Genomic DNA, 57671 nt, shown 5'->3' with positions numbered 1-57671 from the left:
GTTATCAAAATGGGCATAAGGCGAACGACCTCTGTAATCCAAAACGACCCTGTATCCACGATTCATATCGTAATTATGACAATATTCTGGTAAACTTCTTGAGCGTATCCAACCGTTTCCACCCAAGTAAATATATACAGAAGAACGAACATCGTAGTAACATTCTATTTCTGGCATATACACATATTGTACATCTTCCTCGTAATTATTGCACCAATCTGGTCTTCCACCAATGTTTAAATTGATTGACACTTGGGCAGAAGATTCTAGTGAAAGAAACACTATAAATGCGGCTAAAATAAATTTTAAATTTTTCATAATTCTGGGTGTTAAATTGATAATTTCTAAAATAATTTGTTTGTTATTTATCAATTTTCAATAACTGTGCCAAAAACTATTAATTATTATCAGTTCGTTAAAAATTTAACAAATAGCGATATACTTTTTCTGTTGGTAAACCCACCACATTGGTATAAGAACCATCAATGTTTACAATCCCTACAAGACCAATCCATTCTTGAATTCCGTAACTTCCTGCTTTGTCAAATGGTTTGTAATTATCCAAATAATATTTTATAGATTCATCTGATAATTCTCCAAAAGTAACTTTGGTAGTATCGTTAATAATCTCTGTTTTGTATTTGGTTTTAAAACAAACCGATGTGATTACTTCGTGGGTTTGATTGGACAATTCTTGAAGCATTTGGAAGGCATCGTCATATTTTGTTGGTTTCCCCAACGCTTTTCCATTAAGCCAAACTAGTGTGTCGCTTGTGATTAGCAATTCGTTTTCGAGCAATTCACCATCAAATGCGGCAGCTTTTAGTTGGGCTAAATAATCTGTAATTTCTAAGGATTGTAGTGTTTCTGGAAAAATTTCTTCAATCTCTTTCAGACGAATTTCGAAATCTAAATCTAAATTTCTGAAAAATTCTTGTCTTCTTGGTGATCCTGATGCGAGAATTATTTTGATGTTTTTTAATTTCTTATGCAACATAATACATTTTATTTAAGGCAATTATCGTTATAGAAATAATACCAAAAAAGACAACCAATTTCAGAACATTACTCAAATGGGTATACTCTTTTTTGGTTTTTGCAGACCCTATTTTGATTGAAAAATAAAGTAGAGGTCCAATAATAAATGCTAAAATATATACTGTAGCATATTGCAACTGGAACAAATAGTTATAAACGTAATATAGAATACAAAATATAGGAACAAAGCTCAATGCAAAAACTAATTTGGTGGTTTTGGATTCGCCCAAAACAATTGGAAGTGTTTTCATACCTTGTTTGTAATCTCCTTTAATATCCTCTAAATCCTTAACTATTTCTCGAATAAAGTTGATGATAAAGGTAATAATCGCATAATCTATTAACACAGAAAAAACAATACGCATTTGTGTTCTATTGTCGTCAGCTGTGGCTGGAAATATCATAAATAATCCAATGATTATAATGCTTAACGACAACATTGTGGCTACTACAACATTTCCCACAATTAGTACTTGTTTTAAACTTGTAGCATAAATATAAAGCAATGCTGATGGAAGTATAAAAACTAACAAAAAGCTTGGTCTTATTATTACATTAGACAAATAAAAACCAATGCAAACTCCAGTTAATGTGAATCCAATATACAAGTTGTAAGCCATAGTTTCTGAAATGGATTTTCCAACCACAACATCTTTAGGTTTGTTTTCTAAATCGGAATCTTGATCCATTATGTTGTTGATAATATAACCGCCAGCCGCAATGCAAACAGTCGATAAAACCAATAAAAAATATTGCCAATTGGCAAGTGCTAGGTCTATTTTTTCTAATTTTAAAAAACCAAAACAGAAAATGAGTTGCATAAAAGCAAGGAGTAGCAGGTTTTGGTAGCGAATGAGTTTTAGGTATTTCATATTTTTAGTATTCAGTATTCAGTATTCAGTATTCAGTGATCGGTGATCAGTGGTTAGTGTTCAGTAATTAGAGGTCTGACAGCTGGATTAAGTAGACTTATCTACATTATTATCAACAAACTTACCACTGAATACCGACCACTAATCAAACTTTCCGTCAAAATAAGTATTCCATTTTCCTTGTACTTTCATTACTTGTTCAATCACATCACGAACAGCACCTTTTCCACCATTGATATGAGAAATATAATTAGAAATGCCTTTGATTTCTGGTGCAGCATCTTGTGGGCAAGTAGGCAAACCAACCAGTTGCATCACGTGGTAATCTGGAATATCGTCACCCATATACAAAACTTGTTCCGGTTTTATGTTATATAGTTCTATATATTCCTTGAAAGTTTCGACTTTGTTTGGAGCAGCCAAATGAATATCAGTGATGCCTAAATTCCGCAATCGGATGCGAACACCTTCATTGCTTCCGCCAGAAATAATACACACATTGTAACCAGATTCTAAAGCAGCTTTCATTGCAAAACCATCACGAATGTGCATTTCTCGTAGCATTTCGCCAGTTTGTGACACGTGAACTGTTCCGTCGGTCAAAACACCATCGACATCAAAAATAAAAGTGGTGATGTCGTTCATAATTTCTTTATAGCTTTTTGCCATTATCAATAATTGATTTTGTTAATAATTTATAAATTTCCTTCTGATTTTCGTCCGAAAGAAAATTCAAATGTGTGTTGATAGTTTGTGTATCGTTTCGTTTTGCTGGACCAGTTTGAGCGTCATTTGGCGAAAGCGATTCAATTTTTGATGCAGTTTCTTGAATTAAAGGTTTCAAAATGTCAAAAGGAATATTGTTCTCTACACAAATATCGTTACCAATTTTGTATAAATAATTGACAAAATTATTCACAAATACTGCTGCCACGTGCAACCCCTTTCGTTGTTGCGAATTGATGTTAAAAACCTTATCAGATATTGATTTTGCTATAGTTTCTAAAAGTTGATGATCATCATCATTTTGTGTTTCTATACCAATGGGAATCTGATGAAAATCAACTTCTTTGTTTTTAGAAAAAGTTTGCAACGGATAGAAAACACCTTTTCTGTTTTTACTATCTAAATCCATCATAGCAATACTTCCAGAGGTATGAACGACCAATTTATTTTGAAAATTCAATTGTGAGGAAACTTCTGCAATGGCATTGTCAGACACTGCAATAATATATAAATCGGCTTCTACTAAATCGTTTGTGTTATCTGTAATTTTATTAGAATCGAGTAGGTGAGAGATGCTTTCTTTTTGTCTGGCAAGAACTTGAATGATTTCAATAGTATTGCTTTTAGTGAAAGCTTTTATTAAATGATGGGCTACATTTCCTGACCCTATAATTACAACTTTAATCATTTTGTAAAAATAATAAAAAAAAGATTAGAAAATTTATGTTCTACAGATTCGTATGCACAACTTGTAATTTAAAATTTGTATTCTTTCAGCAATGAAGTATACTTTTTTGTGTAGCCTTTATGGGGAAAAATGAAGCTTAATTAATTTATTTTTAATTTGTTAATAAAGAATTAAAATTAATTCAAACTAGATAATTTTTTTTTTATTATGTTTGTTTAAATATAATTTTTAAAATTTATAAATAAAGTAAACCCCAAAAAACACAATTAACTATGAAAAAAATCATTGCAGTAGCGATCTTGTTTGTAAACTTTTATGCATTTAGTCAAATTAAAGTGATGGAAGTAAAGCGTTTAGAGAAGCTAGGAAAAGTTGGATCTAATGGAGAAAATGATCTTTATGTACAAAAATCAGGAGACGAATACACCTTTTTTTATAAAAATATTGAAAATAAAGAATTAACATCTTTTAGAAGTTTTAGTTTCCGTGATATTGATAAAGATTACGAAAACTTATATACAGTAATAACTAATGGTTTCTTTGCAACGCCACTTCAGGATATTAAATTAGAATTACCGTACGATTATGTTTGGTTGCATTTTACAAAAAACATACAACAAAAGGTAAGTGTTCAGTTTATGACATCAAACAAAGTTTCTTTTAGTACAGGCGTTTCTGATTTATTAAGTATGGAACAAATAGATAAATTATTTAATAGATAATTAACGACTTTTATTTTATTTAAACAGCTTGTAATTTTTTGCAAGCTGTTTTTTTGTGCCCTTAAGTTTTATTTAACACAAATGGAATACCAAAAAATAGGTTAAAAACAGTATTTTTGCACAACCAAAATAATTTAAATTCCACAATGGAAAAAAAGATATTCTCCTTTCTATTTTCAACCCGATTAATGGCCGTTTTGTTTCTTACTTATGCTGGTGCAATGGCTGCGGGAACTTTTATTGAAGATGCTTATAATACCGATACAGCTCGAATCATAATTTACAATGCTTGGTGGTTTGAAGCCATTCACGTTTTTTTCTTGATTAATTTCTTTGGGAATATTCAAAGATATCAATTGTACAAAAAAGAAAAATGGGCTACATTGTTGCTCCATTTGTCTTTTATTTTTATTTTGATAGGTGCTGTCATTACTCGATATATTAGCTACGAAGGAATGATGCCTATTCGCGAAGGCGCTTCGGAGAAACAAGTTTTTTCAGATAAAACGTACCTCACGATGTATGTTGACGGACAATATGAAGGCGAAATGCGTCGCCGTACTTTCGAAAATCCATTGTTGCTTTCCCCAGCAGTGAATAATAATTTCACTATTAATAAAAAATTCAACGAAATTCCTTTTGAAGTTTCGTTTGTCGATTTTATTATGGGTGCTACCGAAACTATCAAAAAAGACGATAACGGAATTTTGTACCTAAAATTGGTCGAAGCTGGTGAAGGAACTCGACACGAACATTTCCTAAAAGAAGGTGAAGTGCAAAATATTCACAATGTGCTTTTTGCTTTAAACAAATTTACCAAAGGCGCTATAAATATTACTGTTCGTAACGATATGTATTCCATCCAAACACCATTTGATGGTAGTTTTATGCGAATGGCAGACAAGTTTCAAGGAAAAGTCAATAAAGACAAAACCGAAGTTTTAATGATGCGATCATTATACAATCTAGGCGGAACACAATTTGTTTTTCCAGAAATGGCAATCAAAGGAACCAAAACCTACAAGTCGAATGGTGATTACAAAGACAAAACTACTGACGATGCTTTGATTTTGAAAGTCAAAAATCAAGGAAGAGAGCAAACGGTAACCTTAGTTGGATCAAAAGGACAATTAGGCGAGCCACAAATTTTTAAGCAAGGCGATTTAGAATTCACTGTTTTTTACGGAAGCAAAGTTTATGAATTACCTTTCAAGATTAAACTCAACAAGTTTATTGCGACGAAATATCCTGGAACCGAAAAAAGCTATGCAGCGTTTGAAAGTCAAGTCACTGTCCAAGACACAAAACCTTTCGATGCTAGAATTTTTATGAATAATGTACTAGACCATAAAGGATTTCGATTTTTTCAAGCTTCGTTTGACGAAGACGAAAAAGGAACAAAATTATCCGTAAATCACGATTTCTGGGGCACTTGGATTACGTATATTGGATATTTTTTACTCTATTTTGCAATGATGGCCATTCTGTTTACCAAATATTCTCGTTTCGCTGATTTGAAAAGAAAATTAGACAATGTTCGAGCAAAAAAAGCAAGTTTAATTACAATTTTATTGTTTTTCTTTACTCTTGCAGGATTTTCTCAAAACCACGCACATCAAAAACCAAATGTCAACCAAGTAGATTCTTTGCTTACCAAATTTATGGTTTCCAAAGAACACGCTGCTAAATTTGGTCGATTGGTCATTCAAGACGATGGCGGACGAATGAAGCCCATTAATACTTTTGCATCAGAATTGCTACGAAAAGTGAGTAAAAGCGACACTTATGCTAAAATGAATGCCGATCAAGCCTTTATTTCAATGACACAGTTTCCACAAGTTTGGTATGAAGTGCCTTTGATTTCTTTAAACAGAGGAAACGATAGCATCAGAAAATTAATTGGTATTGATGCGAAGGAAAACAAAGCATCGTTAATCAATTTCTTTGACGAAAGAGGCAATTATAAACTCAAAAAACAATTGGACGAAGCTTATAAAGAGCCCGTTCCAAATCAGTTTCAAAAAGATTTTATCGATGTTGATAAAAAAGTAAACCTCTTGTATTCGGCTTTAAGCGGACAAATTTTGAAAATTTTCCCAAAACCCTATGACAAGAATAACAAGTGGGTTTCCTATCTCGAAATCAATCAACCTACAAAATCTGCTTTGGATACAGTAAAAAATATTTTGCCTTTTTATTTGAATTCATTGGACAAAGTTCAAAAGTCTAAAGATTATAAATTGGCCAATAGTTTGATTGTTGGAATAGAAAAATATCAAAAAAAATACGGTTACGAAGTCAGACCATCTGATCAAAAAATTGACTCAGAAATTTTGTATAATAAATTTGATGTGTTTAAAAAATTGTATTCTTACTATATGTTAGCAGGAATTATGATGTTTCTTTTTGTAATTATCAACATTTTTAATAACGGAAAATTCATTCGATATTCGGTTAAAACGTTTCACATTATTATAGGATTATTATTTGTTTTGCACACTTTAGGATTAGTGGCTCGTTGGTACATTTCTGGACACGCTCCTTGGAGTAATGCTTATGAATCTATGATTTATGTAGGTTGGTCGATTGTGTTTTTCGGGTTGGCTTTTGGAAGAAAATCACAATTAACAGTAGCTTCAACAGCATTTGTAGCCGCAATGATTTTATGGGTAGCGCATCTAAGTTGGACTGATCCAGCCATTGCTAATCTGGTTCCAGTTTTAGATTCCTATTGGTTGATGATTCACGTAGCGGTTATTGTAGGAAGTTATGGACCACTTGCATTGGCTGCTATTTTAGGAATTGTTGCAATGTTGTTGATGCTTTTTACATCCAAAAGCAATAAAGAAAAAATGGATTTAAACATCAAGGAAATCACATATATTAACGAATTGGCTTTGACAGTTGGACTAATAATGTTGACCATTGGTAACTTTTTAGGCGGACAATGGGCAAACGAAAGTTGGGGGCGTTATTGGGGTTGGGATCCAAAAGAAACGTGGGCATTAATCAGTATTATGGTCTATGCATTTGTTATTCACGCTCGATTTGTACCTGCTTTACGTGGAAAGTTTGCTTACAATTTTATGAGTGTTTTGGCTTTTGCTTCCGTATTAATGACCTATTTTGGAGTGAATTTTCACTTGAGCGGTTTACATTCGTATGCTTCTGGTGAGAAACAAAATGTAATGATTTATTTGCAGGTATTTATAGTTTTTATGGTGTTTTCTATCATTGTATATATTAGAAACAGAATGTTTAATAAATAATTTAAAAAAAATGAAAAATGTAATTTGTATTATTGTATTATCAACTTTTATAAGTTGTATAGGTCAATCCAAAAAAAGTGAAGAAATAAACATTGAATCTCAAAAAAATAGTATGATGAAAGAATCCATCCACCAGTTTAAAGTAAAAGATATTGAAGGAAAAGAGTTTGATTTAGCTTCACTAAAAGGAAAAAAAGTAATGCTTGTAAACACAGCATCTGAATGTGGATTAACACCACAATACGTTCAGTTGCAAGAGTTGTATACCACGTTTAAAGAAAAAAACTTTGTAATTATTGGATTTCCAGCCAACAATTTTGGATCACAAGAGCCAGGTTCTAATGTTCAAATTGCTACTTTTTGTTCCAAAAATTATGGAGTGACTTTCCCAATGATGGAAAAAATATCTGTAAAAGGAGACGATATGAACCCATTGTATCAATTTTTGACACAAAAATCAAGAAACGGTTTGGAAGACAACGAAGTAAAATGGAATTTTCAAAAATACCTAATCAATAAAGAAGGATTTTTAGAAAAAGTTATTCCACCAACTACATCACCAATTGACGATGAAATTGTGAATTGGGTTAAATCGTAAAACGGAGTTAAACACAAAACAAATGCACTTTATCATTATTGATAAAGTGCATTTATTTTTTGCCATAAGGCATCATCAAAGCCTGATAAAGCAAAATTAGTTCCATCGGCAGCATCTCCCATTCTAATGACAACCATATTCTTGCTAGGGACTACATATATTTTTTGATCGTTTTTGCCCAATGCCATAAACATATCGTTTGGAGCTGACGGTATTAAACTTCCAGGAAATTGTAATTGAGATCCTGGCAAATGGTAACTCGATTTTCCGTTCAGCCACCATAAATAGCCATATCCTTGATTTATTGTTTGAGATGTTGTTGTAGCCTCTGTAAAGTAATTTTCGTTTAGAATTTGTGTTGTATTCCATTTTCCTTTGTTCAACATTAGTAACCCAAAACGCGCCATACTTCTTGTGGTACTTCCGTAAACGCTATTGTTTCCTGATTGAAACCAGCTGCCATCCATTCCTATTTTGTCTCTTAATTTTGTATTGAAATAAGAATTCCAAGTTTGTCCAGAAGCTTGCGCTACTACATCTTGCAGTTTTACATATACATTATGGTATGCCCATCTTGAATTTGCATCGGCAGTATATAGTAAATCGGCTGGAAGAATGCCATCTGTAGAATCATCTAATCCAGAAGTCATGTTGAGCAAATTTTTGCAAGTAATTAAATTTTCTTTGGCAATTGGTGTACTTGTCCAACCCGTTCCTATATAATCAGAAACTTTATTGTTAATATTTAAAATTCCTTCTTGTTGTGCAATTCCAGTTACGGTTGAGGTTAATGTTTTTCCAGCACTTGCCCAATACCAATTTGCACTTGCAGTATGACTGTTAAAATAGTTTTCCATTACAATTCTACCATTGACTAGAATTATAAATGATTTAGAATTTTTTAAAGCTAAAAAATCTATCAATGGTTGTACTTCCGATTGTTTCCAGCCTAAAGTTTTTAACGATTTTGTTTCCCAAATAGGACTCCCAATAGTAGGATAATACATAGTTTCAATAGGAGTCGGAGTAGGTAATGACGGAGTAGCACTCACGGAATCAGAACTGCAACTGGTAAAAGTAATCAAGCTAAAAAAGGAAAGTAAAATAGATTTCATAATCTTGGATTTTATCGTTTCAAATTTAGACAATAGTTTTTCTAAAAGGTTTAATTGATTATTCTTATTTTTGTAAAATGAAAGTTAAAATAATTTTAATGGTAATAAGTTTTGCTTTGTTTGGTTGTTCCAAAAAAGCAGATATTTCAGAAATAGATAATATTAACGGATATTGGCAAATATCAAAAGCGGTAAACGCTGATGGCGATAAGAAAGAATATCCTATAAATGAAATTTATGATTATTTTGAGGTAAAAAATAAAATAGGTTTTCATAAAAAAGTTCGATGGCAACCAGACGGAACATTTTTAATTAATGATTTATCTGAAACAATAAAAATAATTGACACTAAAAAGGAAATTAAGATAGATTTTTTTTCAAAATTTGGAAAACATTCCGAAGTAATCGAATTTCTTTCAGAAAATGAATTGATTTTAAAGATGACAGATGATTCCAAAATGTATTTTAATAAAGTGGTTTTAAATACCGAAAAATAAAATGGCAAAACGAAGTAGTAATGATAGTTCCGTTGGAGATATTCTAAGTCAAATTATCAAAACCAATAAGCTAGAATCTGGTTTAAACCAAGTTTCTGTGGTTGATGCTTGGAAAAATTTGATGGGAAATGGAGTGAATAATTATACTCAAAATGTGTCTTTACGAAATGGAGTTTTGTACGTCCAATTAACATCATCTGTTTTGCGAGAAGAATTAGCGTATGGTAAAGACAAAATTATCAAAATGATAAATGAAGAGTTAGGGAAAGAAGTGGTTAAGGATGTTGTTTTGCGATAACTACTTTATTTTAGTGACCCTTTTTAGGGTAGTTTCAAATCGAATTTCAAAGTGAAATTACCTTTTATACATATTAACTCTTGGGTTATAATTCAATCTGTTTAATTTTTAAACCATATATTCGGTATTCTGTTTTTTTGAAATTATGAGTTTTTATTAATTGTACTAAAGGGTTTCTTTGTACTAATTTTCAATAAATCACAGTGGAAAGGCTATCCTGAAAACAACTCCTTTGTTAAATGATGATTCGATAGTCATTACAGCATTAAGAAAATCAATTCGACTTTCAATATTTTTCATTCCAAGTCCTTTTTGATTTTCCATTTTTTGAATATCAAAACCTACGCCGTTATCAGAATAAATTAGGGTTGTGATAGCTCCTGTTTTAGTAAAGCCTATTGAAATATTTTTGGCTTTTCCATGTTTAATGGAGTTGTTTATGAGCTCTTGAATAATTCTAAAAATATGCAAATGTTTGTCATTGTCTTTTATATCAAATTCGACTTCGTTTTGATAATCTATGTTTAATGATTTTGAATTGTTTATTTCAAAACACAAGCTTTCTATTCCAGCGTGCAAGCCAAATTTTTGTAATACTGGCGGTAATAAATCGTGGGCAATTCTTCGAGAATCTTCGGCTACAAATTTTGCATAGTCTTTTATAATTGCTGTAATTTTTTGTTTTTCTTCCTCATCCAAATTAGCCGTTTGAAGCAAATGCGCATTGAGCGAGATAATATTTAATTTTGAGCTTATGTCGTCGTGCAAGTCTTGCGCAATGCGTTTTCGTTCCGTTTCTTGTGTGAGTAAAACGGATCTTGTAAGTTCTTTTTGATATGAAATTTCTAGATCCTTGTTTTGAATTAAAATTTTATTGAATTTTTTTCTTGAATAATAAAAAAACAAGATTAACATCAATGTCATTAAAACAAAAGCTAGAAATGTATATACAATGACATTTATTATTTCGCTTTGATGAATAGAGTCAGTATTCATTATTCTGAGCTTATTGTGTTTTTAGAAAAACTCTTTTTCCATTCTATTAAAATAAAAATTTGGTATATTATATATATAAATAAGTTGATTATAAATGAAAGATTATCAAACTCTTTATTTAATTTAATATTAAGATTGCCTGCAAGAAATAATACGGAACTTGAGAATAAGTATATCAAAACACCAACATTTATATAGTAAAATTCTTTTTTTTCATACAATATATTAAACAAATGAAAAGTTGCATACAAAACTAGTAATAGTGAAGTTATGAATATTTCAAACAAATTAAATTCAAAAAACAAACTACAGTTCTTTACATATTGCACTAATAGTAGCATTGGGCAAAGTATTAAAAACAATTTTACTATTTTTTTTTGAACTTCTTCTTTCAAAATAGCTAAATAAAAGAAACTAAGTATCACAAACTGGAATATAAAATATAAATGGGATAAGAATAAATTATTTATACCACGTTTAGCTAAAACAAAAGAAACTAACTGAATAAAAAAAATAACTACCGTATAAATTGTAAAAATTTTAAAGGCTTTCCCATTATTAGAATAGCCTTTTAAAAATAAAATTAGATTTACTACTAAAAAAAAATAACCTATGTATATAAATATATTACTCATTGATTATTTCAAAGTATATAAAGGGCTCGTTACATCGTAATCCAAAGGGCAATGATTTGTAAAATCTGTTTTTGGGATCAAATGTACTTTCACTTTACTGTCAGGTTTTGCTCTCCATCCTGTTGCCCAAGCTTGTTCTTGTTTTAGCGAAATTGTGTTTTCTACCATAACTGAAGTTTTAGTTAGCTGCTTGTTTTGATAATAACGAATATAACAAACTTATAACAAAAATCAAATGTAAATCCGTTTATTGACAAAAAAGCGGTTTACGTTTACACCCATTTTGTATTTATTTATAAGCTTTTACTTAGGAATTTAATTTAACTAAATTTAGTTAGGATTCCCTAACTAAATTACGGTAAATTTCAGTATATCAACAAAATAAAGAGATTTTATTTATTTTTATTTATTTTTATTTCATAATATTTGTAATAATAATCTCAAAAATACCACAATGATGACAAAACAAATTTTAACAGTAGCTACAATTTTATTTGCATTTGTAGCACAATCGCAAACAATTTCTTTGGGTACAGCAATTAACAAAGCTGGAAAACAACGAATGCTAGTACAGCGCATGGCTAAAGATTATATGTGCATAGGAGCTGGTGTAAAAGTAGCCGAAGCTACAGCTGATATTGACGAAGTTACTTCGTTATTTAACGAAAACCATCGTGAATTGACAACTTTTGCCAAATCCAAAGAGACAAAAGATGCCTTAATTATTGTAAATAATTTGTGGGCTAACTTTAGACTAAAAATGGCTTCAGATCCAGATATTCGAAATGCAGAATCCATAATTTCAGAAGCTAATGCACTTACGATTGCTTGCAACCAAGTGGTTGAAAAAATTCAAACTCTAAATGCTACTGCATCAGGAAGTTTGAAACTAACCAATATGTGTGGTAGACAACGATTGAATTTGCAAAAAATAGCGATGCTCTATATGGCAAAAAGCTGGGGAGTGGAATACATTTATTTAGACCGAGATCTTAAGGAAGCTATTTCTGGGTTCGACAGTAATTTAGCTAATTTAGCTTCAACTAAAGAAAACACACCTGAAATAAACGAGTCCTTACAATTTCAAAAATCGGAATGGGAATTCTTAAAAAAATCATTTGGTTCAGAATCAATGAAACCAGGTAATATTTTTAGTAGTACAAACTTAATGACTAAAGAATTTGATGCAATAACAGCTAAATATGACAAACTAGTTGTAGATAACGGTAAAATTGCAGGTAACTAATTTCTCCACCTATGAAAAACTTACTCATAATAATCGCATTTATAGGTGTTGTAATTCATTCAACTGCACAAGGATTAGATCTTGGAACAGCCATTAATAAGGCAGGTAGGCAACGTATGCTTGTACAAAAAATGACCAAAGATTATATGGCTATAGGCTTGAATATCAAAAAAGAAGAGTCAACGAAAGACATTGATGAAGTTACAGCATTGTTTAACGAAAATTTAAATGAACTGAAAGAGTATTCAAAAAATGATGCAACGACTCAATCAATAACTATTGTAAGTGATTTATGGACAAATTACAGAATGAAAATGGCTTATGAACCAAATGTTATAAACGCCGAAAGTATTGTGGAAGAATCATTGAGATTGACTAAAGCTTGTAATGTAGTAGTCGAAAAAATTCAAGATTATTCTGCAAATTCTGCTAATAAGCTCACAAATATGTGTGGAAAGCAAAGAATGAATTTGCAAAAAATCGCGATGTTGTATTTAGCTAAAGCGTGGGGAGTTAAGTACTCGTATTTAGACAAAGAATTGTCAGATGCTGTCTTCATATTTGATTCAAACCTGACTTCACTAATCAACGCCAAAGAAAATACAGAAGAAATAAAAACGGGACTCAAATTTCAACAATCAGAATGGCAATTTCTGAGAAGGTCTTTCGATATAGGAGTTCCAAAACCTACAAATATCATTAGTAGTACAAATTTAATGACTAAAGAATTTGACAAACTAACTGCTATGTATGGTAAACTAATTATCGAAAAAAATAATTTTTCTATTAAATAATCCATTTTAAAAATAAATAAATGAAAAAAATAATTACAATTTTCTTGATTTTTACAGCAATAAATTATACAAACGCTCAAGAAGAACAAAAAGTCCGTATGACTGTCGGAGAAGGAATTATTGTCGCAGGATATGTAAATGATGGTGGATATATCAACTTTACTGGACCATCTATAAAAATAATACATAAACCCTATTTAGTATGCATCGGTGTATTACCATCCTTGAGATTTAAAGAAGATAAAGTAGCCGTAGGAGCACCTAAAAATTCTACAATTACACCTTCATTAGGTTTTGGTTTAACTTTTGCTTACAAACATTTAGCTTTTCAAGTTCCCGCTTACTATAATGGAAAAACGGCAAAAGCAGATGGCTTATGGCATCTTGGATTAGGTTTAGGGTATAAATTCTAAACTTGTGTTTTAATAAATTATAATTCTAAAACAGTAGTAAGCAATTGTTTACTACTGTTTTTAATTTTTAAACTCATCCAAAAACAGAAAAACATTGTCTTTATAGCTGGCTCCAATAGGAACTTCAACTCCGTTTACTTCGATATCATTAACAGTAAAAGCAGTAATTTTCGAGCTGTTGATAATAAAAGATCGATGAATTCTCAAAAAAATATTTTGGTTTAATTCTACTTCAATATCACTAATTTTATATTTTGAAGTAATGCTTTTGTTGTCAGTCAAAACAATTTTTATATAATCTTTTACACTTTCAATATAAAGAATATCTTGTGTATTTATTTTATGGTTTTTGATTCCTGATTTTATTAAAATAAATTCATCTTGAACAGTTTCTTTCACTTTTATATCAGTTTTTACATTTTCAGATAAAAATTTATCTACTGCTTTAAAAAATCGTTCAAAGGTGATGGGTTTTAACAAATAATCGACAACGCCTAACTCAAAACCATCAAGAGCAAAATCACGATACGCTGTTGTTAAAATTGTTTTTGGTGGGTTTTTGAGGTTTTTTAAAAACTCAATTCCAGTGATATTAGGCATTTTTATGTCTATAAAAAGTAAATCTATAGTTTGAGTATTTAAGATTTCGAATGCTTTCATCGCGTTATTGCAAGTCGCAACAACTTCAAGCGCATCAATTTTCTCGATGTGTTTTTCGATTAACCGAATTGCTAAAGGCTCATCATCAACAACTAAACATTTAATTTTCATAAATTACTTTTTATAAATTTGTAAAATTACTGTAAATGAATTCGATACTAATTTTATATCCATTTTATAATCGTTACCATAAATTAAATCCAATTGTTTTCTAATATTAGAAAGTCCGATGTTCTCTTTTCCATTATTCTCATAGTCGTTTGAAACGGTATTTGAAATTTCAAAGGTAAAAACAGCATTGCTATTTGATATCTTAATTGCTATTTTTGGCGAACCAGTATCTTCGCCAGCGCCGTGTTTAAAAGCATTTTCTACCAATGACAAAAGTAATAATGGCGGAATTTGAATATCTGCTTCAACATTGGTTTCAAAAACAACTTGCAATCTATCGTCATAACGCAGTTTTTCAAGTTCGATATAATTTTTTAGTAGTTCAATTTCACTATTTAAAGAAACCAATTGACTGTCACATTTATACAATATATGATCTAAAATTTCGGATAATTTCCCAATCGATTCAGGAACTTTTGGTGAATTGTCTAACGAAAGTGAATAGATATTATTTAAGGTATTGAACAAAAAATGCGGATTCAATTGGGCTTTTAACATTTTTAATTCTACTTCTACTTTTTCTTTACTCAACTGTGTTTCTTGGTCTTTAGTACGTTTGTAGTCCAAAAAATATTTTACAAAAAGAAAAATAAAAGAGGCAGAAAAGATAGATGGAATATATTGAATCAATAATTTTTTTACATCTGTTAAAATCTCTAAAATAGATTCTTGTTCAAATGGTTGCGTTTTAATTAATGGTTCTGCAATATGAACAACAAATATTCTTGCCATTGCCGAAAAAAAATAAGTTCCTACTAAAAACAGAATTGCTGCCAAAAAGTATTTTTTATTTAAAACAAATTTTGGAATAACAAAATAGGCATAATAGTAGGAAGCCAATATTTGAGGAATAGTCAGAAAACTATGAAAAATAAATGTCTCCTTAATTGTATCTCCTTCGCTTGTTAAACCTAATGAAATATTTGCAACTGAAAATCCAAACCAGAAAATCAAGTGTTGGTATATTCTATTATTTTCTAGAAATTCGGATGCCTTTTTAATAAATTCCATAATTGTTTTTTCAAAGCATAAAGATACTAAAGTAGCATATAAATAATATTGCAATCGACAAAAACGCGTTTTTCAATGTCAAATAAGCTTATTTTTATCCCAAAAATAGAATTTTTAGAAATTATTGGATTTTCATCTGTAAAAATAGAGTTTCTGTCTATTCCATTCATTATGCTTTACAAAACAAACCAATTTTGTCTTGTAATTTTAAAAATTAAATGTGATGAAAAAGCTACTACTAATATTCGCTCTCTGCTTTGCAAATCTATTTTTTGCACAAGAAACCCCAAAAAGCATTTCCATTTCAGGGAAAGTAATCGAAAAAAAATCGAAGATTCCGTTGGAATTTGCAACGATTACTTTCTTAAACTCATCAGATAATAAAGTAATTACTGGAGCCATAACAGATAATAAAGGAAATTTTATCGTAAATGTAATCCCTGGAAAATATACTGTAAAAATTGAATTTATAGGTTTGAAAAATGAAAGTATTGAAAATTTAGATTTACAAAACAATCAAATCCTACCAACAATTTACTTGGAAGAAAACGCTACAGAATTGGAAGCCGTAGAAATTAAAGTTGAAAAATCAACAATTGAACACAAACTAGACAAAAAAGTATTCAATGTTGGGAATGATTTAATTTCAAAAGGTGGAAATGCTAACGATATTTTAAACAATGTTCCGTCTGTAAATGTGACTACCGAAGGCGTTGTAAGTCTTCGTGGCAATGCTGGCGTTCGTATTTTAATTAACGGAAAACCTTCTGTTTTATCATCAAATAATGGTTTGGAACAAATTCCGTCAGAAAACATCGAAAAAGTAGAAGTCATTACCAATCCATCTTCAAAATATGATTCGGAAGGAACAGCTGGAATTATCAATATTGTTTTAAAGAAGAATAAAATGAGTGGTTTTGGGAGTTCGGTTCAAGTGACCACTGGAACGCCATCCAATCACGCTTTAGGATATAATGTGAGTTATAAAAACAAAAAAATCAATCTGTTTTCGGATATCAGATACCAATATTTAGATCGATTGAGAGACGAATCTACTTTGCGAACCAATTACCTTGGCAATGCGATTGATTCTTATTTGGATGGAAAAGTTGGCAGATTTAGAAATAACAAAACATTCAATGTTTACTTTGGTGGCGATTATTATATTAATGATAAAAACACGCTTACTTTAAGTTACTATTACCGAAATAATACCACAAGAAGTACTTCTGATTATGAGTTTAATTTTCTTGATACTAATAAAAATTTCATCAAAATAATAAATGCGACCGAAAGTTATAGAGAACCTCAAATTGCCAATCAAATTGAATTAAACTACATCAAAACATTTGACAAAGAAGGTAAAAAATTTACAATTAACTTGCAATATGATTTTTGGAATGACGATGAAAATGAATTGATTATTGAACAAGAAAAGTTTCCTTTAATTTCCTCTAAAACATTAAAAAGCCGTGATATTGAAAGTAGTAAAGATTTTCTGTTTCAAACGGATTATACCATTCCTGTAAACGAAAAAACAAAAGTGGAATTTGGATTAAAAACCGAAATCAGAAAAATAAATAGCGATTATCAAGCCTTTGAAAACAATATCGCAATTGATAGTTTGACGAATTTATTGAAATATAACGAACGTATTTTCGGAGCTTATTTTCAATATGGAAGTAGTTTCAAAAAATTGCAATACCAATTAGGAGTAAGAACAGAACATTCCAATACCGGAAGTAATGACAGAATCAATCTGTTTAACATCAACAAAAAATATACGGATTTTTTCCCAACAGCACATTTTACATACGGTTTTAATGATATTTTCAGTCTTCAATTGAGTTACAGCCGAAGAATTAGTCGTCCAGGATTTTGGCAACTCAATCCGTTTGGAGGTATTGCCGACAGAAGAAATATTAGAATTGGAAATCCAGATTTGAATCCAGTGTACACCGATTCCTATGAGTTTGGGACTTTAATAAAATGGAAGAAATTTTCGATAAACCCAAGTTTATACCATCAATTTTCGAGGAATATTTTTGAAGACATTCGCATCACAAATACCAATGGCAATTTGGTAGAACAAGCTATAAATTCTGGAACCGAAAGCCGACTTGGAGGTGAAATTAGCATTACTTATTCGCCTATAAAAATACTGACTCTTTCTGGCGAAATGAATTATTATAAATTTAACCAAAAAGGAGTTTTTAGTGTTTCTGACAATGCTTTTACGTCAAGATTAAACTCAAGAATCAAATTCTCAACTTGGAATTTTCAAACCAACTTTAATTATCAAGGTGCCAGAAACAGCGGTCAAGTGAATGCGAAATCGCAATATTGGGTTGATTTTGCAATGGGTAAAGACATTTGGAAAGAAAAAGCAACCATCACTTTTAGAGTTGATAATGTGTTTGATTCTAGAATTTCGCAAGGAGTTGTAAAAGGAACCGATTATACTTTAGATTATAATTTCAGAAACTCACTTCCAAGGGTTTCTGCCACTTTCACGTATAGATTCAATAGAAAAAAGAATGAAAAAGAACGTTTGCCTGAATAATAAAATTTAAAAACAATTTAATAAAAATAACTATGAAAAACATTAAAATCACAATAACAATCTTGTTATTAAACCTTACTACCGTTTTTGGTCAATCCTCAGACAAAATTATTTTCTTAACGAATATTTATAAAACTTTCGTTACGGAAGTAAAAACAAATGAACAAAAAACAGACAGTATTTATAAAAAAAGTGTTCAAAACCTAATCTTTGAAAAATATTTTCAAAAAAGTGAATATGCTGATATTGTTAAAGAACATTTTGCGTCTCCAATAAAAAATAGTGCTGAACTTTCAAAATCAATAGATCAAATTATTGTCAACGAAAACCTTATCAAATCAAAAATAATGGGTTCTTTAAAGAAAAGTCGGAAACTTCTTGAAAATAAAGACCTAACTATATATATCATACCCGTAAATCCTGAAAACAAGCAAATTATTACAGCAATGAGTGGAATAATGGGATTGACAGCAGGCTCCAAGCAAATTATTTTAACCATAGAGCCAGACATAAAAGGTTGGGACGACATATTAGAATATGCCGTTGCACACGAATACAATCATACGTGCTGGACTAAATTGAATTTTGGAAAATCAGCAAAATGGACACTTTTAGACTATTTAGTATTTGAAGGTAGAGGAGATTATTTTGCACACTTACTATATCCAAATGTTAAAACGCCTTGGACAGCATCATTAACCGAGAATCAAAAAAAAGAATTATGGACAAAAATTAAACCAAACTTACAAAATGAAGATATGCAATTTCAATTTGAAGTGATGTTTGGTTCTAGAAATTATCCTATTTGGGGCGGTTATTCATTAGGTTTCGATATTGTTTCAAGGGCATTATCAAATAAAAAACTGAAAGCCATCGATTGGATAAATATGGATTCAAGTGCAATTTTAGAATTGAGTCGTTATAAATAAAATGAGGCATACACTTTTTAGGATATTTGCATTAGACTTTTATGACCTTTATTTGCCATCTTATGACATTTTTTTTAATTACCAATAGTATTCGCTTTATTTTTGAGATTAAATAATATAAATTTAAAAAATTGAATACTAAAAGTTACAATCTATAATAATAGAAAAATACACTATGAAATATTGTTAATAAAAACATAACAATGTGAATACCTATGCGCTAGTTATTTTTTTGTTAAATTTGTTAAAAAAAAATGTTACTTTTAACACTCTAAATAATTATTAACTAATCTAAAACCAAACACTATGGAAGGAACAATGGCAGTAATAACTCCAGTAGCTTATGATTTTACACCACGAAATTGGTTACAATGTAATGGTCAGTTGTTATCAATTTCAACCAATTCAGCTTTATTTTCCCTGTTAGGAACAACCTATGGCGGTAATGGCGTTCAAACTTTTCAATTACCCGATTTACGTGGACGCAGTGCAGTAGGCGCAGGTACTAGCACGCTAGGCACTACATACGATCTTGGTCAAGTGGGAGGAAGTCCTACCGCTACTTTATTAACAAACAATATGCCTCCGCACAACCACAACGGGCCTATTAATCTCTCTTTGGGAGCATCCAATACAACAGGATATGATACCATTGCAGAAAACAACAACATCGCTGGCGGTATTCCAAATAGTTTTAGCCCCAATAATAATACGCCCATGGCCAAACCCTTGACTTTACAAGGAAGCATTGGCTCGGCAGGTGGAAGCCAACCTTTTAGTATTTTATCTCCATCATTGTCACTGAATTATTTAATTTGTACACAAGGAATATATCCAAGTAGGAATTAAAAATAGTGAATAGGCTTTGTGCCAATTTAAAAAGTAAAATTTATAAAATTATAACTTATAAAAAATAAAATTATGTTTGTAGACCCATATATAGCAACGGTAACTGTTTTTGCTGGAAATTTTGCTCCACTAAATTGGCAGTTATGTCAAGGACAATTATTATCCATAGCCGAGTACTCTGCTGTTTTTGCTTTAATCGGAACCACTTACGGAGGAGATGGACAAAACACCTTTGGACTTCCAGACCTAAGAAGCCGTAAAGTCATTCACTATGGTCAAGGACCAAGTCTTCCAAATTATGTAATAGGACAAAGTGCTGGTGCAGAGCAAACCACACTTAGTCCAGCAAATCTTCCAATACACAGTCACGGAGCTCCCGTTTTAACCGGAACACCACAAGGCTCTACTGATACCACAGGAGTAGCTACGCCTAGCAACACCACTGTAGCAGCAGCGGGCGCAACTATTTATGGTGCACCAGAAGGTTTAGCAATGGGAACCTACTCTGCTACTGCTAGTACAGTAGCTGCTGGAGGAAACACAGCTGTTCCAACCCTTATACCCTATGTGGCTATGAATTATATTATTGCAATAGAGGGGATTTTTCCTTCAAGAAATTAATTTTACTAAACTTAAAAAAAATATTATGGAAGGAGTTATTGGATTTACAACACTTTTCGCAGGAAATTTCGCCCCAAAAAGCTGGGCCTTTTGTCAGGGACAAACCATAAACATTGCAAGCAATACCGCAATGTTTTCAATATTAGGAGTAACTTATGGTGGTAATGGAACTACCAATTTTAAATTACCCGATTTGCAAGGACGCACTATTATAGGAGCAGGACAAGGTCCTGGACTTTCTGCTTACAACCTTGGTCAAGTTGGAGGTGCAGAAGCTGTTACGCTTACTTCACAACAAATGCCAGCACACATTCATCCTGTTCCATATACCATCACACAAGATTCTCATACAGCAGCCTCTGCTACTGTACCAACAAACAATACGTATGGAAACGACAATTCGGGAGGTACCCCATATGCTGCTCCTGCCAATATTGCTTTAAAACCTTTTGCAGGAACTATTACAATGCAAAATATGGGAGATAGTTTGCCTTTCTCAACGGTAAACCCTTTTTTGGGATTAAACTATATTATTTGTCAATATGGTGTTTTTCCATCACGTAACTAATTTCAATTCATTGTAAAAAGAAAATGAGACCCATTTGTTTCTCATTTTCTTTTTTTGAAAACATTATATTTATTTAAATTATGCCTACTCGAATCGGTTTTTTATTACCTCGTTCCACAGATTATCCTGCTATGGGGTTCGATATTCTGGATGCCTTTCGCATACATCTTCAATTTTTAGGGATTGACGATTTGCAACTCGCAACCGAAAATATAGGATTTGGCGACGATCAACAACTTTGTTATGCAAAGGCAGAAAAATTGCTATTGGAAGACGATGTACAGTTGTTGGTTGCATATAGTGGCGTGATAAATGCAGAACCGTTGTACCAATTGGCACAGTCTTCTGGCAAGGCTTTTCTTTACTTAGATGCAGGAATGCAAACACCATTAGAAGATAGAGTGTCAAATAACTGGTTTTTATCGTTGCAAGGAATTGATGCTTGTTATCGTTTAGGACAATTGGCAGGTCAAGGAAAAAGAAATGTACTAATGGCTAGTTCTTTTTTTGACGCAGGATATAGAGCACCCTTTTTTAACGCAAATGGTATTGATGCTATGGGTGGTAGTGTGACGGGGAATTATGTTAGCACTCATAAAATTAGCGAATTCAATATTGATCGTTATCTTGAACTACTTAATGAAAATGATCCTGAAGCCGTAATCGCAAATTTTAGCATTTACCTAACGGATCTTTTTATGAAGGAATTAAAAGTGAAAGGATCGGCAGCAACGCCTTTGCCATTTTATTGTTCTCCATTTATGGCAGAAGAAACGATGCTTACAAACAGTGATTTTCCAACAGGAGTATTTCATACCATAGTGCCTTGGGCTACATCATTAGAGAATGAAGCGCAATTTTTGTTTTTAAAGAGCATTCGTGAACAAAAAAATAAAGCCGCCAACTTATTCCATTTGTTAGGATGGGAAGCTGCAGTAGTTGCATTTCAATTATTGAATCATGGACCGCAATCACTAGCAAACTGGTCATTTGAAAGCCCACGTGGCAAAGTTACATTTGATGCTAAAACACAAACCAGTTATGCCCCTTTGTATCAAGGAATGATTGTGCCAGATGCCGATGGGAAGTGTAGCTTAAAAATTGATCAAAAATTGGAAATTATACAAGAAGAGCACCAGCAAAACTGGGCTTATAATCAAGAAGGAACTCATTCTGGATGGAAGAATAATTTTTTTTGTACCTAGAATTATGAAAATAGCTATACTCTGCAATGATCGATTGGGATTACCCGCAATGCAACTGTTGTTTCAACAGCAATTGGTTGTGGCGGTTGGTACTTCAGATCGTGTTAGTGAAACCACAATGTTGTTAGAAAAACAATGTGCTTCCGTGTTAGCGCCTTTTCAAATATTTACAAAGAATAATTTAGAAAGTGCACTCGGTATATGGCTTCAAAACCACCAACCCGATGTTGTATTTATAAAAACTTTTCCTTGGAAAATTCCGGCAAGCGTTCTTTCTATTCCACGATTTGGATTTATTAACTTTCACTATGCACCATTACCGCAATTTAGAGGAACTAATCCTTTATTTTGGATGATCCGAAATCGGGAATCAACAGGAGGTGTAACGGTTCATCAAATAGATGAAAATTTAGATACGGGAGATATACTACTTATGAAAGAAGTACCTATTTATCCCGAAGCTAGTTTTGGAATGCTTATAGGACAATTGGCCTACGCAGGTCTTGAACTTACAACAACTTTATTGCAAAGTTTGATGAACAAGACACTAAGCCCCAAAAAACAGGATTCCACACAAGCAAAATGGTATAGCCAACCCAAAGCAGAAGATTTATTTATTGATTGGAAGACAATGACATCCACAGAAGTTCGAGCACTCGCAAAAGCCTGTAATCCACGGCAAAAAGGTGCAGTAGCCTCCTATAAAGGTTGGACCTTCGGCATCACCGATGTATCGCTATCCTTTATGGCTGTGCCAAGTGAGACAACCGCTGGTACAGTAATCGCTATGGATGTGTCCAATGGTTTAATAATAGCTTGTGCTGATGGAAAATCAATAAAAATAGAAGTGGTTTATTCTGAAGAAGGCTACTTTTCTGGACATAAAATGGCGCAATTTGGCTTACGGAAAGGAGAAAAATTAGATTAACCTAGATTATATATTTTTGTTACAATTCAAAAATTAAACATTAAAAATTAATATCAATTAAATTCAACTATTTTTACATCATCTTTAAAATTAACTTCTTATGAAAAAACATTTACACTATGTGCTAAGTTTTTTATTTTTAGCATACTCCTTACAAGGACAAGTAGTAGGCTGGAATCAACCTACTTCTGGCACTCCAACCGTCTTTAGTATCGGTACTTCGACTTCTGGCGTTGAAACCGGCAGAAGCATTTGTATTGATGCTGCTGGTAATACTTATGTCTATGGCACATTTACAGGTACAGCAGACTTTGATCCAAGCGGAGCAACTACTACAGCTACAGCAAATGGCACCAGTGCTGATTTATTTATATCAAAGTACAATGCTGCTGGTGCATTTCAGTGGGTAGCACGTGGCGGCGTTCAGAATTCTGGTGATAATGGTTCTGGTAATTTTGGAAGTATCAAAACAGATGGAACCAACGTTTATGTAGTGGGTAATTTGGCAATTAGTTTAGCAGCAGCAACCTTTACACCAGTGGGCAGCTGTACCACTTGCACAGTCCCTTTAAATGCAGGAACCACAAGAGGTTTTGTTGGAAAACTCGATACCGCTACAGGTACATGGCAATGGATAAACACTTTTGGAGGTACAACTACACAAAATGGCGGACAAGGGTTGTGTTTAGACCCGACTGGTAATGTATATGTAAGCGGTCAGTGTAGCGGAACGTTTACACTAGGAGCACTCCCACAAATTGCTGTAGCTGATGCACAAGTGTTTTTTGGAAAATTGAATCCTGCTGGAGCATGGCAATGGGCTACTACAGCTGGTGGAACAGGTGGTGATGGTGCTGGGCAATCTGGAAGTGGCATAACTTACAACACAAATTTAAACAGACTTGCAGCTAGTGGCAGCTACAACAGTACTGCCCCAGTAGCTTTTGGTTCATTAACAATTCCAGCAGCAGGTGGTAACAATGATATTTTCTTAACAGAAATTAACCCTACAACAGGTGCTTTTTTAAGTGCTTTTGGCTTCGGAGGTACAGGTACTTCTGATGAATGCGGTGGTATTGTTTATGACCCAAATACTAACGATATTTTTCTTGCTGGACAAATGTCAGGCGATCTAAGTAATCTACCGGGATTAGTTGCATTAACACAAGCAAGTGCAGGGACTAATGATATTTTTGTAGGCCGTTTTACACCCAATGCAACACCTGCCAATGGCGTCTTTTCTTGGGCAAAATCATTTGGTCAAACTGGTACTGATCGTGTTTACGACATCGACACCAACGCCAATGGAAACATATATATTGCAGGCTGGTTTTCTGGCGGAACTATTGATTTTGGCTCAGGTCCCGCAACACAGGTCACTGCCAGCGGAACAGATCAAGAAGTTTTTGTTGCTGCATTGAAAGTTGATGGTACTGGAGTTTGGGCAATACAAGGTGTCGATAGTGGGACTACAGTAGACCAAGCAAGAGGGGTTTGTGCAGCGCGAAACACTTCAGGAACAGTGTATGCTACTGGTCAATTCAATACAGGAACTGTGAGCTGGACGCCATCCTCTAATGGCAATGCTATTTCACTAACAAGTGCAGGAACATCCGATGTATGGGTAGCAAAAATTTATGGTTCAGTTCCAACTATTGTAACGACAGGAACAACTACTGCATTTACTAGCTGTACCGGCGCAGTATCAGCATCTCAAAGTTTTACTGCGAGTGGTTCTGGACTTAGTGCTAATATAACTGTTACAGCACCTACTGGCTTTGAGGTTTCTCTAACAGCAGGTAGTGGTTATGCTGCATCAGTAACACTAACACAAGCAAGTGGCGTAGTGGCTGCTACAACTGTTTATGTTCGATTATCAACAACAGCCACTGGAACACCATCAGGTAATGTAGCTTGTACTTCTACAGGAGCAACAACACGAAATATAGCTGTTTCGGGGACAGTAACTCCATTACCAGCAACACCAACTATTTCAGCAGGTGGTTCAACCACTTTCTGTGCAGGTGGAAGCGTCACTTTAACTTCTTCGTCAGCTACAGGCAATGTATGGTCAACAGGAGCGACTACGCAATCTATTACAGTTTCAACATCAGGAACTTATACTGTGGCAGTAACTAGCGGTGGTTGTACTTCGGCTACATCAGCAGGAACTGCGGTTATAGTGAATCCATTACCAGCAACACCAACTATTTCAGCTGGCGGTTCTACTACATTTTGTGCTGGCGGAAGTGTTACTTTGACTTCTTCATCAGCTACTGGAAATGTATGGTCAACAGGAGCGACTACGCGATCTATTACAGTTTCAACATCAGGGACTTATACTGTAGCAGTAACAAGCGGTGGTTGTACTTCGGCTACATCAGCTGGAACAATTGTTACTGTGAATCCGTTGCCTGCAACACCAACTATTTCTGCTGGCGGTTCTACTACATTTTGTGCTGGCGGAAGTGTTACTTTGACTTCTTCGTCAGCTACTGGAAATGTATGGTCTACTGGTGCAACAACACAGTCTATTTCAGTATCAACTAGTGGAAATTATACCGTTGCTGTTACTAGCGGTGGTTGTACATCAGCTACATCGGCAGGAACAACCGTTACTGTGAATCCGTAGCCTGCAACACCAACTATTTCTGCTGGCGGTTCTAATACATTTTGTGCTTGCGGAAGTGTTACTTTGACTTCTTCATCAGCTACTGGAAATGTTTGGTCAACTGGTGCAACAACACAGTCTATTTCAGTATCAACTGGTGGAAATTATACCGTTGCTGTTACTAGCGGTGGTTGTACATCAGCTACATCGGCAGGAACAACTGTAACTATAAATCCTTCGCCAGATGCTGGAGTAACATTAAATTTAGGAGTATTACAAGCAATTCAAACTGGTGCCACTTACCAATGGTACCAATGTGGTACACCAGATGTATTGTTAACTGGAGAAACAAATAGAAGCTATACTCCAACAGTTGCAGGACTTTATGAAGTAGTTATTACTCTTGGAGGATGTACTGTAACTTCTACGTGTGTAGATGTTGTTACCTTAGGTAATGAAAATTTTGAATTGTTTTCAAAATTCAATTTATATCCTAATCCAAACAGTGGTATCGTGAATATTGATTCTGATACTAATGGAGATCTTTTAATTTTTAATCAATTAGGTCAAGTAGTTAGAACCTTTACAATAAAAGCAAATGTTGTAAATGCAATAAACATTGACGAATTAAGCGATGGTACTTACTTTGTAAAAGGTACTAAAGGTATAAACATTAGTACTCAAAAATTAGTGATTAAAAAATAATTATTTTAATATATAAAACTGAAGGCTGTCTTAAAATATGACAGTCTTCAGTTATTTTATAAATAGTACGATAAAATTGTCTCAAACTATAGAAAAAATGTTAATTTTAATAACATCTTTTTATTTTTTATTAATAAATAATACAATTAAACACTTACACAAATTATGGAAAGAAGATTATTTATCAAACAAGCAAGCATCGTAACTACCGGTGTTTTAGCTTTTTCAGGTACTGACGTATATGCTAACGAATCAAAACAAAAAAGCACTGCCATTGACTTATTACCACTTTCAGGTACTTCTTCAAAAATAAAATTAAAAGGAAATATAGTTGATGCTATTACTTTTCAACCCATTGCAAATTGTAAAATGGTAGTGAAAACTAAAAAAAATAGATTATTTAGTACTACTAAAGAAATAGTTACTACAAACGGTGACTATGCCATTCTTTCAGGATTTGCAAGATCTGGAAAAAGAATGGAAAAAGTACAAGTAGAAATTAAGGCAGCTGGTTATAAAACCTATAGTAGCTTTATCTATTTATCGCCAGAGGATTGCAATTTACATAGCGCAGAATGGAACTACAATAAAAATTTTGATTACAACAACTTACCAAAAAGTGAAACTGTTGGAAATCAGACGATTTCTTTATTTAATTTTCAGTTAGTTAAAGAATAGTAATCAAATCTAGGACTAGTCCTAAATAATTAATACGGATTATTTGACAAAAAAGTATAAATAAACTGCACCAAAAACTTTTTTGGTGCAGTTTTTAGTTTATTAAAAATTAGCAGGCAATTGTATTGGCGTTATTAATTTCGTATAGGCATCAAGAATAGTTAATAACCCCGAAGGTAAAGGATTTTGATCACTAGTTTCAATGGTTATTTTGCCATTACTATCTATATTAGTATTTTCGATCAATAAGTAATTGTGAGGAACCAAAGTGATTAATGGCACTTTAAATTGTGTAGTGAAATTTTGTATGGTTGGTTCATCTCCTGCTTTTACTGGTGGAACAATCACTTGATTTGTTAATTCCATTATTACCTGTTTGGGCGCATAAACTTCTTGTCCGTCATCATTTAATTTTTTATCAAAATAGGTATTTAACATAGTGTTCAATTGCGAAGTAATTAAATGCTCTTTACGTTGCAAAACATCATCAAAAATGCCTGATAATGAATTGATTAGCTTAGTATTTTTTTTTGATTTCTTTTTTCCTGAATCCATCGATTACTATTTTTTTATAATGTTAGTCTTATACTCAAATATACTAAATTGTATTTTAGTAATTTGAGTATTAATGATTAAAATTGTGTCTCTAAGATATAAAAACTTAAAATCAAATGCATAACTTTGGTTTATCATAATGTTTCATCATTCTTAAATTAGAACCTGAAAGGAAAACACACCAACATAAATAGTTTTAAACTATAACATAAAACCAATAAATTATGTTTACAGATATCAATCCGAAATTACCAATGCGTAATAAAGGCATTACGAGGGACTTTTATCTAAATAAATTAGACTTTCAGGAATTCGGAAATACTGACTTTGATGGTTACTTAATGGTGCAAAAAGATTCGATTCAAATTCATTTTTTTGAGTTTAAAGAAATCAATCCGAAGGAAAATTATAGTCAAGTGTATGTGCGCACCGATAACATTGATAAATTATATCAAACAATGTTAGACAATAATTTATGCATTCACCCAGCGGGACATTTGCAAATAAAACCTTGGGGGCAAAAAGAATTTTCAATGCTAGATCCTGATAATAATTTACTCACTTTTGGACAAAGCATATAAATTAATTGTATAAAGAAAGTAAATGTATCTAGAATAAGTTTACAAAAATTAAATCTTAAAAAGGCACATCACTATCGTCATCAAAATTATTCAAATTGCTACCAAAAGCTTCATTAGCACTAGGTAAATTTTTAGTTTGAAAAGGATTGTCATCTTGCCCTAAATTCATAGTTGATGGTAAGTAATCATCACCAGTTGAGTAATCTTCTAGGTTGTCAAACTTACCTAAGTTTCCAATAAATTTCAATCGCACGTTTTCTAAACTTCCATTACGGTGTTTTGCAATGATAAACTCGGCTTGCCCTTGTGTTGGTGAGTGTTCGTCGTCATCCCATTCGTCAATTTTGTAATATTCTGGACGGTATATAAACGAAACAATATCGGCATCTTGCTCAATCGCTCCAGATTCACGAAGATCAGAAAGCAATGGTCGTTTGCTAGAACCACGAGTTTCCACCGCACGAGAAAGTTGTGACAAAGCAATAACTGGTACTTCCAATTCTTTAGCCAATGCTTTCAAGTTTCTAGAAATGGTAGAAATTTCTTGCTCCCGATTTCCTGGTCCTTTTCCGTTTCCGCCAGCAGTCATTAGTTGAAGATAATCTACAATAATAATTTTTATATCGTGTTGCGATTTCAAACGACGGGCTTTAGCTCGTAAATCAAATATTGACAGTGAAGGAGAATCATCGATATACAAAGGGGCTTTTTCAAGATCTTTTACCTTAACACTTAATTGTTCCCATTCGTGTTTTTCAAGTTTTCCTGTTCTTAATTTTTCTGAAGACAAACCTGTTTCTGAAGAGATAAGACGTGTTATTAATTGTACAGAAGACATTTCTAGAGAGAATAATGCTACTGCATGACCAAAATCGATAGCCACATTTCTTGCCATCGATAAAACAAAGGCCGTTTTACCCATACCAGGACGCGCTGCAATAATAATTAAATCTGAAGGTTGCCAGCCTGATGTTATTTTATCTAATTTTTCGAAACCTGTTGCAATTCCTGAAAGTCCTTCTTTTCCAGCAATTTCTTCAATTCGCTTTTTGGCTTGAATTACTAAACTTTGAGCCGTTTCTGAACTTCGTTTGATGTTTCCTTGTGTGACTTCATACAATTTTGATTCTGCCTTGTCTAACAAATCAAAAACATCAGTCGTCTCGTCATAGGATTCTTCAATAATTTCGGAGGATATTTTTATCAAACTTCGTTGAATGTATTTCTGAAGGATGATTCTGGAGTGAAACTCAATATGTGCCGAAGAGGATATTTTTTGTGTAAGCTGAATAAGATAAAAATCGCCACCTGCTAAATCCAGTTTGGCCATTTTTTTTAATTGTGCCGAAACTGTTAATAAATCAACAGGTTGCGAATCATTAAACAAAGTCACAATGGCTTCAAAAATAAATTTGTGCCCATCTTTGTAAAATGCATCGGGTTGCAAAATATCAATTACCTCATCAACCCCTTTTTTATCAATCATCATCGCACCAAGCACTGCTTCTTCTAAATCGAGAACTTGTGGAGGTAGCTTTCCTTTTTCTAGGTTTATAATCGTAGTTTTATCTACTCTTACTGGGTTTATATTTTTGAAATTTTCCATACTGCGAATTTAGTTTAAAAATAAAAAATATTATTTTTGAATTGTCAATAATAATTGTTTATAAGTATTTTTTTTTGTTGATAACCAAAAAAAAATCCGAAACCACTAGGCTTCGGATTATACAATAAAAGTACGATTTTTACTCCTTGAATTCTCCCATCTTGCTGTATTTATCCATTCTTTGAGCTACTAACTCCGTTGTTGATAAATCTTTCAATTCATTATATCCTTTGAGAACATATTCTTTTACCGATTTGAAAGCGGTTTGTCTGTCATAATGAGCTCCACCTAATGGTTCTGGTATGATATCGTCTACAAGGTTTTGCCTTTTCATATCTGCAGAAGTCAGTTTTAACGCTTCAGCAGCTTGTTCCTTGTATTCCCAACTTTTCCATAAAATGGACGAACATGACTCTGGGGATATTACAGAATACCAAGTATTTTCCATCATATAAACTCGATCTCCAACACCTATTCCTAAAGCACCCCCTGAAGCTCCTTCTCCAACAATTACAACGATAACAGGCACTTTTAGACGAATCATTTCTAAAATGTTTCTGGCTATAGCTTCACCTTGTCCTCTTTCTTCAGCTTCGATTCCTGGAAATGCTCCTGGAGTATCTACTAAGGTTAGAACTGGGATATTAAACTTCTCGGCCATTTTCATTAATCGCAATGCTTTACGATAACCCTCAGGATTTGCCATTCCAAAATTACGGTATTGGCGCATCTTGGTATTTATTCCTTTTTGTTGCCCAACAATCATAAAAGATTGGTCACCAATTTTTCCTAAACCACCCACCATTGCTTTATCATCTTTGAAATTTCTGTCACCAAAAAGTTCTAAAAAAGTATCACCACATAAAGCTTTAATGTGTTCTAATGTATAAGGTCGATTTGGGTGACGTGACAGCTGTACACGTTGCCAAGCCGTTAGGTTTTCGTATATTTTCTTTTTGGTTTCCTCGAGTTTTAAATTGATTTGTTTGCAGGTTTCTGTAACATCAACATCGGATTCTTGCCCTATAACTTGACATTTGTCTAATTGGTCTTCTAATTCTTTAATAGGGAGTTCAAAATCTAAATATTCCATAAGACTTGATTGTTTTGTTTCGGTTTGAACAGCAAAGATAGTTTTAAATTTAAATATTGAAAAATTATCGTTTGAAAGATTTTAATTTAATAGTATAGAAACCTTATTACTTAAAAAATTAAGACGGGAATATATTAGTTTTTTTGTTTGTAATAATTCTTAACAATTCCGTTTAAAATAACGGTTATTAAAATAATTAGGGCTCCAATATAAAAAGAAGAACTCATTTTTTCTTCATTACCGATAATAAAATAGGCTAGGAAAATTCCATAAACAGGTTCCAAATTTGTGGTTAGCATTACCGTATATGGAGATAATTTTTTCATCACATTTACAGATGCTGTAAACGCATACGCAGTACATATTGAGGATAAAATTAGAATTAATATCCAATCATTACTGGTTATTTGAAAAAAATGTTTTGTAAATGTACCTTGAAAGAATAGATAAATGGTCACTAAAAAGAATCCTGCAAAAAATTCATACAAAGCAATTACTGTTGAATCGTATTTCTGGATTAACTTTCCATTTAATAATGTGAATATTACACCTATAAAAACCGAAAAAAGTGCGCAAAGCATTCCTTCAAGATAATTAATTTCGACTTTCAAAATAATACTCAAACCCGCAATAATAATTAACCCAAAAAAGACTTCATACCAAAGCATTTTTCTTTTATAAAACAAGGGCTCAAGAATGGAAGCCATAAATGCACCTACCGAAAACATTGCCAGTGTTATGGAAACATTTGAAATCGTAATGGCTTTAAAGAAAAATATCCAATGTATCGCAATTAGAAAACCTACCAAAATCAAATGAATTGCTGATCGAAACGGCAAGCGTACTGATTTTTTTTTGTAAAGTAAAAAAAGGAACAAGAACAAACCTGCTAATAGCATTCTATACCAAACTAAAGAAGCATCTTTAACTGATATTAAGGCTCCTAAAACCGCTGTAAAACCCCAAATAAATACAATTAAGTGGAGATTCAAATGGCTCTTTAAATTATCGTTTGGCATTTCGAAGTAATATAATGGCTAATATTCCAAAAACAATATTTGGAATCCATACAGCTATTAGTGGGGAAAAGGTTGATTTTTCAGCTAAAATACTAAAAATTTTATCTAAAAAAACATATACGAACGCTAGTGATATTCCAATTGCTAAATTAATTCCCATTCCACCTCGACGTTTCATTGACGAAACTGATACTGCAATTATGGTAAGTATAAATGCAGAAATAGGAATACTATATCTTCGGTATTTTACAACTAAATATGTATTTATATTTGAAGATCCTCGTTTCCGTTCTTTCTCAATAAAATTATCTAATTCTGTCAATCCTAATGTTTCAGCAATATAGACAACGGGAGTCAAATCTTCTAAGTCAAAATTAAATTTCATATCTTTTGAGTTAAGAAATTCAATTTTATCATTCAAGGCTCCTACTGTTCTTTTGTTAAAATTGTATAATGTATAATTTTTTTGTTTTTCGTTCCACTTTATAGAGTTAGCAGAGATTTTATGAACTAATTTTTCTTTATCAAACTTTTCATAGACAAAATTATAACCTGTATTATCCGTTTGATTAAAATTACTTACATATATAAACTCTGTATCACTAATTTGTCTGTAAACATCATTGGTTTCTCGCATCTCATTTCGCCCGTTACCCATCAAATACATGTATCTGAAATTCTTGAATCCTTCACTAGCTTTTGGTACAAGAAAAAATCCTAATAAAAGTGCAAATATAGAAACCAGAACAGCTCCTATAAGATATGGTCTTAAAAAACGACTAAACGAAATTCCTGAGCTTAAAATAGCTATAATTTCGGTATTGTTTGCCAATTTTGAAGTAAACCAAATTATGGATAAAAATAAGAAAATAGGAAACAAAAAATTAGTAAAATAGATTACAAAATCAACGTAGTAAGCCGCAACTTTGCCAAAAGGAACTTTGTTTTCAAGTATTTTATTTACTTTTTCAGATACATCAACTATAATCCCGATTGGAATAAACAATAGCAACATCACACTAAATGTAGCTAAATATCTTTTAAGTATGTACTTGTCTATTATTGTTAACATTTTGAAAATTTATTTGATTGTTCGATTATTCGTTTATTCGGCTTACAAATATAACAGAATCCATAAATCCATAAAATTACAATCGTTGGCTCATATTTTTAACCATCATTTCTTTCCATTCTCTAAAATCGCCAGCTAAGATATGTTTTCTAGCCTCACGAACCAACCACATATAAAAACCTAGATTATGAATGGTTGCAATTTGCTTTCCTAAATATTCATTAGCAGCAAAAAGGTGGCGCAAATAGGCTTTCGTATATTCGGTATCCACATAAGTGTATGCCATTTCATCCACTGGAGAAAAATCGGCTTCCCACTTTTTGTTTTTAATATTGATTGTTCCGTTTGCTGTGAATAGCATTCCATTACGAGCATTTCTGGTTGGCATCACACAATCAAACATATCAATTCCTAAGGCAATGTTCTCTAAAATATTAATTGGTGTTCCCACTCCCATTAAATAACGTGGCTTGTCTTCAGGAAGAATTGCGGTTACTATTTCGGTCATAGCATACATTTCTTCAGCTGGTTCACCTACAGAAAGTCCACCAATGGCATTCCCTTTTTGGTTCGAATTGGCAATATATTCTGCTGATTGCATTCGCAAATCCTTGTATGTACTTCCTTGAACTATCGGGAAAAATGTTTGTTCAAATCCATATTTGTATGGCAATTTATCTAAATGATTGATGCATCGGTCTAGCCAACGGTGGGTCATGTGCATACTGCGTTGCGCATACCTATAATCACACGGATAAGGAGTACACTCGTCAAAAGCCATAATAATATCGGCACCAATAGTGCGTTGGGTTTCCATTACATTTTCGGGCGAAAAAAAATGAACCGAACCATCAATATGCGATTTAAACTTTACGCCTTCTTCCTTAATCTTTCTATTGGCAGAAAGCGAATACACTTGGTAACCACCAGAATCGGTCAATATATTACGATCCCAATTCATAAACTTATGTAATCCGCCCGCTTTTTCAAGAATATCTAATTTTGGTCGTAAATACAGATGATAGGTATTTCCTAGTATAATATCGGGGTTAACTTCTTCTTTTAATTCTCTTTGGTGCACTCCTTTTACCGATGCAACGGTTCCAACAGGCATAAAAATTGGGGTTTCAATAACGCCGTGATCTGTAGTTATTGTTCCAGCTCTGGCGCTAGTTTGTGGGTCTTTTTTAAGTAAATCGAACTTCATATATCTTATTTCTGTTGGCAAATATAAGTTAATTAGATAATTTGAAAATTAGATAATTTGAAAATTTAGGAATGTTTTATCATATTATATTTAAAATTTTCAATCCAAAAGCACATACTGCTTAACTTTTTTTTTACAAAAACATAAAATGCTGCTATTATTCGTATTCGTTTCTTTGTAAAAATATAAATTTAATGATACCATTTTTTAATCAGTTTACAAAATTTGAAAAAGGGATACTACTTCTTATATTCTTGATTTATTGTAATAATTTGTTCCTAGATATTATGAAGATAGATGCTGCGCAATATGCCAGTATATCAGCACAAATGTCAGTCACAAATTCGTATCTGGAAGTTAAAGATTTTGAATACAATTATTTAGACAAGCCACCATTATTGTTTTGGCTATCAAGTCTAAGTTGTACCGTTTTTGGGATTAATAATTTTGCTTACAAGTTTCCTTCTTTTTTATTTTTATTGTTTTCATTATATGCCGTTTATCGATTTGCATTGTTATATTATACTCAAGAAATAGCCAAAAATGCAATACTTATTTTAGCATCTGCTCAAGCTTATTTTTTAATGACAAATGATGTTCGAACCGATGGACTATTAACTTCTAGTGTCATCATTTCAATATGGCTTTTTTCTGAGTATTTTGTCAAAGGAAGAATAAAAAATCTTGTATTTGGCTCCGTTTTCATTGGTTTGGCGATGCTATCTAAAGGACCTATTGGGCTTGTTGCTATACTAATGCCTATTGGAATTCATTTATTGTATCATAAAAAATGGAATTCGATTTTTAGTTTTCGATGGCTTTTAGTTTTACTAATTGTTGGTGTTTTGCTAATTCCAATGTCGTATGGATTATACACACAATTCGATTTGCAACCTGACAAAATAACCAACGGAGTAAAAGGGCAAAAAGGGTTGTATTTTTATTATTGGTTACAAAGTTTTGGAAGAATAACTGGTGAAAGTGTTTGGGACAATAACAAACCGTGGTCATTTTTTATTACTTCAAGTCTTTGGGATTTTTTTCCTTGGTTTTTGCCACTTTGTTTTGCACTGTTTTTTAAAGTAAAAAACTTATTTTTTGCAAAAAAGCCAACTCCTGAAATTATAAGTTTCGTAGGTTTTATAGCACTATTTGCAATGTTATCTGCATCAAAATACAAATTACCGCATTATGTGTTTGTCACTTTCCCATTTGGAGCACTACTTTTAGCCGAGTATTTTTCGAATATAAAGGAAAAAATTTGGAGAAATTGGAAAATTTTTCATCTTACATTGGGGTTTGTAATCCTAGCGTTGTTTATTGTTTATCCCGTTTTTTTATTCAAAGAAGTCACATTTTGGATTTTCATTTGTATTATCATTCAAGTATTTTTCTTGAATTATTACAGAAAATCACACCAAAACTCAGTAGCCCAATTGATTGGTTTGGTTGTTGTACTTAATCTGTTTTTCTCCTTTGTTTTTTACCCTAAATTACTCACTTTTCAATCCGATTCTATGGCTGGGAAATGGGCTGATAAAAACATTAAAAACGAGCAAGTTTTACTATATACTTTCCCATCACATTCCTTCAATTTTTATACCAAAAACCCTTTTACAAAAGTAGTAAACAAAGAGCAACTTATGGGGGTTAAAACACCATTTTGGTTATATCTAAGTCAAGAAAATTTGACTGAAATATCTAGTTTGAAGTTAAAAATAACTAAAAAAATCTCTTTTGTAGATTACCCAATAACTCGATTAAAACCCAAGTTTCTTCTTGCAGACAAAAGAGAAAAAGAATTGAATCATAAATTTCTAATTAAAGTTGAAAACTAAACAAAATGAAAAAATTATCCATCATAATTCCTGCTTATAACGAAGGTGCAACCATACATTTTATTTTAGATAAAGTCAAAAGGACGACTCTTTTAAACAATATTGAAAAAGAAATTATAATTGTAAATGATTGTTCCAAAGACAATACAGAAGAAGCCATAAACAGTTATATATCTCAAAATAAGGATTTGAATATTCAGTATTTTAAACACGACGTAAATAAAGGAAAAGGCGCAGCACTTCATACTGGAATTAATAAAGCAACAGGTGACTATTTAATAATTCAGGATGCTGATTTAGAGTACAATCCTGAAGAATATAATTTGCTTTTAAAACCTATTATTGATGATTTTGCCGATGTCGTTTATGGTTCCCGGTTTATGGGAGGTAATGCACATCGGATTTTGTTTTTTTGGCATACCATTGGAAACAAATTTTTAACTACATTATCCAATATGTTTAGCAATTTAAATTTGACAGATATGGAAACGTGTTACAAAGTGTTTAAAACGGATTTGATTCAGAACATCAAACTCAATGAAAACAGATTTGGTTTTGAACCCGAAATTACTGCCAAAATATCCCGAATTCCTAAAATCAGGATTTATGAAGTAGGAATTTCTTATTATGGACGAACATATGAAGAAGGCAAAAAAATAGGTTGGAAAGATGGTTTTAGAGCTTTGTTTTGTATTGTAAAATACGGATTTTTGAAATTGAATTAATCTTAAATAGCATTACTATTCAATCATTTTTTCTGAACTTAAGTTTTTTGTTCAAAAGATTTCACAACTTCTAAAAAAATCATTTGCCACTAGCCAAAAATAAAATTACTTTTGATGGCAAATTAATTTAACACGATACAATGTCTAACACACAACAACTACACGATTTAACAATCCAAGTTCGAAGAGATATCCTTCGAATGGTACACGCAGTAAATTCAGGTCATCCAGGAGGTTCGCTTGGTTGCGCAGAATTTTTTGTGGCACTATACCAAAATCTAATGAAACGCAACGAAGGTTTTGATATGAACGGAATAGGAGAAGATTTATTTTTTCTATCAAACGGTCACATATCACCTGTTTTTTATAGTGTTTTAGCACGTAGCGGTTATTTTCCAGTTGCAGAATTGGCAACATTTAGAAAACTAAACACCCGTTTGCAAGGGCATCCAACCACACACGAAGGTTTGCCGGGTGTTCGAATAGCTTCAGGATCTTTAGGGCAAGGAATGTCAGTAGCTATTGGTGCTGCACAAGCCAAAAAACTTAATAATGACAACCATATAATATATACACTACACGGTGATGGTGAGTTGCAAGAAGGTCAAAATTGGGAAGCTATTATGTATGCTTCAGCTAAAAAAGTTGACAATCTGATAGCAACCATTGACCTTAATGGAAAGCAAATTGATGGTACTACTGATGAAGTATTACATATGGGAAGCATTCGTGCCAAATTTGAAGCATTCGATTGGGAAGTTATAGATATCAAAGAAGGAAATGACATTCAAGCGATCCTAACGGGTATGACCGAAGCCAAATCTAAAACTGGTAAAGGAAAACCTGTTTGCGTTTTACTACATACTGAAATGGGAAATGGTGTGGATTATATGATGTATTCGCACGCTTGGCACGGAAAAGCACCTAATGATGAACAACTAGCAAATGCATTAGCACAGAATCCAGAAACTTTAGGAGACTATTAATTTTAGATTGTAGATTTCAGATTGTAGATTTCAGAAATACTTCTAAATCTTTCAATTTTTAAATCTTTTAATCTTTTAATTTAAAGAAATGAAAAAATATACAAATACAGGAAGTAAAGACACTCGTTCGGGTTTTGGAGCTGGAATGACCGAATTAGGTCAAAAAAATGAAAAAGTAGTAGCACTTTGTGCTGATTTAATAGGGTCACTAAAATTTGATGAGTTCAAGAAAAATCATCCAGAACGTTTTTTCCAAATTGGAATTGCCGAAGCTAACATGATTGGAATTGCAGCGGGTTTAACCATAGGTGGGAAAATTCCATTTACGGGAACATTTGCTAACTTTTCGACTGGTAGAGTGTACGATCAAATACGTCAATCGGTTGCTTATTCTGATAAAAATGTAAAAATTTGTGCTTCACACGCTGGTTTAACTTTAGGCGAAGATGGAGCCACACACCAAATTCTGGAAGACATTGGACTTATGAAAATGCTCCCTGGAATGACCGTAATCAATACTTGCGATTACAATCAAACCAAAGCCGCAACTTTAGCCATTGCTGATCATCACGGACCAGTTTATTTGCGTTTTGGGCGTCCTGTTGTGCCTAACTTTATGCCAGCTGACGAAAAATTTGAAATTGGAAAAGCGATATTACTAAACGAAGGAACCGATGTGACTATTGTAGCCACAGGTCATTTGGTTTGGGAAGCTTTAATTGCTGCCGAAGCATTAGAAGCTAAAGGAATCTCAGCAGAAGTAATTAATATTCATACTATAAAACCTTTAGACGACGAAGCCATTTTAAAATCGGTTGCTAAAACAGGTTGTATTGTAACTGCTGAAGAACATAATTTTTTAGGAGGACTTGGAGAAAGTGTTGCTAGAGTTCTTGCCTTAAACAATCCAAAGCCTCAAGAATTTGTGGCTGTAAATGATTCTTTTGGTGAAAGCGGAACACCAGAACAACTAATGGAAAAATACAAACTAAACAACCAAGCTATCGTTGAAGCGGTTGAAAGAGTAATGAAAAGAAAGTAAAATTCAATAAAACTAAAAAATGCCATCTCGTTATAAACTTGATGGCATTTTTTATTGTACTAAGTTATGAGTATTAATGACAACTGGCGCTCAAATGCTTTTTAACTCCTGTTGTAGTTCCATCACAGTCTTGAATTAGTGCATAGCTCGCTGGAAACTCTCCATTAATTTTAATTTCGGTACTAGTCAAATAACCGTCACCATCATCATCTACATCAAAATAATTGTATACACCATCACCATCAGTATCATCATCTGAATAAATACCATTACTGTTCAAATCCTCATATATGGATAAGACACCATCTCCATCGTTGTCTTGATACTCTATACCACACAGTTTAAAACTAAAAATTAGTGGGGAATAATTAGGTATGATAGAAGAATCCCTTGGGGTATTGTAATACCCCAATGCAGATGGAACAAACATAACACCTGAACCAAAATCTGTATAACTGACTGTTCCATCAGTATTGGTAACAAAGGTACCTGATTTGAAAAGTGGAATTATTTCTTGAAAACCACGAATTGCTCCTAAACTATTACTAGTTGTTGTTCTTTCTAGGGATAACCAATCTGGATTTGAAACTTCAGTAAAAGTAGTCCCAGCAAGCAAAGAACCTTTATAGGAAACTAATACCTTATCTGCACTTGAAGGTTTTACACCCACTCCTTCTCTTAAAGACAAGTAATATACTTTGTATTCAATTCCTGCAAAGGTAACCATTTTAGTCAACACAGATGATTTTGGTGTTGTTCCTGAACCCCAAATAGAGTTTGCATCACCCGAAGTCACTGCTGTAAAAGTTACATCTTTATCATTAGGTTCACCTGGATTATCTACAACATTTATTCTGTGTGTTTTCATATAGGTTTCAATAGCAGCTAAATCTATAGGATATTGCACTGCATAAGGAGTGGTTGGTGTTACAGGCACTGCATCTTGTTGATCGCACGCAATCATAAAAACACTTAGCGAGCAAACAAAAACTATTTTAAAAAATTTCATCATTATTTTTCTTATTTTAAAGGTGCAAGATACAATTTTGATTTATTTTTGTTTAAAATTTAACGTTGTTTTTTAATTTTTATGAGAATAGACAAATACCTGTGGTGCGTTCGCTATTATAAAACCCGAAATATGGTTACCGAAGCCTGCAAAAAAAATCATATTACAGTAAACAATCAAGTAGCTAAAGCCTCCAAAGAAGTTTTTGCAGGCGATAAAGTTACCTTTAGAAGAGATCAAATCACATATATCATTAGTGTATTGGACATTCCTGACAATCGTGTAGGCGCAAAACTGGTGGATATATACCGAAAAGACGAAACTCCAGCGGTATCCTTTGAACATTTAGAATTACTAAAACTATCCAAAGAACACTATCGTAAAAATGGCACAGGAAGACCTACTAAAAAAGACCGTCGGGATATGGAAGATTTTGGCAATACTACTACTGAAAACGAATAAAATTAAAATACTCCTAATGAAACATAATATAATACTGACGCATCAAGAAATTGAATTTAAAGTAAAACGAATTGCTTACCAAATATTCGAAACATTTATTGACGAAAAAGAAATTGTAATTGCTGGAATTCAAGGAAATGGTTCTGTTTTTGCAAAAAAGATTGCAACGGAACTAGAAACCATTTCAAACCTAAAAGTAATACTTTGCGTTGTAGCTATTGACAAGCGATTTCCATTGTTGCCGGTATCCACTTCTATTGCATCATCAGAATATGAAAACAAAGGATTGGTTTTGGTTGACGATGTGTTAAACTCTGGCACTACACTTATATATTGCGTGAGTCATTTTCTAGAAGTGCCATTAAGCAAATTTAAAACAGCAGTTTTAATCGATAGAAACCACAAAAAATACCCTATTAAAGCGGATTTTAAAGGTATTTCTCTCTCGACATCAATGTTAGAAAACGTGACTGTTGTTTTTGACTCAAAAGGAGATTATGCTTACTTAGAATAACAGGTTTTTTTCTAAAAATGTTTCCAAATTATCTTTTCAAAAGAAAAATTTCTTTTCAAAATTGTACCCTTACAATAAACGAGATAATTTTATAAAAAAGAGTTCCAACAGTAAGAAACTAACTGGTAAATATAATATTGAACGAAACAAAAAGAGCTGCCTGATAAAAGGCAGCTCTTTTCTATTAGTTAAAAATTTAAAATTAAAACTGCTCTCTTCCAGCAAAGTGGAAAGCAGATTCAATAGCAGCATTTTCGTCGCTATCAGAACCGTGAACCGCATTTTCACCTATAGATTTTGCATATTTTTTACGAATTGTTCCTTCAGCAGCATCAGCAGGATTTGTAGCACCTATAAGAGTTCTGAAATCTTCGATAGCATTTTCTTTCTCAAGAATTGCAGCCACAATAGGACCACGAGACATAAACTCTACCAATTCTCCGTAGAAAGGTCTTGCAGCGTGAACTGCATAAAATGCTTGAGCATCAGCAACAGTTAGTTGCGTTAATTTCAAAGATACAATCTTGAAACCACCTTCTGTAATCATATTTAATATTCCGCCAATGTGTCCGTTTTCAACACCATCAGGCTTAATCATTGTAAATGTTCTATTCGTAGCCATTTTATTTTTTAATTAAATTCGGTGCAAAAATAGTGTTTCTTTATGGATAAAAAAATAAAAAATATTATAAAATTACCACCTTAAATTCTTGTTCTAAAGGTTCCAAGTTATCTATTAATTTCTCGATAATATCGTTTCCAAACTCTAAATAAAATTCAGAAAAATTCAATTTTCTTTCCTGCAAACTTTGATTCGGGAACAACTCATTTTGAAGATGAATAATTCGTTCCAGTGCTTCTTTGTGTACTCGTTTTTCGGCTTTTAGCAAACGTTTTTCAAGATTTTCTAAACCTTTTATCTGTTTGGCTTCTTGCGCTTTGACGGCACCAACAAATGATTTGTCGGTTTCAAGAGTCATTTGAGTTAAAGACTCAAATTGAAGCTTTAAGTGTTCTTTTTGTTTAGAAAAATCGATACTAAATTTTGAAAATTCTTTTGTTTTTGTATTGAATAATTCTTGTTGGTTTGCAAACAAATCATTCCAAGAAAGATTTAATTTACTTGCTTTTTCGTTTTGTTTTTGAGTAGCCAGAAGTACTGAATTCCGAATCAGCAACACAGGAAAAGTTACGTTATGATACTCAAAATTTGATTTCAATTGCAACCAATAGGCAATTTCGCCACCACCACCAATATAACATAAATTAGGTAATATAACTTCTTGATATAATGGTCGAAGAATCACGTTTGGACTAAATTTTTCAGGATTTAAATCCAATACTTTTAAAATTTCAGCCTCTGTAAACTCTAATTTTGTATTGTTAATTTTGTACAATCCATTTTCAAAAAGAATTCGTTCTCGAAGATTGTCTTCAATGTAAAATAAATTAATTTCACGCGGATTGACTGGAATGGTATACTCTTTTAACTTTTTATTTGTCTCATTTACGTTTTGGAAGGAAGTTTGACTCAACAATTCGTCTTTTATAATACTAGAAAATTGTTTTTTTAAATCAATCGAATCTCCATCTATAATTACCAAACCGTATTTTCCAAACAATTCGTTGGCAAGAAACCGAGTGGCATCAGCAAGATTAGGGTGTTGTAGATAACTTTCAGTAAAGAGTTTTTTTAGTTCTTCTGCATTTTGGCTAAAGCCCAACTCTGAAGCGAAAACTTCATAAACGTCATCTAATCCTTGTGTTGACAATCTTCCTACAGGACCCGTTACCATTTTATCCCATTGTATTTTTCTTGCATTAAAATTAAAATGATTAATTTCTTCAAAATCGTGATCTTCTGTTGCCATCCAATAAATGGGAACGAAATTATTTTCAGGATACTCTTGCTGTAATTGTTTACATAAATTAATAGTGGAGATTATTTTATATAAAAAATATAATGGACCAGTAAACAAATTAAGTTGATGTCCGGTTGTAACTGTAAACGTATTTTCTTTTGCTAATGAGGCAATATTTAATTTGGTTGTCTGGGAAATTTGAAAATTAGCATATTGATTTTCTATAGTAGTGATCAAAACGATTCTATTACCAATATAGTTTTTCTTTTTTTCGTCTATTTGTTTTTGGAAATTTTCAATAGTTGGAAAATGATTGTATAATGACTGTAATACTTGTTCTTCATTTAAATAATCAATAATGAGTTTTGAGAAATATCCAGAATTTTGATACGTTATACAGTCCGTTGGCATAGTGCAATTTATTTTATACAAAAGTAAATAAAATAACGCTAAATAATTTTCTTACGATTGGATTTCAATATGTAAAATCAATAATTAAACTAATTTTTGTAGTTTTGGAAAAATTTTAATTATATGCTATTTACAAGTGTAATTTTTCTTTGCTTATTTCTGCCATTAGTTTTATTAGGAAATCATTTTATTTCAACTAAATATAAAAATTTATTTTTGCTTGTATGTAATGTTATTTTTTATTCTTGGGGAGAATATTTAGTGGTTGGAATTATGTTCCTATCCATATTTGTAAACTGGCAAGGTTCCTTAATGATTGAGCGAGGAAATAGAAAAGGCGGATTGTTTTTAGCCTTTTTTGTGAGTATAACGCTCTTGTTTTTTTATAAATATGCCAATTTTATATTAGAGAATTTAGGAAATATTTTTGGCTTATTTGGGTTGCAATTCGACACAAGAATTAAAGGATTAGCCTTACCATTAGGAATTAGTTTCTATACTTTTCAAACTTTATCGTACACTATCGATGTGTATCGAGGACAAATAAAAGCCAACAAAAGCTTTGTCAATTTTGCAGCTTATGTGAGTCTTTTTCCACATCTTGTAGCTGGACCTATTGTTCGTTATGTCGATATTGATAAAGAACTGGAAGAAAGGCACGTGAATAAAACTAAATTTATGATTGGTCTAGAGCGACTGATTCTTGGTTTAGCAAAAAAAATGATTATTGCTAATACGTGTGCCGCTGTTGCAGACGAGGTATTTTCGAGTTCTCCTGAATATATGACCAGTGGTGCTGCTTGGATAGGAATTATTGCTTATTCGTTACAAATCTATTTTGATTTTTCTGCTTATTCTGATATGGCAATTGGGTTGGCAAAAATGCTAGGATTCAATTTCCTTGAAAATTTTAATTACCCATATATAGCCAATTCAATTAAAGATTTTTGGCGTCGTTGGCACATTTCATTATCGACTTGGTTTAGAGATTATCTATACATTCCCCTTGGAGGAAACAGAACCAGTTCTAGTATGATGTATCGCAACTTATTCATTGTGTTTTTTGCCACAGGTTTATGGCACGGAGCGAGTTGGAATTTTATTATTTGGGGGTTAATGCATGGTATGTTTCTAGTAGCGGAAAGATTATTTTTAGAAAAAGCTTTAAACAAATTATGGAAACCTATAGGTCACATTTACACTTTATTAGTAGTAATTATTGGTTGGGTGTTTTTTAGAGCCGAAGATTTACCATATGCTCTAAATTTTCTAGAAAAAATGTTTTTTCTTAGTGCAGATAGTCCAAACATAGTGTATGATTTGTCACATTTTATTAACAAACAAACCGTTATAGTGGGATTATTAGGGTTTCTCTTTTCGTTCCCTGTGTTTCCCTATTTTCAAAATAAATTCAAAGAAGTTAGCAATAGAAATTTAATTAATGTTCCATATTACATTGGTTTAGTTTCACTTCTATATTTAGTTATGATGTATTTATCTGTTGATACCTACAACCCTTTTATTTACTTTAGATTCTAATCATTATGTATATCAAAAATATATTTTTAGTCATAGTATCCGTAATATTGCTTTCGCCAACTTTATTGTTTTTTTCAAATACCAATAGAGACGAAAACGGAAATTCAGAAAACCAAGCTCCATTAGCATTTAATTCAAAAAAGCCATTTGAAATGTTTGACAATTATTACAAATACAATTTTGCATTTCGAACAATGTTGTCCAAACAGTATATTAGACTGAAATCCGACTTAGTGAAGGTAAGTTCTCTGCCAGATAAAGTTGTGATTGGTAAAAAGGGTTGGTATTTTTTGGGAAATAGTTACAATAATGTTTTTTCAGAATCATTAGGAGTTGAAAATTATCCGAAGGAAGAAATTGATAAAATATCGAATACCATTCTGGAAATGAATCGTTTTTGCGATAGTTTAGGTGTTAAATTTTATTACTTCCCAGCACCAAATTCTCACTCTATTTATAAAGAATTTTTACCCGTTAAACCCAATACAAAACCACGAAGATTAGATTTACTTATGGATAATTTAAAAGACAAAGTTGAAATTATTGATGTAAGACAAAATTTAATAGCTGCAAAATCAAAAAATAGATTGTATCACAAAACCGATACACACTGGAATAATTTTGGAGCTTTCATAGGAACACAAGAATTAATAAAACAAATTAAAACTGATTTTCCAGACACACAATTGTTAGATATGAATAATTATGATATCAAAACAAATACTGTAAATCAGATGGATTTAACGAAGATGATAACTATTAAAGTAACAGAAAATGTATATGACTTTGCCTATAAAAAAGGAAAAGAACAACCCAAATCAATTATAAAAATGGATACCATCGATAGAATCCCTGTATTAGTTTCTAAAAATAAAGCTAAAAAACTCAAAGGCGTTATGTACAGAGATTCATTTGCAGGTTCAATGATTCCTTTTTTGAATACTATTTTTGGAGATATGACATACCTTTCTACTTCAAAGTTTGACAAACAAAGAATCATTGCTGAAAAACCAGATTTTGTTGTTTTTGAAGTTGTAGAACGAGATTTAGTTTGGACAGAATTTAAGTAGAAATTATATTTTTTATTTAGAGAGTTTTAAAAAAAGAAGTTTAAAAAGGTATTTTTTAAACTTCTTTTTTTATTTACACGCATTTTATAAAATATTAAATATCACAATTTCAGTTGTTTATATAATATTTTAAAATTAGTTCATTTTTTATTTGGATATTACAAAAAAATATTACAAAATTTGCCACAGAAAATAAATAATAACAATTTAAAACGAAGAACAATGTTTGTATCAAACTTTACCTCAAAAAATACTGCATCAAGATTAGATCTTGTGAGTATTTATCTTCGTGGCTTTTCCCTATCATAGCAAATCAAATTTAAGATATATGAAAAAGCCCGAAGGAAACTAATTTTCGGGCTTTTTTTATAGATTCTAGACACTTCAAAAATTTCCCCGAAAACTCGAACTCAATTTATCTTTTTTAGATAAAATGTTTATCAAAATCATTGTGATCTATTGTATCCATTGATTTTGAAAAGAATTTCAATTACAAAATAATTATGGGAAATAAATTATCTGGGAAAGACCTTATAAAACTAGGCTTCCCCAAAAACAACAGTATCAATATTGCCTTGGGACAAATCAATAGATACCGAAAACGAGAAAAAAAAGAAAGTATATTAACAGAAGCCAAAGAAGTTTTACTGTTTCCAGAAAAATTTTCTGGACACGGCACTTGGGGTAAGGTTGCAGAAGGATTAGTCAATCCAGTACAAGTGAGAATGCATCAACTCAATAACACCAGAGCACCATTCTCAATTTTTGGAGAAAACGAAATCGATGAGCAAGCCAAGTTTCAGTTGTATGATGCGTTAAAATTACCGATTTCTATTGCAGGAGCCTTGATGCCAGATGCACACACAGGTTACGGATTGCCAATTGGTGGGGTTTTAGCAACAGACAATGCAGTGATCCCTTATGGAGTAGGCGTGGATATTGGTTGCCGAATGAGTCTTTCTATTTTCGATTTGCCAGCGTCTTTTTTTAAAGGAAAAGACCATCAATTGCAAGCGATTTTAAAAGACAATACCAAGTTTGGCATGACCGAAGTACATCAAATCAAGGCGGATCACGAAATTTTCAGTCGAAGTGAGTTTCAAGACATTCCACTCCTAAAAAATTTGTTGACTAAAGCATATAAACAATTGGGAACATCGGGAGGCGGAAACCATTTTGTGGAGTTTGGGATTGCAAAAATCACCAATCCGCTCAACGAATGGAAAATTGGAGTTGGAGAGTATTTTGCAGTTTTGTCCCACAGTGGTTCACGTGGTATGGGTGCTAATATTGCAAAACATTACACCTATTTGGCTACAAAACAATGTCCGTTGCCTAAAAATGTGCAACATCTAGCTTGGCTTGATTTGAAAACACACGATGGTCAAGAATACTGGTTGGCAATGAATTTAGCTGGAGATTATGCAAAAGCTTGTCACGACGATATTCACCGCCGTATTGCCAAAGCGATAGGCAAAAGAATAGTGGTTACTATCGAGAACCATCACAATTTTGCATGGAAAGAAATCGTCAATGGTAAAGAAGCGATTGTACATCGAAAAGGGGCTACACCAGCCAGTGCTGGCGAACTCGGAATTATTCCAGGTTCGATGACCGCACCAGGTTTTATTGTCCAAGGCAAAGGCAATGCCGAAAGTTTGAACTCAGCTTCACATGGTGCTGGACGTTTGTTCTCGCGTAGAAAGTGTAAAGAAACTTTCACCCAAAGTGAGATTAATAAAGTCTTGCAAGCCAACAATGTGACTTTGATTGGAGGTAATATAGATGAAGCACCAATGGCTTATAAAGACATCAATAAAGTGATGGATAACCAAACAGAATTGGTCGATGTGTTAGGCACATTTACACCAAAAATTGTTCGAATGGATCGTTAAAAGATTTACGAATATAGATAAATGATTTTAGATTTCTCTAATTTCTTTAATCTGTGTTTTAAAAAAAATGAAAATGGAAAAAATAATTCAAATAACCTCAGGAAGGGGTCCTGCAGAATGCACTTGGGTAGTTGCTCAAGTGTTGAAAACGGTGTTGCAAGAAGCGGCAAATGATGGTATAAAAGCATCAGTCTTGCAACACGAAGCAGGTCAAGAAAACGGAACGATAGAAACAGCAACGGTTGTTTTAGAAGGTAAAAATGTAATACAATTTGTCAATTTATGGATTGGCACTATTCAATGGATAGGGCAAAGTCAGTTTAGGAAGTTTCACAAGAGAAAAAATTGGTTTATTGGAATCTTTGAAGTCGAAAAATCAAGCGATTTAATCATCAATGAAAAAGACATTCAATACCAAGCTATGAGAAGTTCTGGAGCTGGCGGACAACATGTGAACAAAGTGAGTTCAGCGATTAGAGCAACTCACATTCCAACGGGAATTGCAGTCGTATCTATGGATTCTCGCTCACAACACCAAAATAAAAAATTGGCAACTGAGCGATTGTTGGCTAAGTTTAATGACGAAAGTGTGAAACAATTGAAAACCAATGTTCAAAACCAGTGGATGAATCAGTTGGAAATACAACGAGGTAATCCAATAAGAGTTTTTCAAGGTTCTGATTTTAAAAAACAGAAACAAGAAAAAAATTACAAACAAGAACGTCAAAGATTAAAAAGAGAAGATTATCACGACAACAGTTAATCTTTATATTATCAAATCTTTGAATATTTAAATTCATAAAAAATGAAAACAGTAGACAAATACCTTTTTCAAGCTTTAGATAATTATCCATATAATTTGGAAGATGTGGTAGAATCGTTAGATTATGCCTTATCTTATAACAGTAAAAACACGATGGCATTGTGTTTGTATGGTCGCATTTATGCCGAACAATTATCTCATTATGAACAAGCTAAATTGTATTTTCAAGAAGCCTTAATATCGGATGTTTTTGCTAAAGAAGTATATCCTCATTACATTCAAACTCTAATTTTGAATGACGATGATGCAGAAGCAATGAAGTTAATTGATTTTGCATTAACGATAAAAGGCATTGATAAAATAGGAATTTTGATGAAAAAAGTCCTGCTTTTTGAGAAGATGCAACAATTTAAAAAGGGATTAAAACTGATGAAGGAAGTCAAACTCTCTATTCTAAATTCTGATTGCAATTACCTTATTGAAGAAACCGAAAAAAGATTGAAACAAAAATTAGGAAAAGATTCGACTAAAAAGAAAAAGTAAAAATGATAACTTGATAAGTTTTATATTAAAGCAAAATGTGAATTAAGAGTAACATTTTGCTTTTTTTGTACTTTACATTCTCTTATTTAAACCCTACTTTTGTAAAAATATTTTAATTGAAAGACATTCTTCTCATAACGCCACCATTTACCCAACTGAATACTCCGTATCCAGCAACTGCCTATTTGAAAGGTTTTTTGAATACCAAAAACATTTCACCATTTCAGATGGATTTGGGAATTGAAGTGATTTTAGAATTATTTTCAAAAACGGGTTTAGAAAACATCTTTGATTTTGCCACTCAAAATTCGAAAGTAGAAGACCAAAACATTCAAAGAATATTTTCGTTACAAACAGATTACATTAAAACCATCGATGCCGTAATAGCCTTTCTGCAAGGAAAATCCCCAACACTGGCTCGACAAATATGCTCCGGTAATTTCTTGCCTGAAGCATCTCGATTCCAGCAGTTAGACGATATGGAATGGGCATTCGGATCTATGGGAATGCAAGACAAAGCCAAACATTTGGCTACTTTATATCTTGAAGATTTGTCTGATTTTATTGTAAAATGTGTTGATGCCAATTTTGGATTCAGCCGATATGCGGAACGTTTAGGACGAAGTGCCAATTCGTTTGACGCATTGTATCAAGCACTACAAAACGAAGAAACCTATATTGACAAAATTTCTTTAGGCATTTTGAAGCAAAAAGTGGGAACTATAAAACCAAAATTATTTTTAATTTCGGTTCCTTTTCCTGGAAATTTATACGCTGCTTTTCGATGTGCACAATTTGTAAAAAAGCATTTTCCCGAAATAAAAATTTCTATGGGTGGTGGTTTTCCAAATACTGAATTGCGACAACTAACAGACATTCGTGTTTTTGAATTTTTCGATTATATAACTTTAGACGATGGCGAACTTCCAGTTGAATTGATAATTGAGAATCAACAATTGATAATGGATAAAAAGTACAAACGGACATTTATTATTGAAAATGGAGAAGTTGTATATAAAAATGATACCGCATTAAAAGATTATAAACAATCGGAAGTTGGCACGCCCGATTATTCTGATTTACTTTTAGATAAATACATTTCGGTTATCGAAATTGCCAACCCAATGCACAGTCTTTGGAGCGATGGTCGCTGGAACAAGCTTACAATGGCACACGGCTGCTATTGGGGAAAATGTACTTTTTGCGATATTTCGTTAGATTATATCAAACTATACGAACCCGTTACTGCCAAACTTTTGGTCGACAGAATGGAAGAACTTATTGCACAAACTAGCGAAAATGGATTCCATTTTGTGGACGAAGCAGCTCCACCAGCCTTAATGCGTGAAGTAGCATTGGAAATTATTAAACGAAAACTAACCGTTTCGTGGTGGACAAACATACGTTTCGAGAAAAATTTTACCCAAGATTTGTGCGTTTTACTCGCTGCTTCTGGTTGCATTGCAGTTTCTGGAGGATTAGAAGTAGCTTCCGACCGATTGCTAGAACTCATCAAAAAAGGAGTTACCGTGGAACAAGTAGCACAAGTAACCCGAAATTTTACCGAAGCGGGAATTATGGTTCACGCCTATTTGATGTACGGTTATCCTACACAAACTATTCAAGAAACGGTGGATAGTCTAGAAATGGTTCGGCAATTGTTTGAATTAGGCATTGTTCAATCTGGTTTTTGGCATCAATTTGCTATGACTGCTCACAGTCCAGTGGGAATGTTTCCTGAAGAATTTGGTGTCATTCCACAACAAAACAAAGTTACTTTTGCCCATAACGACATTGATTTTACGGACAAAACAGGGATCGACCACGACCAATTTAGTTTCGGATTAAAAAAATCATTATTCAATTATATGCATGGAATTTGTTTTGAATATCCATTACAAGATTGGTTTGAATTTAAAATTCCAAAAACAACCATCAAATCTGATTTTATCTGTAATAGTTTACAAAAAGAAATAGATTTTAAAATTAAACCAACGGCTAAAATTGTTTGGCTCGGTTCAATGCCAATTTTTGAGACATTTTCCAAATCTAAAAAAGGAAATTCGTGGGAAATGATGAATTTGACTTTTCACGAGAAACGAGAAACCACTGAAATTTCTTTAGAAAAAGACAAAGGAGAATGGCTAATTCAAACGCTTTCTAAAATTTCAGTTTTCCAAAACCAAAAGCTAACATTTTCAGATTTAAAATCCGATTTTGAAACCCAATTTGATGATTTTGAATTGTTTTGGCATTCAAAATCTATAAGCCAATTGCATAGTTTAGGTTTGTTAACTTTCTAATCTTCTTCTGATTACGGAACACTGACTAATACTCAAAAATACTATCCCAACCAACCTTCTCGATCCAAACTTCGATACTGAATGGCTTCTGCAATATGCGATGAAACTACTTTTTCGACACCTTCTAAATCGGCAATGGTTCGAGAAACTTTCAGAATTCTGTCAAAAGCACGAGCCGAAAGATTCAAACGTTCCATAGCTGTTTTCAATAACTGCAAAGAGTCATCATCAAGCGCACAATGCTCCCGAATTTGCTTGGTGCTCATTTGCGCATTATAATGTATGTTGTCAAATAGTTCAAATCGTTGCGATTGAATTTCTCTAGCAGCGGTAACCCGCTTTCTTATTTCAACACTACTTTCTCCATTGCGTTTTTCAGTCAATTTTTCAAACGGAACAGGTGTTACTTCGATATGAATGTCGATTCGGTCTAATAATGGCCCTGAAATTTTGCTCAAATACCGATGCATTTCGTTTGGTGAGGAAGTCACAGGCGAATCAGGATCGTTAAAATAACCACTCGGACTTGGATTCATACTGGCTACTAGCATAAATGACGATGGATAAGTAATGGTAAATTTGGCTCTCGAAATAGTTACTTCTCGATCTTCCAAGGGTTGTCGCATTACTTCCAAAACTTCTCGCTTGAATTCCGGCAATTCGTCTAAAAACAGAACACCATTGTGTGCTAACGATATTTCACCAGGCTGCGGATAACTTCCACCACCAACCAAAGAAACACTTGAGGCGGTGTGGTGAGGCGAACGAAACGGTCTTTGATTCATCAACCCAACATCTTTTACTTTTCCAGCTACACTATGGATTTTTGTAGTTTCTAACGCTTCTTTCAACGTCATAGGTGGCAGAATACTAGGCAAACGTTTGGCTAACATTGTTTTTCCAGATCCTGGCGGACCAATTAATATAATGTTATGACCACCAGCTGCAGCAATTTCCATACATCGTTTGATGCTTTCTTGACCACGAACTTCTGAAAAATCAAAATCTGGAAAATCTAGAGTTTTATAAAATTCTTCTCTAGTATTGATCACAGTGGGTTCTAAAGTACCTTTTCCTTCAAAAAAATCAATCACTTCCATCACATTTTCCACTCCATAAACATCTAATCCAGAAACTATTGCCGCTTCTTTTACATTTTGTTTGGGTAGAAAAAAACCTTTGTAACCTTCTTCTTTGGCTTTTATAGCAATGGGTAAAACTCCTTTTATAGGTTGCAAACTTCCATCAAGTGACAATTCACCCATTATAAGGTAATTGCCGACTTCATCTGATTTTATCTGTCCAGAAGCTGCCAAAATCCCTATTGCTAAGGTCAAATCATAAGCAGAACCTTCTTTTCGCAAATCGGCAGGAGCCATATTGATGGTGATTTTCTTAACAGGAAGATTGTATCCATTATTTTTTAAAGCAGCAGCAATGCGATAACTACTTTCTTTGATAGCATTGTCAGGTAAACCAACGAGGTGATAACCAACGCCTTTATCAATATTAACTTCAACGGTAATTGTGGTGGCTTCGACTCCAAAAACGGCGCTTCCAAAAACTTTAATTAGCATACAATTTTATTAGATTTTAAAAATAGATAATTCATTTGGAAGTTAAGCACTATTCGTAAAAAAAAGTTAAAATTTTTACAATTAAAAATGTAAAGCAATATGTTTTTCTATTTTTATAAAAACTATCTAAAACCAAATGAAAAAAACTATTCTCCTACTCTTTTTGAGTGTTTTTATTTCAGAAACAAATGCTCAAGAATACTTCCCTAATAACGAAAGTGTTCAAAATAAGAATAACAATTTTACCGCTTTGACTAATGCTAAAATTTTTATAACACCAACACAAATTATAGAAAAAGGAACTTTACTCATTCAAAACGGAAAAGTCATTTCGGTTGGTTCATCTGTAACAATTCCAAAAAACGCAGTAATTCTCAATTTAGACGGAAAATCTATTTACCCTTCGTTTATTGATCTATACACTAACTTTGGGATTGAAAAACCCAAAAACGATACTAATTTTGAAGGTGATCCATTGTATGATACTAAACGAGTTGGTTTTTATTGGAATGAACACATCAAACCAGAAACAGATGTACTAAAAAGTTTCAAATACGATCAAACTAAAGCTGAAGAATTGCTAAAACTTGGTTTTGGTGTGGTAGGAACACATTCTCAAGATGGAATTGCTCGTGGCACTGGAACTTTGATTGCATTAAATAATTTTGATAGTAAGTTAAGAATAATTACGAACAGAGCTTCCAATCATTTTGCTTTTACAAGAAGTACAAACTCCAAACAATCCTATCCTAGCTCTCTTATGGGAATGATGGCGTTACTTCGTCAGGTTTATTTTGATTTAGATTGGTTCAAAAAAGGAAACTCACTAACGAAAGATGCCTCACTTGAAGCTTTAATTAATAATGAAAAATTGCCTCAAATATTTGCTACAGAAGACAAGCTAAATAGTTTGCGTGCTGCAAAAATCGCCAAAGAATTTGGCTTAAATTACATATTAAAAGGTTCTGGAAACGAATTTGAGCGTATTGATGAAATAAAAAAAACCAATTCAAAATTTATAATTCCAATTAATTTTCCTGAAGCTTATGATGTTTCTGATCCGTACCAAGCCAATCAAATGGAATTATCTGACTTGCGTTTCTGGAATCAAGCACCAACTAATTTGAAAGTATTGTCAGACAACGGAATTATTTTTGCTCTGACAACAGATAAATTAAAGAAAACCGAAGATTTTAGAACCAATTTATTAAAAGCAATAAAACTAGGTTTCGATAAAACAAAAGCTTTAGAAGCCTTGACTTCAATTCCTGCGTCGTTACTTGGGAAAAGTTCAGAAATAGGAAGTTTAAATATTGGAACTTATGCCAATTTTGTAATCACTTCTGGTGAAATTTTTGAAGAAAAAACTCTTTTATATGAAAATTGGGTACAAGGAAATAAGTTTGTAATTAACGATATGTCTATCAAAGACATTCGAGGAAATTATGATGTAACTATTGGAAACGATTCGTATAAAATGAAAATTGATGGCGAAGTTGCCACTCCAAAATCAGAGATTACAACATTGGATACAAAAAAAGTAAACTCAAAATTATCGATTTCAAATAATTGGATTAATGTATTAGTAAAATCAACCGACACTATAAAATCAAATTTCACAAGACTTTCTGGATTTATTGAAAATTCAGAAAAATTATCTGGAAAAGCAGTTTTATTTAATGGAAACGAAATGGAATGGAATGCTAAAAAAACTGCACCGTTTGTGATGGTTAAAGATACGAGTAAGGTTGAAAAACCAAATAAAATTTTTCCTGTTACCTTTCCAAATCGAGCTTATGGAAGCAATACAAAACTTTCTCAGGAAACCATTTTATTCAAAAACGCTACTGTTTGGACCAATGAAAAAGAAGGCATTTTACAAGAAACCGATGTTTTAGTCAAAAATGGAAAAATTGTTTCTGTTGGAAAAAATGTATCAGATGCAACAGCTATTGTTATTGATGCCAAAGGCAAACATTTAACTTCTGGAATCATTGACGAACATTCACATATTGCCATTTCTAATGGTGTAAACGAAGGAGGTCATAATTCAAGTGCAGAAGTTACTATTGAAGATGTGGTAAATTCTGAAGACATTAATATTTATCGTGATTTGGCTGGTGGCGTGACTACTTCACAATTATTGCACGGTTCCGCCAATCCAATTGGGGGTCGTTCTGCTATTGTAAAATGGAAATGGGGACAAGCACCAGATGAAATGTTATATAAAAACCAACCCAAATTCATCAAGTTTGCATTGGGTGAAAATGTAAAACAATCCAATTGGGGAATTGATAATCCAACACGTTTTCCACAAACAAGAATGGGGGTAGAACAAGTTTTTACTGATTATTTCCAACGTGCTAAAGAATACGAAACAGCTTGGAAAACGTACAATTCGAATCCTAAAAAAGATAAAAACAAAGCTCCAAGAGTTGATTTAGAAATGCAAACGTTACTTGAAATTTTGAATAAAGAGCGTTTCATTACGTGTCATTCGTACGTACAATCAGAAATTTTGATGTTGATGAATTTAGCCGAAAAATTCAATTTCAAAGTTAACACATTTACCCATATTTTAGAAGGTTATAAAGTTGCTGACAAAATGAAACAGCATGGAGTTGGAGCATCGACCTTTTCTGATTGGTGGGCATATAAGTTTGAAGTAAACGATGCCATACCACACAATGGTGGTATTATGCACGATCAAGGTGTAGTGGTTGCTTACAATTCTGATGATGCTGAAATGTCACGTCGATTGAATCAAGAAGCTGCAAAAGCTGTCAAATATAGCAATGTATCTGAAGAAGAAGCTTGGAAATTTGTAACCCTCAATCCTGCAAAATTATTGCACATTGATGATAAATTAGGAAGTGTTAAAGTAGGGAAAGATGCTGACTTGGTACTTTGGAACAACAATCCATTGTCTATTTACGCCAAAGCTGAAAAAACTTTGATTGAAGGGGTCGTGTATTTTGACAGTCAAAAAGACGAACAAAATCGTACAGCTATAGCCAAAGAAAGAAGTGAATTAATTGGTCAATTATTGAACGAAAAAAACAAAGGAATGACCACACAAGAACCAAAGAAAAAAGAGAAAAAACATTACCATTGTGACACTTTAGAAGAAAATTAAAATGAAAAATACATATATCCTTTTATTGATATTCTCAATAATAACAAACACTCAAGCGCAACAAATACCAGCAAAAAAACAATCAAAATCGGTATTGATTAGCAATGCTACAGCACATATAGGAAACGGAAAAGTAATTGAGAATGCAGTAATTGGTTTCAAAAACGGAAAAATTGAATTGATTGCCGATGCTACTTTAATTCGTATGGATATGTCATCTTATGAAATTAGAATTGATGCTTCAGGAAAACACGTGTACCCAGGATTTATTGCACCAAACTCCACTTTAGGTTTGGTAGAAATTGATGCCGTTAAATCTACTGACGATGAAGACGAAATTGGTGCATTCAATACGAATGTTAGAAGCTTGATTGCCTATAATGCGGAATCGAAAGTGATTGAAACCGTTCGTCCAAATGGAGTTCTAATTGCAGAAATCACACCTCGTGGCGGCAGAATTTCTGGAACTTCCTCAGTAGTTCAGTTAGACGCTTGGAGCTGGCAAGATGCTGTGATTAAAGAAAACAATGGAATACATTTGAATTTTCCCTCAACTTTTAAAAGAAGTGGTTGGTGGGCGGAACCGGGTGTTATAGAAGGTAACAAAGACTATATCAAACAAGTGGATGAACTTTCCGTTTTTTTATCGAATTCTAAAGCGTATTTAGATGATTCTTCAAAAGAACGAAATCTTGGATTTGAAGCTACAAAAGGATTATTTGATGGAACTCAAACTCTTTTTATTCACGCCAATGAAGAAAAACAAATTATTGATGCTGTACAACTTTCTGTTCAAAAAGGCATTAAAAAAATAACTATTGTTGGCGGTTATGAATCGTATAAAACAACTAATTTATTACAAAAAAACAATGTTTCTGTATTATTAAGAAGAGTACACGATATGCCAGAAAACGATGATCACGATATAGATTTACCCTTTAAATTGGCAAAAATATTAACAGAAAAAGGTATTTTAGTTGGACTTGAAAACAGTGGTAATATGGAGCGTATGAATACTCGAAACTTACCATTCCTAGCAGGAACTTGTGTGGCTTATGGTTTGGACAAAGAGAAAGCGTTACAACTTATCACATCAAATACTGCAAAAATTTTAGGAATTGATAATTTTTGTGGAACACTAGAACAAGGAAAAGATGCCACATTATTTATTTCGGAAGGTGATGCTTTAGATATGCGAACCAACAAATTAACAAACGCTTTTATTCAAGGTCGTGAGATTAATTTGGAAACGCATCAAAGTAATTTGGAGAAAAAGTATAAAGAAAAATATAAATTGTAAATATCAAAAATGCCACTTTTAGACTGCCCCCAAAAAGTTAGACACTATTTGGGGGTATTTTTATGGGAAGAAAAGTCAAATATGATTACACATTTAAACTCGAATGTGTAAAATTAGTAGTAGAGAAACATTATTCTTGTAATTATGTTTCCGCTCA

54 protein-coding genes (1 of these 54 running past the window's edge) are annotated in these 57671 nt (G+C 32.7%); 33 read left to right on the top strand and 21 right to left on the bottom strand.

Annotation, left to right across the window (positions count from 1 at the left end):
* From RMO70_RS14525 to RMO70_RS14505, 5 genes are all read right to left on the bottom strand, one after another.
* Window positions 1–318: the 5' portion of a hypothetical protein gene (locus RMO70_RS14525; protein WP_310557163.1), read on the bottom strand. It extends 213 nt beyond the left edge of the window; 318 of the gene's 531 nt are visible here — the first part of the coding sequence; the start codon lies at window positions 316–318; its stop codon lies beyond the left edge, outside the window.
* 97 nt (window positions 319–415) lie between these two features.
* Window positions 416–997 (bottom strand): Maf-like protein, encoded by a 582-nt coding sequence (locus RMO70_RS14520; protein WP_310557162.1) that lies wholly within the window; start codon window positions 995–997, stop codon window positions 416–418.
* The gene (locus tag RMO70_RS14515) at window positions 987–1910 is read right to left on the bottom strand and encodes a geranylgeranylglycerol-phosphate geranylgeranyltransferase (protein ID WP_310557161.1); all 924 of its coding nucleotides are present in this window, start codon (window positions 1908–1910) and stop codon (window positions 987–989) included. The genes RMO70_RS14520 and RMO70_RS14515 overlap by 11 nt, the downstream gene beginning before the upstream one ends.
* Window positions 1911–2051: 141 nt before the next feature.
* Window positions 2052–2579: an HAD-IIIA family hydrolase gene (locus RMO70_RS14510; RefSeq protein ID WP_310557160.1), complete on the bottom strand. Its 528-nt coding sequence runs from the start codon at window positions 2577–2579 to the stop codon at window positions 2052–2054.
* Window positions 2563–3324, bottom strand: coding sequence for a DUF2520 domain-containing protein (locus RMO70_RS14505; protein WP_310557159.1), 762 nt, complete (start codon window positions 3322–3324; stop codon window positions 2563–2565). Before RMO70_RS14505 ends, RMO70_RS14510 begins: the two co-directional genes overlap by 17 nt.
* 272 nt (window positions 3325–3596) lie before the next feature.
* On the opposite strand from RMO70_RS14505, the gene RMO70_RS14500 reads away from it, so the two are divergent.
* From RMO70_RS14500 to RMO70_RS14490, 3 genes are all read left to right on the top strand, one after another.
* Window positions 3597–4046 carry a hypothetical protein gene (locus tag RMO70_RS14500; RefSeq protein ID WP_310557158.1) on the top strand — a complete coding sequence of 150 codons (450 nt, stop codon included), beginning with the start codon at window positions 3597–3599 and terminating at the stop codon, window positions 4044–4046.
* Between the two features lie 146 nt (window positions 4047–4192).
* Window positions 4193–7315, top strand: a complete 3123-nt coding sequence (gene ccsA / locus RMO70_RS14495; RefSeq protein ID WP_310557157.1) for a cytochrome c biogenesis protein CcsA — start codon at window positions 4193–4195, stop codon at window positions 7313–7315.
* Window positions 7316–7325: 10 nt separating this feature from the next.
* Complete coding sequence (locus RMO70_RS14490) at window positions 7326–7913, top strand: glutathione peroxidase (protein WP_310557156.1); 588 nt, start codon at window positions 7326–7328, stop codon at window positions 7911–7913.
* Between the two features lie 35 nt (window positions 7914–7948).
* Here the strand turns inward: RMO70_RS14490 and RMO70_RS14485 are convergent, their stop codons facing one another.
* Window positions 7949–9028: a serine hydrolase gene (locus RMO70_RS14485; protein WP_310557155.1), complete on the bottom strand. Its 1080-nt coding sequence runs from the start codon at window positions 9026–9028 to the stop codon at window positions 7949–7951.
* 77 nt (window positions 9029–9105) lie between these two features.
* Between RMO70_RS14485 and RMO70_RS14480 the strand changes: the two genes are divergently transcribed.
* Both RMO70_RS14480 and RMO70_RS14475 read left to right on the top strand, forming a co-directional pair.
* Window positions 9106–9525 carry a lipocalin family protein gene (locus RMO70_RS14480; protein ID WP_310557154.1) on the top strand — a complete coding sequence of 140 codons (420 nt, stop codon included), beginning with the start codon at window positions 9106–9108 and terminating at the stop codon, window positions 9523–9525.
* A 1-nt stretch (window position 9526) separates the two neighbouring features.
* On the top strand, window positions 9527–9823 hold the full coding sequence (locus RMO70_RS14475; RefSeq protein ID WP_310557153.1) for a DUF721 domain-containing protein: 297 nt from the start codon (window positions 9527–9529) through the stop codon (window positions 9821–9823).
* Window positions 9824–10021: 198 nt separating this feature from the next.
* Here the strand turns inward: RMO70_RS14475 and RMO70_RS14470 are convergent, their stop codons facing one another.
* Both RMO70_RS14470 and RMO70_RS14465 read right to left on the bottom strand, forming a co-directional pair.
* Window positions 10022–10819, bottom strand: coding sequence for a histidine kinase (locus RMO70_RS14470; protein WP_310557152.1), 798 nt, complete (start codon window positions 10817–10819; stop codon window positions 10022–10024).
* 638 nt (window positions 10820–11457) lie between these two features.
* On the bottom strand, window positions 11458–11622 hold the full coding sequence (locus tag RMO70_RS14465) for a hypothetical protein (protein WP_310557151.1): 165 nt from the start codon (window positions 11620–11622) through the stop codon (window positions 11458–11460).
* 286 nt (window positions 11623–11908) lie between these two features.
* Here RMO70_RS14465 and RMO70_RS14460 point away from each other — a divergent pair, with 286 nt between their 5' ends.
* From RMO70_RS14460 to RMO70_RS14450, 3 genes are read left to right on the top strand one after another with little or no spacing between them, the layout of a single operon-like run.
* Window positions 11909–12700 (top strand): type IV pili methyl-accepting chemotaxis transducer N-terminal domain-containing protein, encoded by a 792-nt coding sequence (locus RMO70_RS14460; protein ID WP_310557150.1) that lies wholly within the window; start codon window positions 11909–11911, stop codon window positions 12698–12700.
* A gap of 11 nt (window positions 12701–12711) precedes the next feature.
* Window positions 12712–13494 (top strand): type IV pili methyl-accepting chemotaxis transducer N-terminal domain-containing protein, encoded by a 783-nt coding sequence (locus RMO70_RS14455; RefSeq protein ID WP_310557149.1) that lies wholly within the window; start codon window positions 12712–12714, stop codon window positions 13492–13494.
* 20 nt (window positions 13495–13514) lie between these two features.
* Complete coding sequence (locus RMO70_RS14450) at window positions 13515–13907, top strand: hypothetical protein (RefSeq protein ID WP_310557148.1); 393 nt, start codon at window positions 13515–13517, stop codon at window positions 13905–13907.
* Window positions 13908–13967: 60 nt separating this feature from the next.
* Here the strand turns inward: RMO70_RS14450 and RMO70_RS14445 are convergent, their stop codons facing one another.
* The 3 genes from RMO70_RS14445 to RMO70_RS14435 are packed head-to-tail and all read right to left on the bottom strand — an operon-like array spanning window position 13968 to window position 15919.
* Complete coding sequence (locus RMO70_RS14445) at window positions 13968–14678, bottom strand: response regulator (protein WP_310557147.1); 711 nt, start codon at window positions 14676–14678, stop codon at window positions 13968–13970.
* 3 nt (window positions 14679–14681) lie between these two features.
* Window positions 14682–15749: a histidine kinase gene (locus RMO70_RS14440; protein WP_310557146.1), complete on the bottom strand. Its 1068-nt coding sequence runs from the start codon at window positions 15747–15749 to the stop codon at window positions 14682–14684.
* 26 nt (window positions 15750–15775) lie between these two features.
* The gene (locus RMO70_RS14435; protein ID WP_310557145.1) at window positions 15776–15919 is read right to left on the bottom strand and encodes a hypothetical protein; all 144 of its coding nucleotides are present in this window, start codon (window positions 15917–15919) and stop codon (window positions 15776–15778) included.
* A gap of 53 nt (window positions 15920–15972) precedes the next feature.
* On the opposite strand from RMO70_RS14435, the gene RMO70_RS14430 reads away from it, so the two are divergent.
* The 10 genes from RMO70_RS14430 (at window position 15973) to RMO70_RS14385 (ending at window position 27406) form a co-directional block, all read left to right on the top strand.
* On the top strand, window positions 15973–18312 hold the full coding sequence (locus tag RMO70_RS14430) for an outer membrane beta-barrel family protein (RefSeq protein ID WP_310557144.1): 2340 nt from the start codon (window positions 15973–15975) through the stop codon (window positions 18310–18312).
* Between the two features lie 32 nt (window positions 18313–18344).
* Window positions 18345–19241 (top strand): DUF2268 domain-containing putative Zn-dependent protease, encoded by an 897-nt coding sequence (locus tag RMO70_RS14425; protein ID WP_310557143.1) that lies wholly within the window; start codon window positions 18345–18347, stop codon window positions 19239–19241.
* 306 nt (window positions 19242–19547) lie between these two features.
* Window positions 19548–20090 carry a tail fiber protein gene (locus tag RMO70_RS14420; protein ID WP_310557142.1) on the top strand — a complete coding sequence of 181 codons (543 nt, stop codon included), beginning with the start codon at window positions 19548–19550 and terminating at the stop codon, window positions 20088–20090.
* 72 nt (window positions 20091–20162) lie between these two features.
* Window positions 20163–20711, top strand: a complete 549-nt coding sequence (locus RMO70_RS14415) for a tail fiber protein (protein WP_310557141.1) — start codon at window positions 20163–20165, stop codon at window positions 20709–20711.
* A gap of 25 nt (window positions 20712–20736) precedes the next feature.
* The gene (locus RMO70_RS14410) at window positions 20737–21279 is read left to right on the top strand and encodes a tail fiber protein (protein ID WP_310557140.1); all 543 of its coding nucleotides are present in this window, start codon (window positions 20737–20739) and stop codon (window positions 21277–21279) included.
* 80 nt (window positions 21280–21359) lie between these two features.
* A complete protein-coding gene (locus RMO70_RS14405) occupies window positions 21360–22484 on the top strand; it encodes an ABC transporter substrate-binding protein (protein WP_310557139.1) in 1125 nt (374 codons plus the stop codon).
* A 4-nt stretch (window positions 22485–22488) separates the two neighbouring features.
* Window positions 22489–23412 (top strand): formyltransferase family protein, encoded by a 924-nt coding sequence (locus RMO70_RS14400; protein WP_310557138.1) that lies wholly within the window; start codon window positions 22489–22491, stop codon window positions 23410–23412.
* Window positions 23413–23512: 100 nt separating this feature from the next.
* Window positions 23513–26044 carry a hypothetical protein gene (locus RMO70_RS14395; protein ID WP_310557137.1) on the top strand — a complete coding sequence of 844 codons (2532 nt, stop codon included), beginning with the start codon at window positions 23513–23515 and terminating at the stop codon, window positions 26042–26044.
* Between the two features lie 63 nt (window positions 26045–26107).
* Window positions 26108–26728, top strand: coding sequence for a T9SS type A sorting domain-containing protein (locus RMO70_RS14390; protein ID WP_310557136.1), 621 nt, complete (start codon window positions 26108–26110; stop codon window positions 26726–26728).
* A 165-nt stretch (window positions 26729–26893) separates the two neighbouring features.
* The gene (locus RMO70_RS14385; protein ID WP_310557135.1) at window positions 26894–27406 is read left to right on the top strand and encodes a hypothetical protein; all 513 of its coding nucleotides are present in this window, start codon (window positions 26894–26896) and stop codon (window positions 27404–27406) included.
* Between the two features lie 102 nt (window positions 27407–27508).
* Here the strand turns inward: RMO70_RS14385 and RMO70_RS14380 are convergent, their stop codons facing one another.
* A complete protein-coding gene (locus RMO70_RS14380) occupies window positions 27509–27961 on the bottom strand; it encodes a DUF2589 domain-containing protein (RefSeq protein ID WP_310557134.1) in 453 nt (150 codons plus the stop codon).
* A 224-nt stretch (window positions 27962–28185) separates the two neighbouring features.
* Between RMO70_RS14380 and RMO70_RS14375 the strand changes: the two genes are divergently transcribed.
* Entirely contained in the window at window positions 28186–28542 is a 357-nt protein-coding gene (locus tag RMO70_RS14375; RefSeq protein ID WP_310557133.1) for a VOC family protein, read from the top strand.
* A gap of 55 nt (window positions 28543–28597) precedes the next feature.
* On the opposite strand, the gene dnaB is transcribed toward RMO70_RS14375, so the two are convergent.
* The 5 genes from dnaB to tgt form a co-directional block, all read right to left on the bottom strand.
* The gene (gene dnaB, locus RMO70_RS14370; protein WP_310557132.1) at window positions 28598–30148 is read right to left on the bottom strand and encodes a replicative DNA helicase; all 1551 of its coding nucleotides are present in this window, start codon (window positions 30146–30148) and stop codon (window positions 28598–28600) included.
* Window positions 30149–30287: 139 nt separating this feature from the next.
* Complete coding sequence (locus RMO70_RS14365; RefSeq protein WP_310557131.1) at window positions 30288–31241, bottom strand: acetyl-CoA carboxylase carboxyltransferase subunit alpha; 954 nt, start codon at window positions 31239–31241, stop codon at window positions 30288–30290.
* Between the two features lie 134 nt (window positions 31242–31375).
* Complete coding sequence (locus tag RMO70_RS14360; RefSeq protein WP_310557130.1) at window positions 31376–32260, bottom strand: DMT family transporter; 885 nt, start codon at window positions 32258–32260, stop codon at window positions 31376–31378.
* Window positions 32247–33332: an LptF/LptG family permease gene (locus RMO70_RS14355; protein WP_310557129.1), complete on the bottom strand. Its 1086-nt coding sequence runs from the start codon at window positions 33330–33332 to the stop codon at window positions 32247–32249. The genes RMO70_RS14360 and RMO70_RS14355 overlap by 14 nt, the downstream gene beginning before the upstream one ends.
* Window positions 33333–33408: 76 nt before the next feature.
* Window positions 33409–34539: a tRNA guanosine(34) transglycosylase Tgt gene (gene tgt / locus RMO70_RS14350; RefSeq protein WP_310557128.1), complete on the bottom strand. Its 1131-nt coding sequence runs from the start codon at window positions 34537–34539 to the stop codon at window positions 33409–33411.
* 194 nt (window positions 34540–34733) lie between these two features.
* Between tgt and RMO70_RS14345 the strand changes: the two genes are divergently transcribed.
* The 4 genes from RMO70_RS14345 (at window position 34734) to RMO70_RS14330 (ending at window position 39130) form a co-directional block, all read left to right on the top strand.
* Complete coding sequence (locus tag RMO70_RS14345; protein WP_310557127.1) at window positions 34734–36377, top strand: glycosyltransferase family 39 protein; 1644 nt, start codon at window positions 34734–34736, stop codon at window positions 36375–36377.
* Between the two features lie 5 nt (window positions 36378–36382).
* On the top strand, window positions 36383–37102 hold the full coding sequence (locus tag RMO70_RS14340) for a glycosyltransferase family 2 protein (protein ID WP_310557126.1): 720 nt from the start codon (window positions 36383–36385) through the stop codon (window positions 37100–37102).
* Window positions 37103–37242: 140 nt separating this feature from the next.
* Complete coding sequence (locus RMO70_RS14335) at window positions 37243–38088, top strand: transketolase (RefSeq protein ID WP_310557125.1); 846 nt, start codon at window positions 37243–37245, stop codon at window positions 38086–38088.
* A gap of 88 nt (window positions 38089–38176) precedes the next feature.
* The gene (locus RMO70_RS14330; protein ID WP_310557124.1) at window positions 38177–39130 is read left to right on the top strand and encodes a transketolase C-terminal domain-containing protein; all 954 of its coding nucleotides are present in this window, start codon (window positions 38177–38179) and stop codon (window positions 39128–39130) included.
* A 73-nt stretch (window positions 39131–39203) separates the two neighbouring features.
* Here the strand turns inward: RMO70_RS14330 and RMO70_RS14325 are convergent, their stop codons facing one another.
* Complete coding sequence (locus tag RMO70_RS14325) at window positions 39204–40142, bottom strand: FKBP-type peptidylprolyl isomerase (RefSeq protein WP_310557123.1); 939 nt, start codon at window positions 40140–40142, stop codon at window positions 39204–39206.
* A 78-nt stretch (window positions 40143–40220) separates the two neighbouring features.
* Here RMO70_RS14325 and RMO70_RS14320 point away from each other — a divergent pair, with 78 nt between their 5' ends.
* A complete protein-coding gene (locus RMO70_RS14320) occupies window positions 40221–40601 on the top strand; it encodes a S4 domain-containing protein (RefSeq protein ID WP_310557122.1) in 381 nt (126 codons plus the stop codon).
* A 16-nt stretch (window positions 40602–40617) separates the two neighbouring features.
* Window positions 40618–41115 (top strand): phosphoribosyltransferase domain-containing protein, encoded by a 498-nt coding sequence (locus tag RMO70_RS14315; RefSeq protein WP_310557121.1) that lies wholly within the window; start codon window positions 40618–40620, stop codon window positions 41113–41115.
* A 202-nt stretch (window positions 41116–41317) separates the two neighbouring features.
* On the opposite strand, the gene RMO70_RS14310 is transcribed toward RMO70_RS14315, so the two are convergent.
* Complete coding sequence (locus tag RMO70_RS14310) at window positions 41318–41737, bottom strand: nucleoside-diphosphate kinase (RefSeq protein ID WP_310557120.1); 420 nt, start codon at window positions 41735–41737, stop codon at window positions 41318–41320.
* A 64-nt stretch (window positions 41738–41801) separates the two neighbouring features.
* The gene (gene bshC, locus RMO70_RS14305) at window positions 41802–43388 is read right to left on the bottom strand and encodes a bacillithiol biosynthesis cysteine-adding enzyme BshC (RefSeq protein WP_310557119.1); all 1587 of its coding nucleotides are present in this window, start codon (window positions 43386–43388) and stop codon (window positions 41802–41804) included.
* A 216-nt stretch (window positions 43389–43604) separates the two neighbouring features.
* Between bshC and RMO70_RS14300 the strand changes: the two genes are divergently transcribed.
* The 6 genes from RMO70_RS14300 (at window position 43605) to RMO70_RS14275 (ending at window position 51501) form a co-directional block, all read left to right on the top strand.
* Window positions 43605–44927, top strand: a complete 1323-nt coding sequence (locus RMO70_RS14300; protein ID WP_310557118.1) for an MBOAT family O-acyltransferase — start codon at window positions 43605–43607, stop codon at window positions 44925–44927.
* A gap of 5 nt (window positions 44928–44932) precedes the next feature.
* The gene (locus tag RMO70_RS14295) at window positions 44933–45997 is read left to right on the top strand and encodes an alginate O-acetyltransferase AlgX-related protein (protein ID WP_310557117.1); all 1065 of its coding nucleotides are present in this window, start codon (window positions 44933–44935) and stop codon (window positions 45995–45997) included.
* A 503-nt stretch (window positions 45998–46500) separates the two neighbouring features.
* Window positions 46501–47892: an RtcB family protein gene (locus tag RMO70_RS14290; protein WP_310557116.1), complete on the top strand. Its 1392-nt coding sequence runs from the start codon at window positions 46501–46503 to the stop codon at window positions 47890–47892.
* A 73-nt stretch (window positions 47893–47965) separates the two neighbouring features.
* Complete coding sequence (gene prfH, locus RMO70_RS14285) at window positions 47966–48655, top strand: peptide chain release factor H (RefSeq protein ID WP_310557115.1); 690 nt, start codon at window positions 47966–47968, stop codon at window positions 48653–48655.
* Window positions 48656–48697: 42 nt separating this feature from the next.
* Entirely contained in the window at window positions 48698–49198 is a 501-nt protein-coding gene (locus tag RMO70_RS14280; protein WP_310557114.1) for a hypothetical protein, read from the top strand.
* Between the two features lie 116 nt (window positions 49199–49314).
* Complete coding sequence (locus tag RMO70_RS14275; protein ID WP_310557113.1) at window positions 49315–51501, top strand: radical SAM protein; 2187 nt, start codon at window positions 49315–49317, stop codon at window positions 51499–51501.
* Window positions 51502–51542: 41 nt separating this feature from the next.
* Here RMO70_RS14275 and RMO70_RS14270 read toward each other — a convergent pair whose 3' ends face one another.
* Window positions 51543–53078, bottom strand: a complete 1536-nt coding sequence (locus RMO70_RS14270) for a YifB family Mg chelatase-like AAA ATPase (protein WP_310557112.1) — start codon at window positions 53076–53078, stop codon at window positions 51543–51545.
* A 136-nt stretch (window positions 53079–53214) separates the two neighbouring features.
* Here RMO70_RS14270 and RMO70_RS14265 point away from each other — a divergent pair, with 136 nt between their 5' ends.
* Together RMO70_RS14265 and RMO70_RS14260 are read left to right on the top strand one after the other, a co-directional pair.
* Window positions 53215–56214, top strand: coding sequence for an amidohydrolase family protein (locus RMO70_RS14265; protein ID WP_310557111.1), 3000 nt, complete (start codon window positions 53215–53217; stop codon window positions 56212–56214).
* Window position 56215: 1 nt separating this feature from the next.
* Window positions 56216–57514 carry an amidohydrolase family protein gene (locus RMO70_RS14260; RefSeq protein WP_310557110.1) on the top strand — a complete coding sequence of 433 codons (1299 nt, stop codon included), beginning with the start codon at window positions 56216–56218 and terminating at the stop codon, window positions 57512–57514.
* The last annotated feature ends 157 nt before the right edge of the window (window positions 57515–57671 follow it).

The organism is Flavobacterium sp. (genome assembly GCF_031422135.1).
GTDB lineage: Bacteria > Bacteroidota > Bacteroidia > Flavobacteriales > Flavobacteriaceae > Flavobacterium.
The sequence above is the reverse complement of the archived record's forward strand: the minus strand, read 5'-3'. Positions and strand labels throughout refer to the sequence as shown.

Bases quoted from the DNA above. Each gene is read 5' to 3' on its own strand.
- RMO70_RS14500 (WP_310557158.1), top strand. From the start codon at position 3,597: ATGAAAAAAATCATTGCAGTAGCGATCTTGTTTGTAAACTTTTATGCA.
- dnaB (WP_310557132.1), bottom strand. From the start codon at position 30,148: ATGGAAAATTTCAAAAATATAAACCCAGTAAGAGTAGATAAAACTACG.
- RMO70_RS14270 (WP_310557112.1), bottom strand. From the start codon at position 53,078: ATGCTAATTAAAGTTTTTGGAAGCGCCGTTTTTGGAGTCGAAGCCACC.
- RMO70_RS14445 (WP_310557147.1), bottom strand. From the start codon at position 14,678: ATGAAAATTAAATGTTTAGTTGTTGATGATGAGCCTTTAGCAATTCGG.
- RMO70_RS14410 (WP_310557140.1), top strand. From the start codon at position 20,737: ATGGAAGGAGTTATTGGATTTACAACACTTTTCGCAGGAAATTTCGCC.
- RMO70_RS14395 (WP_310557137.1), top strand. From the start codon at position 23,513: ATGAAAAAACATTTACACTATGTGCTAAGTTTTTTATTTTTAGCATAC.
- RMO70_RS14385 (WP_310557135.1), top strand. From the start codon at position 26,894: ATGGAAAGAAGATTATTTATCAAACAAGCAAGCATCGTAACTACCGGT.
- RMO70_RS14320 (WP_310557122.1), top strand. From the start codon at position 40,221: ATGAGAATAGACAAATACCTGTGGTGCGTTCGCTATTATAAAACCCGA.
- RMO70_RS14345 (WP_310557127.1), top strand. From the start codon at position 34,734: ATGATACCATTTTTTAATCAGTTTACAAAATTTGAAAAAGGGATACTA.
- RMO70_RS14480 (WP_310557154.1), top strand. From the start codon at position 9,106: ATGAAAGTTAAAATAATTTTAATGGTAATAAGTTTTGCTTTGTTTGGT.
- RMO70_RS14335 (WP_310557125.1), top strand. From the start codon at position 37,243: ATGTCTAACACACAACAACTACACGATTTAACAATCCAAGTTCGAAGA.
- RMO70_RS14310 (WP_310557120.1), bottom strand. From the start codon at position 41,737: ATGGCTACGAATAGAACATTTACAATGATTAAGCCTGATGGTGTTGAA.
- RMO70_RS14265 (WP_310557111.1), top strand. From the start codon at position 53,215: ATGAAAAAAACTATTCTCCTACTCTTTTTGAGTGTTTTTATTTCAGAA.
- RMO70_RS14515 (WP_310557161.1), bottom strand. From the start codon at position 1,910: ATGAAATACCTAAAACTCATTCGCTACCAAAACCTGCTACTCCTTGCT.
- RMO70_RS14440 (WP_310557146.1), bottom strand. From the start codon at position 15,749: ATGGAATTTATTAAAAAGGCATCCGAATTTCTAGAAAATAATAGAATA.
- RMO70_RS14365 (WP_310557131.1), bottom strand. From the start codon at position 31,241: ATGGAATATTTAGATTTTGAACTCCCTATTAAAGAATTAGAAGACCAA.
- RMO70_RS14415 (WP_310557141.1), top strand. From the start codon at position 20,163: ATGTTTGTAGACCCATATATAGCAACGGTAACTGTTTTTGCTGGAAAT.
- RMO70_RS14360 (WP_310557130.1), bottom strand. From the start codon at position 32,260: ATGCCAAACGATAATTTAAAGAGCCATTTGAATCTCCACTTAATTGTA.
- RMO70_RS14465 (WP_310557151.1), bottom strand. From the start codon at position 11,622: ATGGTAGAAAACACAATTTCGCTAAAACAAGAACAAGCTTGGGCAACA.
- RMO70_RS14435 (WP_310557145.1), bottom strand. From the start codon at position 15,919: ATGAATGGAATAGACAGAAACTCTATTTTTACAGATGAAAATCCAATA.
- RMO70_RS14325 (WP_310557123.1), bottom strand. From the start codon at position 40,142: ATGATGAAATTTTTTAAAATAGTTTTTGTTTGCTCGCTAAGTGTTTTT.
- RMO70_RS14315 (WP_310557121.1), top strand. From the start codon at position 40,618: ATGAAACATAATATAATACTGACGCATCAAGAAATTGAATTTAAAGTA.
- RMO70_RS14425 (WP_310557143.1), top strand. From the start codon at position 18,345: ATGAAAAACATTAAAATCACAATAACAATCTTGTTATTAAACCTTACT.
- RMO70_RS14460 (WP_310557150.1), top strand. From the start codon at position 11,909: ATGATGACAAAACAAATTTTAACAGTAGCTACAATTTTATTTGCATTT.
- RMO70_RS14470 (WP_310557152.1), bottom strand. From the start codon at position 10,819: ATGAATACTGACTCTATTCATCAAAGCGAAATAATAAATGTCATTGTA.
- RMO70_RS14380 (WP_310557134.1), bottom strand. From the start codon at position 27,961: ATGGATTCAGGAAAAAAGAAATCAAAAAAAAATACTAAGCTAATCAAT.
- RMO70_RS14280 (WP_310557114.1), top strand. From the start codon at position 48,698: ATGAAAACAGTAGACAAATACCTTTTTCAAGCTTTAGATAATTATCCA.
- RMO70_RS14520 (WP_310557162.1), bottom strand. From the start codon at position 997: ATGTTGCATAAGAAATTAAAAAACATCAAAATAATTCTCGCATCAGGA.
- RMO70_RS14400 (WP_310557138.1), top strand. From the start codon at position 22,489: ATGAAAATAGCTATACTCTGCAATGATCGATTGGGATTACCCGCAATG.
- prfH (WP_310557115.1), top strand. From the start codon at position 47,966: ATGGAAAAAATAATTCAAATAACCTCAGGAAGGGGTCCTGCAGAATGC.
- RMO70_RS14475 (WP_310557153.1), top strand. From the start codon at position 9,527: ATGGCAAAACGAAGTAGTAATGATAGTTCCGTTGGAGATATTCTAAGT.
- ccsA (WP_310557157.1), top strand. From the start codon at position 4,193: ATGGAAAAAAAGATATTCTCCTTTCTATTTTCAACCCGATTAATGGCC.
- RMO70_RS14455 (WP_310557149.1), top strand. From the start codon at position 12,712: ATGAAAAACTTACTCATAATAATCGCATTTATAGGTGTTGTAATTCAT.
- RMO70_RS14295 (WP_310557117.1), top strand. From the start codon at position 44,933: ATGTATATCAAAAATATATTTTTAGTCATAGTATCCGTAATATTGCTT.
- RMO70_RS14375 (WP_310557133.1), top strand. From the start codon at position 28,186: ATGTTTACAGATATCAATCCGAAATTACCAATGCGTAATAAAGGCATT.
- RMO70_RS14490 (WP_310557156.1), top strand. From the start codon at position 7,326: ATGAAAAATGTAATTTGTATTATTGTATTATCAACTTTTATAAGTTGT.
- RMO70_RS14505 (WP_310557159.1), bottom strand. From the start codon at position 3,324: ATGATTAAAGTTGTAATTATAGGGTCAGGAAATGTAGCCCATCATTTA.
- bshC (WP_310557119.1), bottom strand. From the start codon at position 43,388: ATGCCAACGGACTGTATAACGTATCAAAATTCTGGATATTTCTCAAAA.
- RMO70_RS14510 (WP_310557160.1), bottom strand. From the start codon at position 2,579: ATGGCAAAAAGCTATAAAGAAATTATGAACGACATCACCACTTTTATT.
- RMO70_RS14485 (WP_310557155.1), bottom strand. From the start codon at position 9,028: ATGAAATCTATTTTACTTTCCTTTTTTAGCTTGATTACTTTTACCAGT.
- RMO70_RS14340 (WP_310557126.1), top strand. From the start codon at position 36,383: ATGAAAAAATTATCCATCATAATTCCTGCTTATAACGAAGGTGCAACC.
- RMO70_RS14405 (WP_310557139.1), top strand. From the start codon at position 21,360: ATGCCTACTCGAATCGGTTTTTTATTACCTCGTTCCACAGATTATCCT.
- RMO70_RS14330 (WP_310557124.1), top strand. From the start codon at position 38,177: ATGAAAAAATATACAAATACAGGAAGTAAAGACACTCGTTCGGGTTTT.
- tgt (WP_310557128.1), bottom strand. From the start codon at position 34,539: ATGAAGTTCGATTTACTTAAAAAAGACCCACAAACTAGCGCCAGAGCT.
- RMO70_RS14430 (WP_310557144.1), top strand. From the start codon at position 15,973: ATGAAAAAGCTACTACTAATATTCGCTCTCTGCTTTGCAAATCTATTT.
- RMO70_RS14355 (WP_310557129.1), bottom strand. From the start codon at position 33,332: ATGTTAACAATAATAGACAAGTACATACTTAAAAGATATTTAGCTACA.
- RMO70_RS14420 (WP_310557142.1), top strand. From the start codon at position 19,548: ATGGAAGGAACAATGGCAGTAATAACTCCAGTAGCTTATGATTTTACA.
- RMO70_RS14260 (WP_310557110.1), top strand. From the start codon at position 56,216: ATGAAAAATACATATATCCTTTTATTGATATTCTCAATAATAACAAAC.
- RMO70_RS14290 (WP_310557116.1), top strand. From the start codon at position 46,501: ATGGGAAATAAATTATCTGGGAAAGACCTTATAAAACTAGGCTTCCCC.
- RMO70_RS14450 (WP_310557148.1), top strand. From the start codon at position 13,515: ATGAAAAAAATAATTACAATTTTCTTGATTTTTACAGCAATAAATTAT.